This is a genomic window from Paracoccus sigandri, from assembly GCF_003709565.1.
Taxonomy (GTDB): Bacteria; Pseudomonadota; Alphaproteobacteria; order Rhodobacterales; family Rhodobacteraceae; genus Paracoccus; species Paracoccus siganidrum.
The window spans coordinates 1-55,269 of the sequence record NZ_QNRC01000005.1; the positions used below are offsets into that span (position 1 = coordinate 1).

At 68.0% G+C, this 55,269-nt stretch carries 51 protein-coding genes and 4 pseudogenes (1 of these 55 only partly in view); 31 read left to right on the plus strand and 24 right to left on the minus strand.

Annotated elements, in window-relative coordinates; genetic code table 11:
* The first annotated feature begins 445 nt into the window (after positions 1 to 445).
* Positions 446 to 1,216, plus strand: coding sequence for an SUMF1/EgtB/PvdO family nonheme iron enzyme (locus C9E82_RS05420; RefSeq protein ID WP_183154041.1), 771 nt, complete (start codon positions 446 to 448; stop codon positions 1,214 to 1,216).
* On the opposite strand, the gene C9E82_RS24950 is transcribed toward C9E82_RS05420, so the two are convergent.
* Positions 1,213 to 1,503: a hypothetical protein gene (locus tag C9E82_RS24950; RefSeq protein WP_183154042.1), complete on the minus strand. Its 291-nt coding sequence runs from the start codon at positions 1,501 to 1,503 to the stop codon at positions 1,213 to 1,215. The genes C9E82_RS05420 and C9E82_RS24950 overlap by 4 nt on opposite strands.
* On the opposite strand from C9E82_RS24950, the pseudogene C9E82_RS05425 reads away from it, so the two are divergent.
* The 3 pseudogenes from C9E82_RS05425 to C9E82_RS24770 all read left to right on the plus strand — a co-directional run.
* Positions 1,428 to 2,150: pseudogene (locus C9E82_RS05425) on the plus strand (IS110 family transposase); the annotation flags it as partial. The gene C9E82_RS24950 and the pseudogene C9E82_RS05425 overlap by 76 nt on opposite strands.
* Positions 2,151 to 2,194: 44 nt before the next feature.
* Positions 2,195 to 2,399: pseudogene (locus C9E82_RS24955) on the plus strand (IS110 family transposase); the annotation flags it as partial.
* 9 nt (positions 2,400 to 2,408) lie between these two features.
* Positions 2,409 to 2,507, plus strand: a pseudogene (locus C9E82_RS24770) (ATP-binding protein); the annotation flags it as partial.
* A 230-nt stretch (positions 2,508 to 2,737) separates the two neighbouring features.
* Here C9E82_RS24770 and C9E82_RS05435 read toward each other — a convergent pair.
* On the minus strand, positions 2,738 to 3,088 hold the full coding sequence (locus tag C9E82_RS05435) for a winged helix-turn-helix transcriptional regulator (protein WP_240643655.1): 351 nt from the start codon (positions 3,086 to 3,088) through the stop codon (positions 2,738 to 2,740).
* A gap of 122 nt (positions 3,089 to 3,210) precedes the next feature.
* On the opposite strand from C9E82_RS05435, the gene C9E82_RS05440 reads away from it, so the two are divergent.
* The 3 genes and pseudogenes from C9E82_RS05440 to C9E82_RS05455 form a co-directional block, all read left to right on the plus strand.
* Positions 3,211 to 4,086 (plus strand): NAD(P)-dependent oxidoreductase, encoded by an 876-nt coding sequence (locus C9E82_RS05440; protein ID WP_119900359.1) that lies wholly within the window; start codon positions 3,211 to 3,213, stop codon positions 4,084 to 4,086.
* A 31-nt stretch (positions 4,087 to 4,117) separates the two neighbouring features.
* The gene (locus C9E82_RS05445) at positions 4,118 to 5,077 is read left to right on the plus strand and encodes an alcohol dehydrogenase catalytic domain-containing protein (protein WP_119900360.1); all 960 of its coding nucleotides are present in this window, start codon (positions 4,118 to 4,120) and stop codon (positions 5,075 to 5,077) included.
* Between the two features lie 791 nt (positions 5,078 to 5,868).
* Positions 5,869 to 6,336, plus strand: a pseudogene (locus tag C9E82_RS05455) (integrase core domain-containing protein); the annotation flags it as partial.
* 407 nt (positions 6,337 to 6,743) lie between these two features.
* Here the strand turns inward: C9E82_RS05455 and C9E82_RS05460 are convergent.
* Positions 6,744 to 7,610: a MurR/RpiR family transcriptional regulator gene (locus C9E82_RS05460; protein ID WP_119900361.1), complete on the minus strand. Its 867-nt coding sequence runs from the start codon at positions 7,608 to 7,610 to the stop codon at positions 6,744 to 6,746.
* Between the two features lie 221 nt (positions 7,611 to 7,831).
* On the opposite strand from C9E82_RS05460, the gene C9E82_RS05465 reads away from it, so the two are divergent.
* The 6 genes from C9E82_RS05465 (at position 7,832) to C9E82_RS05490 (ending at position 14,789) form a co-directional block, all read left to right on the plus strand.
* Positions 7,832 to 8,338, plus strand: a complete 507-nt coding sequence (locus C9E82_RS05465; protein WP_119900362.1) for a TRAP transporter small permease subunit — start codon at positions 7,832 to 7,834, stop codon at positions 8,336 to 8,338.
* Positions 8,338 to 9,666, plus strand: coding sequence for a TRAP transporter large permease (locus tag C9E82_RS05470; protein WP_119900363.1), 1,329 nt, complete (start codon positions 8,338 to 8,340; stop codon positions 9,664 to 9,666). Before C9E82_RS05465 ends, C9E82_RS05470 begins: the two co-directional genes overlap by 1 nt.
* 58 nt (positions 9,667 to 9,724) lie before the next feature.
* Positions 9,725 to 10,765 (plus strand): TRAP transporter substrate-binding protein, encoded by a 1,041-nt coding sequence (locus tag C9E82_RS05475; protein WP_119900364.1) that lies wholly within the window; start codon positions 9,725 to 9,727, stop codon positions 10,763 to 10,765.
* Positions 10,766 to 10,840: 75 nt separating this feature from the next.
* Positions 10,841 to 12,208 carry a glutamine synthetase family protein gene (locus tag C9E82_RS05480; RefSeq protein WP_119900365.1) on the plus strand — a complete coding sequence of 456 codons (1,368 nt, stop codon included), beginning with the start codon at positions 10,841 to 10,843 and terminating at the stop codon, positions 12,206 to 12,208.
* Between the two features lie 27 nt (positions 12,209 to 12,235).
* A complete protein-coding gene (locus tag C9E82_RS05485; RefSeq protein WP_119900366.1) occupies positions 12,236 to 13,618 on the plus strand; it encodes an aldehyde dehydrogenase family protein in 1,383 nt (460 codons plus the stop codon).
* 1 nt (position 13,619) lies between these two features.
* A complete protein-coding gene (locus tag C9E82_RS05490) occupies positions 13,620 to 14,789 on the plus strand; it encodes an iron-containing alcohol dehydrogenase (protein ID WP_119900367.1) in 1,170 nt (389 codons plus the stop codon).
* A gap of 17 nt (positions 14,790 to 14,806) precedes the next feature.
* Here the strand turns inward: C9E82_RS05490 and fmt are convergent, their stop codons facing one another.
* The 4 genes from fmt to def (C9E82_RS05510) form a co-directional block, all read right to left on the minus strand.
* The gene (gene fmt / locus C9E82_RS05495; protein WP_119900368.1) at positions 14,807 to 15,700 is read right to left on the minus strand and encodes a methionyl-tRNA formyltransferase; all 894 of its coding nucleotides are present in this window, start codon (positions 15,698 to 15,700) and stop codon (positions 14,807 to 14,809) included.
* A 67-nt stretch (positions 15,701 to 15,767) separates the two neighbouring features.
* Entirely contained in the window at positions 15,768 to 16,268 is a 501-nt protein-coding gene (def, locus tag C9E82_RS05500; protein WP_119900369.1) for a peptide deformylase, read from the minus strand.
* Positions 16,265 to 16,798 carry a peptide deformylase gene (locus C9E82_RS05505; RefSeq protein WP_244935999.1) on the minus strand — a complete coding sequence of 178 codons (534 nt, stop codon included), beginning with the start codon at positions 16,796 to 16,798 and terminating at the stop codon, positions 16,265 to 16,267. The genes def (C9E82_RS05500) and C9E82_RS05505 overlap by 4 nt, the downstream gene beginning before the upstream one ends.
* A complete protein-coding gene (gene def / locus C9E82_RS05510; RefSeq protein WP_119901002.1) occupies positions 16,791 to 17,312 on the minus strand; it encodes a peptide deformylase in 522 nt (173 codons plus the stop codon). The genes C9E82_RS05505 and def (C9E82_RS05510) overlap by 8 nt, the downstream gene beginning before the upstream one ends.
* Before the next feature lie 90 nt (positions 17,313 to 17,402).
* Between def (C9E82_RS05510) and C9E82_RS05515 the strand changes: the two genes are divergently transcribed.
* The 4 genes from C9E82_RS05515 to C9E82_RS05530 all read left to right on the plus strand — a co-directional run bounded on the left by C9E82_RS05515 (position 17,403) and on the right by C9E82_RS05530 (position 20,692).
* On the plus strand, positions 17,403 to 18,590 hold the full coding sequence (locus tag C9E82_RS05515) for a MalY/PatB family protein (protein WP_119901009.1): 1,188 nt from the start codon (positions 17,403 to 17,405) through the stop codon (positions 18,588 to 18,590).
* 205 nt (positions 18,591 to 18,795) lie between these two features.
* Positions 18,796 to 19,041: a hypothetical protein gene (locus tag C9E82_RS05520; protein ID WP_183154043.1), complete on the plus strand. Its 246-nt coding sequence runs from the start codon at positions 18,796 to 18,798 to the stop codon at positions 19,039 to 19,041.
* 118 nt (positions 19,042 to 19,159) lie between these two features.
* Positions 19,160 to 20,122: an acetyl-CoA carboxylase carboxyltransferase subunit alpha gene (locus C9E82_RS05525; RefSeq protein WP_119901004.1), complete on the plus strand. Its 963-nt coding sequence runs from the start codon at positions 19,160 to 19,162 to the stop codon at positions 20,120 to 20,122.
* 339 nt (positions 20,123 to 20,461) lie between these two features.
* A complete protein-coding gene (locus C9E82_RS05530) occupies positions 20,462 to 20,692 on the plus strand; it encodes a hypothetical protein (RefSeq protein ID WP_119901005.1) in 231 nt (76 codons plus the stop codon).
* A 54-nt stretch (positions 20,693 to 20,746) separates the two neighbouring features.
* Here the strand turns inward: C9E82_RS05530 and C9E82_RS05535 are convergent, their stop codons facing one another.
* From C9E82_RS05535 to C9E82_RS05545, 3 genes are read right to left on the minus strand one after another with little or no spacing between them, the layout of a single operon-like run.
* On the minus strand, positions 20,747 to 21,523 hold the full coding sequence (locus C9E82_RS05535; protein WP_119901006.1) for a lysophospholipid acyltransferase family protein: 777 nt from the start codon (positions 21,521 to 21,523) through the stop codon (positions 20,747 to 20,749).
* Entirely contained in the window at positions 21,520 to 22,461 is a 942-nt protein-coding gene (locus C9E82_RS05540) for a cell division protein FtsX (protein WP_119901007.1), read from the minus strand. Before C9E82_RS05540 ends, C9E82_RS05535 begins: the two co-directional genes overlap by 4 nt.
* Entirely contained in the window at positions 22,461 to 23,135 is a 675-nt protein-coding gene (locus C9E82_RS05545; protein WP_119901008.1) for a cell division ATP-binding protein FtsE, read from the minus strand. The genes C9E82_RS05540 and C9E82_RS05545 overlap by 1 nt, the downstream gene beginning before the upstream one ends.
* 93 nt (positions 23,136 to 23,228) lie before the next feature.
* Between C9E82_RS05545 and C9E82_RS05550 the strand changes: the two genes are divergently transcribed.
* Positions 23,229 to 23,894: a zinc-ribbon domain-containing protein gene (locus C9E82_RS05550; RefSeq protein WP_122449215.1), complete on the plus strand. Its 666-nt coding sequence runs from the start codon at positions 23,229 to 23,231 to the stop codon at positions 23,892 to 23,894.
* 2 nt (positions 23,895 to 23,896) lie between these two features.
* Here the strand turns inward: C9E82_RS05550 and C9E82_RS05555 are convergent, their stop codons facing one another.
* Genes C9E82_RS05555 through argH form a run of 4 tightly spaced genes read right to left on the minus strand, consistent with a single transcriptional unit; the run spans position 23,897 to position 29,249 of the window.
* A complete protein-coding gene (locus C9E82_RS05555; RefSeq protein WP_240643688.1) occupies positions 23,897 to 26,449 on the minus strand; it encodes a DUF4175 domain-containing protein in 2,553 nt (850 codons plus the stop codon).
* Positions 26,440 to 27,705, minus strand: coding sequence for a diaminopimelate decarboxylase (gene lysA, locus C9E82_RS05560; RefSeq protein ID WP_119900792.1), 1,266 nt, complete (start codon positions 27,703 to 27,705; stop codon positions 26,440 to 26,442). The genes C9E82_RS05555 and lysA overlap by 10 nt, the downstream gene beginning before the upstream one ends.
* Entirely contained in the window at positions 27,706 to 27,846 is a 141-nt protein-coding gene (locus C9E82_RS24435; protein WP_170162175.1) for a hypothetical protein, read from the minus strand.
* Positions 27,843 to 29,249 (minus strand): argininosuccinate lyase, encoded by a 1,407-nt coding sequence (gene argH, locus C9E82_RS05565; RefSeq protein WP_119900791.1) that lies wholly within the window; start codon positions 29,247 to 29,249, stop codon positions 27,843 to 27,845. Before argH ends, C9E82_RS24435 begins: the two co-directional genes overlap by 4 nt.
* A gap of 21 nt (positions 29,250 to 29,270) precedes the next feature.
* Here argH and C9E82_RS05570 point away from each other — a divergent pair, with 21 nt between their 5' ends.
* Entirely contained in the window at positions 29,271 to 29,816 is a 546-nt protein-coding gene (locus tag C9E82_RS05570) for a TlpA disulfide reductase family protein (protein ID WP_119900790.1), read from the plus strand.
* Here the strand turns inward: C9E82_RS05570 and C9E82_RS05575 are convergent.
* The gene (locus C9E82_RS05575) at positions 29,791 to 30,369 is read right to left on the minus strand and encodes a DNA-3-methyladenine glycosylase I (protein WP_119900789.1); all 579 of its coding nucleotides are present in this window, start codon (positions 30,367 to 30,369) and stop codon (positions 29,791 to 29,793) included. The two genes, C9E82_RS05570 and C9E82_RS05575, sit on opposite strands and share 26 nt — an antisense overlap.
* A 93-nt stretch (positions 30,370 to 30,462) precedes the next feature.
* On the opposite strand from C9E82_RS05575, the gene C9E82_RS05580 reads away from it, so the two are divergent.
* From C9E82_RS05580 to phbB, 3 genes are all read left to right on the plus strand, one after another.
* Positions 30,463 to 31,281: an EAL domain-containing protein gene (locus tag C9E82_RS05580; RefSeq protein WP_240643687.1), complete on the plus strand. Its 819-nt coding sequence runs from the start codon at positions 30,463 to 30,465 to the stop codon at positions 31,279 to 31,281.
* Between the two features lie 200 nt (positions 31,282 to 31,481).
* Complete coding sequence (locus C9E82_RS05585) at positions 31,482 to 32,654, plus strand: acetyl-CoA C-acetyltransferase (RefSeq protein ID WP_119900788.1); 1,173 nt, start codon at positions 31,482 to 31,484, stop codon at positions 32,652 to 32,654.
* Between the two features lie 87 nt (positions 32,655 to 32,741).
* The gene (gene phbB / locus C9E82_RS05590) at positions 32,742 to 33,467 is read left to right on the plus strand and encodes a beta-ketoacyl-ACP reductase (protein WP_119900787.1); all 726 of its coding nucleotides are present in this window, start codon (positions 32,742 to 32,744) and stop codon (positions 33,465 to 33,467) included.
* 94 nt (positions 33,468 to 33,561) lie between these two features.
* Here phbB and C9E82_RS05595 read toward each other — a convergent pair whose 3' ends face one another.
* Genes C9E82_RS05595 through C9E82_RS05605 form a run of 3 tightly spaced genes read right to left on the minus strand, consistent with a single transcriptional unit; the run spans position 33,562 to position 34,747 of the window.
* A complete protein-coding gene (locus tag C9E82_RS05595; RefSeq protein WP_119900786.1) occupies positions 33,562 to 33,726 on the minus strand; it encodes a YdcH family protein in 165 nt (54 codons plus the stop codon).
* A gap of 60 nt (positions 33,727 to 33,786) precedes the next feature.
* Positions 33,787 to 34,545 carry a tRNA1(Val) (adenine(37)-N6)-methyltransferase gene (locus C9E82_RS05600; RefSeq protein ID WP_122449216.1) on the minus strand — a complete coding sequence of 253 codons (759 nt, stop codon included), beginning with the start codon at positions 34,543 to 34,545 and terminating at the stop codon, positions 33,787 to 33,789.
* The gene (locus C9E82_RS05605; protein ID WP_119897375.1) at positions 34,538 to 34,747 is read right to left on the minus strand and encodes a putative signal transducing protein; all 210 of its coding nucleotides are present in this window, start codon (positions 34,745 to 34,747) and stop codon (positions 34,538 to 34,540) included. The genes C9E82_RS05600 and C9E82_RS05605 overlap by 8 nt, the downstream gene beginning before the upstream one ends.
* Before the next feature lie 76 nt (positions 34,748 to 34,823).
* On the opposite strand from C9E82_RS05605, the gene C9E82_RS05610 reads away from it, so the two are divergent.
* Entirely contained in the window at positions 34,824 to 35,825 is a 1,002-nt protein-coding gene (locus tag C9E82_RS05610; protein ID WP_119897370.1) for a polyprenyl synthetase family protein, read from the plus strand.
* A gap of 142 nt (positions 35,826 to 35,967) precedes the next feature.
* On the opposite strand, the gene C9E82_RS05615 is transcribed toward C9E82_RS05610, so the two are convergent.
* Entirely contained in the window at positions 35,968 to 37,296 is a 1,329-nt protein-coding gene (locus C9E82_RS05615) for an ammonium transporter (protein WP_119897369.1), read from the minus strand.
* Between the two features lie 265 nt (positions 37,297 to 37,561).
* Between C9E82_RS05615 and C9E82_RS05620 the strand changes: the two genes are divergently transcribed.
* A complete protein-coding gene (locus C9E82_RS05620; RefSeq protein WP_119897368.1) occupies positions 37,562 to 39,853 on the plus strand; it encodes a transglycosylase domain-containing protein in 2,292 nt (763 codons plus the stop codon).
* A gap of 91 nt (positions 39,854 to 39,944) precedes the next feature.
* Here the strand turns inward: C9E82_RS05620 and C9E82_RS05625 are convergent, their stop codons facing one another.
* Both C9E82_RS05625 and C9E82_RS05630 read right to left on the minus strand, forming a co-directional pair.
* Positions 39,945 to 40,547 (minus strand): MlaC/ttg2D family ABC transporter substrate-binding protein, encoded by a 603-nt coding sequence (locus tag C9E82_RS05625; protein WP_119897367.1) that lies wholly within the window; start codon positions 40,545 to 40,547, stop codon positions 39,945 to 39,947.
* Complete coding sequence (locus C9E82_RS05630; protein ID WP_240643474.1) at positions 40,537 to 41,253, minus strand: MlaA family lipoprotein; 717 nt, start codon at positions 41,251 to 41,253, stop codon at positions 40,537 to 40,539. Before C9E82_RS05630 ends, C9E82_RS05625 begins: the two co-directional genes overlap by 11 nt.
* Positions 41,254 to 41,477: 224 nt before the next feature.
* Here C9E82_RS05630 and C9E82_RS05635 point away from each other — a divergent pair, with 224 nt between their 5' ends.
* Together C9E82_RS05635 and C9E82_RS05640 are read left to right on the plus strand one after the other, a co-directional pair.
* Positions 41,478 to 43,229: a type I secretion system permease/ATPase gene (locus C9E82_RS05635; RefSeq protein ID WP_119897365.1), complete on the plus strand. Its 1,752-nt coding sequence runs from the start codon at positions 41,478 to 41,480 to the stop codon at positions 43,227 to 43,229.
* Entirely contained in the window at positions 43,226 to 44,815 is a 1,590-nt protein-coding gene (locus C9E82_RS05640; protein WP_240643473.1) for an HlyD family type I secretion periplasmic adaptor subunit, read from the plus strand. Before C9E82_RS05635 ends, C9E82_RS05640 begins: the two co-directional genes overlap by 4 nt.
* A gap of 196 nt (positions 44,816 to 45,011) precedes the next feature.
* Here C9E82_RS05640 and rnr read toward each other — a convergent pair whose 3' ends face one another.
* The 3 genes from rnr to dapE are packed head-to-tail and all read right to left on the minus strand — an operon-like array spanning position 45,012 to position 48,853.
* Positions 45,012 to 47,255: a ribonuclease R gene (gene rnr, locus C9E82_RS05645; protein ID WP_119897364.1), complete on the minus strand. Its 2,244-nt coding sequence runs from the start codon at positions 47,253 to 47,255 to the stop codon at positions 45,012 to 45,014.
* 48 nt (positions 47,256 to 47,303) lie between these two features.
* The gene (locus tag C9E82_RS05650) at positions 47,304 to 47,720 is read right to left on the minus strand and encodes a GNAT family N-acetyltransferase (RefSeq protein ID WP_119897363.1); all 417 of its coding nucleotides are present in this window, start codon (positions 47,718 to 47,720) and stop codon (positions 47,304 to 47,306) included.
* Positions 47,717 to 48,853: a succinyl-diaminopimelate desuccinylase gene (dapE, locus tag C9E82_RS05655; RefSeq protein ID WP_119897362.1), complete on the minus strand. Its 1,137-nt coding sequence runs from the start codon at positions 48,851 to 48,853 to the stop codon at positions 47,717 to 47,719. Before dapE ends, C9E82_RS05650 begins: the two co-directional genes overlap by 4 nt.
* A 459-nt stretch (positions 48,854 to 49,312) precedes the next feature.
* Here dapE and C9E82_RS05660 point away from each other — a divergent pair, with 459 nt between their 5' ends.
* From C9E82_RS05660 to C9E82_RS05680, 5 genes are all read left to right on the plus strand, one after another.
* Positions 49,313 to 50,968 carry an acetolactate synthase large subunit gene (locus tag C9E82_RS05660; protein WP_119897360.1) on the plus strand — a complete coding sequence of 552 codons (1,656 nt, stop codon included), beginning with the start codon at positions 49,313 to 49,315 and terminating at the stop codon, positions 50,966 to 50,968.
* 52 nt (positions 50,969 to 51,020) lie between these two features.
* On the plus strand, positions 51,021 to 52,403 hold the full coding sequence (locus C9E82_RS05665; RefSeq protein ID WP_119897359.1) for an aldehyde dehydrogenase family protein: 1,383 nt from the start codon (positions 51,021 to 51,023) through the stop codon (positions 52,401 to 52,403).
* 390 nt (positions 52,404 to 52,793) lie between these two features.
* A complete protein-coding gene (locus tag C9E82_RS05670) occupies positions 52,794 to 53,495 on the plus strand; it encodes a GAD-like domain-containing protein (RefSeq protein WP_119897358.1) in 702 nt (233 codons plus the stop codon).
* Between the two features lie 11 nt (positions 53,496 to 53,506).
* Positions 53,507 to 54,103, plus strand: coding sequence for a hypothetical protein (locus C9E82_RS05675; RefSeq protein ID WP_119897357.1), 597 nt, complete (start codon positions 53,507 to 53,509; stop codon positions 54,101 to 54,103).
* Between the two features lie 4 nt (positions 54,104 to 54,107).
* Positions 54,108 to 55,269, plus strand: partial view of a phospholipase effector Tle1 domain-containing protein gene (locus tag C9E82_RS05680; protein ID WP_119897356.1) — the 5' portion only. Its footprint extends 233 nt past the window's final position; 1,162 of the gene's 1,395 nt are visible here — the first part of the coding sequence; the start codon lies at positions 54,108 to 54,110; the stop codon falls past the right edge of the window.

Below are 55,269 nucleotides of genomic sequence, written 5' to 3' on the forward strand. Positions count from 1 at the left end.
ACTTGGCCGGCAATTTTGTATTGGAGGATTTGGGCTTCATCTTCGTTCCTTCGTCACTACGACGAAGCCCAAATCCTCCTTAAATCACAACCTCAAATCTGTGCCATGGGCGCTGACGGGGGACAGGTCAGTCCAGTCTGGCGCTCGACGGGATTTCGATCCTGCCGGTCCTGACCGGGGCAGCGTCGGAAAGCCCCTACCATGGCAAGCCCGCAGGCTTCCGCAATGGCGATCTTGCCTATCTCTATCTCGACAACTGGAAGATCTTGCGTTCCGGCGAGAGTGAATGGGAGCTTTACGATATGGCGACGGACCGCGCCGAGCAACACGATCAGGCCGCGGCGAATCCCGGCAAGCTGGAGGAATTGCTGGCGGCATGGACCGCCTACGAGGCCCGCATCGCCGAGCGCGCCGTGCAATAGCCCGGATATATCGTTCGCGGCCTATGGAAGCGCAGCACATGCAATCCGCGCCATCCTTTCAGAACCGACGGCACCACTATCTGGAGCGCTCCCCGCCGCCCGGCGCGCCGCCATATCCCGATACGGTCTGGGTGCCGGGCGGCGATTTCCGCCTGGGCTCGGACCGGTTCTACCCCGAGGAAGCACCGGTCCGGTCCGTTGAGGTCCGCGATTTCTGGATGGACCGCGCGCCTGTGACCAATGCCGTTTTCGCATGCTTCGTCAGCGAGACCGGCTATGTCACCACCGCCGAGCGCGGCGCGAATTCCGATCGCCATCGCGGTATCGACCCGGCTTTGCTTCAGCCCAGCGGTCTGGTGTTTGACGCACCGGCCGGGGTCGTTCCGTTGAACGATCCCCGTAGATGGTGGCGTTTTACCCCCGGTGCCAGCTGGCGCCTTCCCTATGGGCGTCCGCTGGCCGGTGTCGGCGCATCAGGGCATCCGGTGGTGCAGGTCTCGCATCTGGACGCCCACGCCTTTGCGGAATGGATGGGCAAGGCGCTGTCGACCGAAGCAGAATGGGAATTCGTCGCGCGTGGCGGGTTGGACGGCGCCACGTTTTGCTGGGGTGACCGCGAAATCCCTACCGGTGGCCGCAGGTTGGCCAACACCTGGCAAGGACCGTTTCCCTACAAGAACAGCCGCGAGGATGGCTATCGCTATACCTCTCTGATCCGCAGCTATCCGGCGAACGGTTACGGCCTTTGCGACATGACCGGAAATCTCTGGGAATGGACCGCTGATCGGGCCTAACCCAATACTGCCAGTACACAAGGATCCAGATGCTGCGCGGGATCGGGCACACGTAACATGGGGGATGGAAGCACCTGCCCTGCGGCGGAAAAGATCGAAGCCCGCCCCGATGCGGCCCCGTTCCATGTGCTTGACAGGTTGCTGACGAAGTCGGCGAGGCGGAACGGTTTCCTTTCTGCTTGGGCGGCGGCGGTCAGGGTCGGGTTGGTCGATGCAATTGGTTTGGGTGCCTGACGCCGCCCCTGGTCGTCATGCGGCCAGCAGCCGGGGTAGTCGGGTGGCGACATCGCCCGCGGCATTCTCCGTTAGAGGGTTGCACCAGGCTGGCTGGTGCCGAGCCTCAGAATGGGGGAGAGACCAATTGCAGAATAGCATCTTCATCGGGTTGGATGTCCACAAGGCGACGATTTCCGTCGCGGTTGCACAGGGAGAACGAAGGGCCGAGGTCCGGCATTTGGGCACGATTCCCCACCGCCCCGGCGATGTGCGGAAGTTGGTCGGGAAGCTGAGTAAGGGCGGCCGCGAACTTCACTTTTGTTATGAGGCGGGGCCCTGCGGATATGGCCTGCATCGTCAACTGCTGGAGATGGATCAGGACTGCATCGTTGTGGCGCCGTCGCTCATCCCGGTGAAGGCAGGTGATCGGGTGAAGACCGACCGCCGGGATGCGATTATGCTGGCAAAGCTACACCGTGCCGGGGAACTGACAGCCGCTTACAGGCGCTGGCTGACAACGGTGCGATTCCAGCATCCGGCCCAACAGATCGTGCTTCAGGATTACATCGACGCGATTGCCGATGCCGAGGCGCGTGTCGCCAAGCTGACGGGACAGATCGCGGAGTTGCTAAGGCAGTGGAAGCTTGCGCCAGTGGTGGAGGCAGTTCAAGCCATGCGAGGCGTCGCTTTCATCGTTGCCGTGACGGTGGTGGCCGAGGTCGGAGATTTCCATCGTTTCAACAGCCCGCGCCAGTTGATGGCCTACGTCGTCTGCTCATCATCGGGGCCACGTCCGTCGTGCGCTGGCGGGCTCGGCACGGCGCGCCCGGGGGGATCGTGGATGGCGCAAATGCTGGCGACGAAGCCAAAGATGCTGGTTGCCGTGGCGCTGGCCAACAAAATCGCCCGTGTCGCCTGGGCGTTGATGCGCAGCGATGGGGTATATCGGGCTCCGGCCACCGCCTGACCACAGGCGGACCGGCTGGGGACCCACCTCGTCAACATCCTTGAGATGAACGGCGAAAGCTACCGCCTCGCCAACAGCACAGCCCGAAAACGGCAACAAAAGTCCTGAAATCAAACCACGCCGATTTGGCCCCAAAGGGTCAATGCGCCACGGCACGCGCCAGCTATGTGAAAAGCGCGCGCGCCATGGCGCAACCTCTCCAACTGGCTTGGTTTTACGCCGCCGCCATGGCCGACTTTTGCTCCGCCGCTGACACCTGAACCGGCATCCGATGGGGACTTCCAAGCATCCGAGCCGGAACATCCGGTCCGATGTCAAGCAGACAGCGGGCGGCAACGTCAAGCAGACAGCGAGCGGCAACTCCTGACAGCCCCGTGGGCCGCACCCCATTCGGCAAGGGAATGAACGGCTTCGTTGAGCGCCGCTCCCGCCTCCGTCAAGGAATACTCGACCCTGGCCGGAAGCTCGTCAAACACCTGACGATGGATGATACCATCGGCTTCGAGCTCCCGTAGCTGCTCGAACAGGACCTTCTCGGTGATTCCGGGAATGCGGCGAGCGAGTTCACGAAAGCGCAGCGGCTTCTCGTGAACCTCCCAGATGATGGTCGGCTTCCACTTCCCACGTATCATGGCCAACGCCCTGCCAAGACCGCATTCGGCCGGCGGCCCTGCATCCTGCTGCTTCACATCCAAGATGTCCCATCTCCTGAACAGGCGCTTACAAAATTGTAAGTAATTGATATGGCGCAGATTTTGATTTCTATCCTTCCGAGCATGCCGAAACGGTAACACAGGAAAAGGAAAGAATCATGGGTGACGTAACGATGATCGGTCTGGGCGAGATGGGCGGCGCGATGGCACGCGCATTCCTGCGGGCCGGCCACGACGTAACCGTCTGGAACCGAACGTCGACCAAGGCCGAACAAGTCATGACGGAAGGCGCACATGTCGTTCGGGACGTCCTGGCCGCGATCGAGGCCAGTCCGATCATCCTCACATGCGTGTCCAGCTATGCCACGGCCCGAGCGCTTCTGGACGACCAAGCGACTGCCGAAGCGCTTGCCGGGCGGACGCTGGTGCAGCTTGGCTCGGGCACGCCGCAGGAGGCGCGCGACATGCAGGGCTGGGTACTGGAAAAGGACGCACAGTATCTGGATGCCGCGCTGCTTGGGTGGCCCCGCCAGATCGGCACGGCGGAGATGACCATTCTCGTCTCGGGCGACACCGCGACATTCGAAGCGCATAGGAACCTGCTGGGCGCCCTGGCCGGAAACCTCGTGCATATGGGTGAGCCGATCGGTCTTTCATCGACGGTGTTCTCGGCCGTGCTGTCATATCTGGCGGGCCGGTGGATCGGGCTTTGCCACGGGGCGCTGATCTGCGAGGCGGAAGGGTTCGGGGTCGCTGCCTTTGGCGAGATCCTCGCCCAACAGGCGCAGGTGCTGGGCGAGGATGCGCGTCATATGGGAGAGGTGATCGAGAAGAACGAATATGACAATCCGGAGAGCACTCTCGAAACCGCCGGAAACGACATCATCAGGTTGATGCAGCTTTCCAGGGAGGCTGGCATCAATGCGGAGTTTCCCGTTTTTGCCGGAGAATTGTTCCGCAGAGCCATCGAGGCCGGCCACGGCGCACAGGAGCATGCCGCGCTGATCAAGCTTTTGCGGGCGGGTGAGGCTTGATATGTGCGGCACCCGTCCGACAGGCCGGCAGATGCGCGCGGTTCGCATATCGAAGAACGGGTCGTGGCAGGCTGAACCAGCAACCGTGCCCGAACCCGGTCCCGGCCAGGTGCTGATCCGCATTCGCGCGAGTGGGGTTTGCTTCAACGATCTGCATGCCCGCGAGGGCAGGCCCGGTCACGAGGCGGCTGGAGAAGTCGTCGATCTGGGGCCTGGTGTCAGCAGTCGCCGGATCGGTGATCGCGTCGGCGTCCCACTGTGGCAAACGGCGTGCGGGCGCTGCGAATGGTGTCAGCGCGGCAAACCTCTGCACTGCCCTCAGAAAGGCGGCACCAGCATCAACCTGCCCGGCAGCCATGCGGAATTCATGCTCGCCGCCGCCGATGCCACCATGCTGCTGCCCGAGGGTCTCTCCTTCGAGGAAGCCGCGCCGCTTTTCTGCGCCGGCTACGCCGCCTATTCCGGGCTCTGCTCGGCAAAGCCCAAACCGGGAGACCGGGTGGCGGTCGCGGGAATTGGCGGGTTGGGGCACCTGGCGGTGCAATATGCCAAGGCAGCAGGGTTGTTCGTGATCGCCGTCACCGGTTCGGCCGACAAGATCTCGCTGATCCGGGGTCTTGGGGCCGATGAAATCGTCAGGAACGGGAAGGAGCTTCAAGCGATTGGAGGTGCGGATATCATCCTCGGCACAAGCGGTTCCATCGACGCGCAGGCCGATGCCTTCGAGGGGATACGTCCCGAAGGTCGCATGATGGTGATGGGGCTGGGAACGGCACCACTGCCCCTTCCGGTCAACGCATTGATCATGAAGCGGGCCAGTATCATCGGCAGCCAGCACAATGATCGGCGGCACCTCCATGATGCTCTTGCTCTCGCAGCACGTGGCCGGGTCAAGCCGATGATCGAAACCTATTCGCTTGCCGAGGCGGAGAAGGCCCGCGAACGCCTCGCGAGCCGCCGCACGCGCTTCCGCGCCGTCATCGTGATGTAGAGATCGCGCGGCTAGTCGGCCCGTGGCGTGGCTGGTCGGCGAACCGCCATATTTGCTGTCGGCCAGCCCGCTATCTGGGGTCCGCCCCTTGGCATGACATCGTAGAGCCGCTTTTTATCAAGGCTGCCCGCGGTGCTAAAATCTTTGCATTCGATCGTGACGCGCGGCCGACCTACAGGGATGGGTCAGAGATACTCCAGCCCAAGCATCTCCGGAGCGGCGATCCAGCGTTCAAGCGACTGGCGAGTCGTTTCGGTGATCTCGAGCCGACCGGCTTGCCCGCCTTGCCCTGGGGGACCGAGGCGCGCTCCTTCACCCTCCCTGCTGCGAAGATGTCGCGGATCTTCGGGCAGACTAGGTCACAGCCCCGAAGCTTGCCGTCGACGGCCATGTTGAACAATGCCAGGTCGCGTCGGTTGTCCGCCATCTCCAGGCGAACGCAAATCGACCATACGTGTTTCGGCAGCACAGGGCGCTTCTGGCCGATGATGCGCCCCTTGTTCCAGGCAGGACGTTCAGGCCGGAGCGCAGGAACATAGCCGAGGCACATGGTGTTACATCCTGTCCTCAAGCCCCTCCGTGACTTGGGATGATCCGACAAACTCGATGGTATCATGAGATGACCGTGTCGTTCTGCGCAGCCTGGCGGGCGGGAAGCTGACCGACAGCGATTGATCCCCCCCGTTGAACGGGTCCCCCTTGAAGTATGGTTTTGACCATGAAGGAGGACCACCATGGCACAGAAGCGACACAAGCCCGATGAGATCGTGACGAAGCTGCGGCAGGCTGACCGCAAGCTCAACTCCACTGACGTCATCGATGTCCTGCCCGACCTGTTCATTCTGCGCGGTGTGCCGGGACACATTCGTTCCGACAATGGCCCGCTCGCCATGGTTTCTCGAACCAGTGGCGAAACCAGGCTCGCTTCATCGCCCGCGCCGTGCAGGACTGGATCGCCGCCGTCGGCGAAGGCCGCATACATCGCGCCCGGATCACCTTGGGAAAACGGTTATATCGAGAGCTTCAACGCCCGCCTGCGCGATGAGCTCCTCGATGGCGAGATCTTCCATACGCTCGCCGAGACCAGGATCATCGTGGAAAGTTGGCGCAGGCATTACAATACCGTGCGCCCGCATGGATCGCTCGACTACAAGCCACCGGCCCCGGAGGTCTTCATCCCCGCGTTTCCAGCGCGGACGGCTCTGCAACCCGGGCCAGCAACGCCACCCGCGCTGGAAACCCGGCCAACAGTGCACTGACAATCAAAATGGACCCGCCAGAGGGGACGGATCAAGGACCTCGTCGTGAGCTTCATGCCCGGAGACGAGCCGAGCACAGCCTCCTGGACGCCTCCTCCCGGCGCGCGGGCCTTCACGGCGAACGTCCTGGTGCCGGACGGAAATGCGCGCAGGGCCAGGCCGGTCACACAAATCTCTGCGCCACGATGCGGCCCGCCGCCCTTTCCTGAGCGACTTTGTGGGATGTTTTTCATGAAAAGGCATTGGATCTCATGGAAATACTTTTCCATTCTGTCGATTGGATCAGAGGATCTGAAATCCGCGTGTCAGTGGCTCAAGTGCGCCTCGGGGCACCATCTATTCAATGACATGTCCAACCCGCCCGGGGGTATCGCAACGGCCGGCGAATCCGCCCCAGCGGGAAAGCCCTACAGGCGGCCGCCCACCTTCGGGGCGCGGAAGACGCGGGTGCGGGCGAAGACGTCCTCCAGCCGGTTCAGCCGGTCCTGGACCTGGTCGGCCAGATGGCCCTGGACCTGCGCCAGCAACGCCTCGACCACCACCATCAGCGTCGCGGTCGAATCCCAGGCGGCGGGCATCTCGATATGGCAGGGCAGGCTGTGGCGGGCATGGGCGGCGGCCGGGGACAGCCAGCGGTCGGTGATCAGCACCACCTCGGCCTGATGGGCGGCGGCCAGCTCGGCCAGGTGGACCGCGTTCGATTCATAGCGGCGGATGTCGAAGATCACCACCACGTCCCCGGCCCGCATGTCCAGAAGCGCCTGCTGCCAGTCGGTCAGGTGATCGGAGAGATAGGTCACCTCGGGCCGGATCACCCGCAACAGCGTCGCCATGTAATCGGCATGGGCATGGGTCAGCCGCCCGCCCATCACCGCCACCCGCCGCGCCGGATCGGCCAGCAGCGTGGCGGCGCCGTTGAAATCCTGCGCCGGGATCTGGCCCAGGGTCGCCTCGATATTGCCGACCACCTGCGCGGCGAAGGACTGGATCGGATGGGATTGCGGCTCGCGCGCGCCCTCGGGCAGCGACAGGGGCGCGACCAGCAGGCGCTCGACCTCGGTGCGCAGCGCGGCCTGATAGTCGGAATAGCCGCGGAAGCCCAGTTTCTGCACCAGCCGCACGACCGTGGGCGAGGAGACCTCGGCCGCCCGCGCCAGCGTGGTGATCGAGCCCAGAGCCGACATCGGGAAATGCGACAGGATATGGGTGGCCGCCTGCCGCTCGGCGCGGGTCAGCTCGGCCATCGACGCCCGCATCTTTTCCTCGATCGTCATGCGCCGCCCATCCTGCCATCCCCTGCCTGCCGCGAGTCGCGACAGAAACATTTGTAACAGACAATCGAGAACAGAAAAATTCTTGACAGACATGCCCGGCGGGGATGACGCTGAAGAAAAAACAGGGAGACGACTCGCACCATGGCACGGCCAGAATCCGGGCGCCCTGCGGCGCGGCATATCCGCACGGCCTTACGCAACGACCTGAGGCACCGGGTCTGATGCCGCGCGCGGCCATCGCCTTCGTGCGCATCGTCGAGGCGGTGAACCTACGGATCGGCCGCATCGCGATGTATCTGATCTTCGTGCTGGCGGGCGTGCTGATGTGGTCGGTCATCGCCAAGGCCTTCTTCCGCCCCGCCCTGTGGACGCAGGAAATGGCGCAGTTCACCATGGTCGCCTATTTCGTGCTGGGCGGGGCCTATTCGCTGATGCTGGGGGCGAATGTGCGGATGGACCTGCTTTACGGGCGGCTGTCCCCGAAGAAGCAGGCCGCCCTCGATTGCGTGACCGTCTTCGCGCTGATCTTCTTCCTGGCCGTCATGCTGTGGGGCGGGATCGAAAGCACGATCTATGCCTTCGAGATCAACGAACGCTCGCGGACCGTCTGGCGGCCCTACATGGCGCCGATCAAGATCGTGATCTGCGTCGGCATCTTCCTGATGCTGCTGCAGAGCATCGCCTTCCTGATCCGCGACATCGCCACCCTGCGCGGAGAGCGGATCTGATGTCCTACGAGATGATCGCGATCACCATGTTCCTGGGCATGATGGCGATGCTGCTGACCGGGCAGCGCGTCTTCGCCGGGATCGGCTTCGTGGCGGTGGTGGCGGCGATCGCGCTGTGGGGCGACCGGGGCGGGCACGACATCGCCTTCACCAGCACCATCAAGCTGATGAACTGGTATCCGATGCTGACCCTGCCGATGTTCGTCTGGATGGGCTTCGTGATGTCGGAGACCCGGCTGGCGGACGACCTCTATCGGATGTTCCACGTCTGGTTCGGCCCGGTCCCCGGCGGGCTGGCCATCGGGACGATCCTGCTGATGGTGCTGGTCTCGGCGATGAACGGGCTGTCGGTGGCGGGGCTAGCCATCGGCGCGACCATCGCCCTGCCGGAACTGCTGAAGCGCGGCTATGACAAGCGCATGGTGACGGGGATCATCCAGGGGGGATCCTCGCTGGGGATCCTGGTGCCGCCCTCGATCGTGCTGGTGCTTTACGCGATGATCGCGCGCCAGCCGGTCGGGCAGCTGTGGCTGGCGGGCATCCTTCCGGGGCTGCTGATGGCCGGGCTGTTCCTGCTCTATGTCGTGATCCGCTGCGGGCTGAACCCCGGCCTGGGCCCGGCGCTGTCGCGCGAGGAACTGGCGGGCATCACCTGGGGCGAAAGGATCCGCCTGCTGCGGGCGGGCATCCTGCCGGTGGTGATCTTCGCCTCGATGATGGGGCCCTTCGTGATGGGCTATGTCAGCCTTGTCGAGGCCTCGGTCATCGGCGCCACCATCGCCACGCTGGTGGCGGTGCTGAAGCGCCGCCTGACGCGCGCGGTCTGGGAGAAATGCTGTGTCAGCACGCTTGGCGTGTCCTGCATGTTCATGTGGATCCTGCTGGCGGCGCTGGCCTTCGGCGCGGTCTTCGACGGGCTGGGCGCGGTGCGCGCCATCGAGGGCTTCTTCCTGGAGGACCTGGGCCTGACGCCCTGGCAGATCATCATCCTGATGCAGGTGTCCTTCCTGCTGCTGGGGATGTTCCTCGACGACACCGCCATGCTGGTGATCGTCGCGCCGCTTTACATCCCGCTGGTCAGGGCGCTGGAATTCGACCTGATCTGGTACGGCATCCTCTATACCATCACCTGCCAGATCGCCTATATCACGCCCCCCTTCGGCTATAACCTGTTCCTGATGCGCGCCATGGCGCCCGACCAGGTGTCGCTGACCGACATCTACCGCTCGATCGTGCCGATCGTGGGGATCATGCTGCTGACGCTGGTCATCATCATGGCCTTCCCGCAGATCGCGCTCTGGCTGCCCAATCAGGTTTACGGACGATGACAACCACAAGGGGCGGCGCGAACCGCCCCCGCCACTCACGCCAACAGAGGTAAACGCAATGACCACGACCAGACGGAAATTCCTGTCCACCGGCGCCATTGCCGCAGGCGCCGCCACGCTTGCCGCCCCCGCCGTCCATGCGCAATCGCCGATCCGGTGGCGGATGCAGACCTATGCCGGCGCGGCACTGGGCGAACATGTCTGCAAGCCGGCCATCGACAATTTCAACCGCATCGCCGCCGGGCAGATGGAGATCGAGCTTTACTATGCCGACCAGCTCGTCCCCACGTCCGAGCTGTTCCGCGCCATGCAGTCCGGCACCATCGACGCGGTGCAATCGGACGACGATTCGATGCAGTCGCCGACCGAGGTGACGGTCTTCGGCGGCTATTTCCCCTTCGCCAGCCGCTACAGCCTGGACGTGCCGGTGCTGTTCAACCAATACGGGCTGAAGGAGATCTGGGAACAGGAATACGCCGCCGTCGGCGTCCAGCACATCTCGGCCGGGGCCTGGGATCCCTGCCATTTCGCCACCAAGGACCCGATCAACAGCCTTGCCGACCTTGAAGGCAAGCGCGTCTTCACCTTCCCGACCGCCGGCCGGTTCCTTGCGCAGTTCGGCGTGGTGCCGATGCAGCTGCCCTGGGAGGACATCCAGGTCGCCCTGCAGACCGGAGAGCTGGACGGCATCGCCTGGTGCGGCATCACCGAGGACTACACGGTGGGCTGGGCCGACGTGACGCAATATTTCCTGACCAACAACCTCTCGGGCGCCTGGATCGGCCATTTCTTCGCCAATGCCGACCGTTGGGCCGAGGTGCCCGACAACCTGAAGCTGCTGATGCAGGTCTGTTTCGAGCAGTCGCATTACTATCGCCAGTGGTGGTATTGGGGCGGCGAGGCGGACCTGCGGGTGAACGGGCCGAAGCTGGAGCTGACATCGATCCCCGACGCGGAATGGGCGACGGTCGAGGAAAAGGCCCGCGAATTCTGGGACGAGATCGCGGCGGAATCCGAGGTCAAGGCCAAGGTCGTGGAAATCTTCAAGCAATACAACGACGTGATGTCGAAGGCCGGGCGCCCCTATCGCTATGGCTGACGCCCCCCTGCCCCGCCGGGCGGCGCGACCCGCGCCCGGCGGGACGCGCCCTTTCCCTGAACGGACAAGCTTCACATGCCCGCAAACCTGACGCTCCAGTCGCTGCAAGCCGCCTGTGACGCGGGGGAGATCGACACCGTGCTGGTCGTCGCCCCCGACATGCAGGGCCGCCTGATCGGCAAGCGGTTCCATGCCGCCTTCTTCCTGGATGGCGGATACCGCGAGACCCATTGCTGCAACTACCTGCTGGCGCTGGACATGGAGATGGCGACCGTGCCCGGCTATCGCAGCGCCGGCTGGGCGCAGGGCTATGGCGATTACGTCATGAAGCCCGACCTTGCCACGCTGCGCCGCCTGCCCTGGCTGCCCGGCACGGCGATGGTCATGTGCGATCTCATGGACCACCACACGCACCGGGAAATCGCCGTCTCGCCCCGCGCGATCCTGAAGCGCCAGGTGGCCCGCGCCCGCGAGATGGGGTTCCAGCCGATGATGGCGACCGAGCTGGAATTCTACCTCTTCGCCAACAGCTACGAGAGTTTCCGCGACAAGGGCTTCGGCGACCTGATCCCGATCTCGGCCTATAACGAGGATTACCACATCTTCCAGACGACCAAGGAAGAGGACGTGATGCGCGCCGTCCGCAACGGCCTTCACGGCGCCGGCATCCCGGTCGAGAATTCCAAGGGCGAGGCCGATGCCGGCCAGGCCGAGATCAACTATCGCTATTCCGACGCGCTGGACACGGCCGACAACCACACGATCATCAAGCAGGCGGTCAAGGAAATCGCCTGGGCGCGGGGCAAGTCGGTCACCTTCATGGCCAGATACGACCACCGCAAGGCGGGCTCGGCCGCGCATGTGCATCAGAGCCTGTGGACGGCGGATGGCAAGCCCGCCTTCCACGACCCCGGCGCGCCCCATGGCATGTCGGCGCTGATGCGGCATTTCGTGGCCGGGCAGCTTGCGGCCGCGCGCGAGATGACGGTCTTCCTGGCGCCCTATGTGAACAGCTACAAACGCTTTACCGTCGGCATGTTCGCCCCCACCAGGCCGGTCTGGTCGATCGACAACCGCACCGCCGGGTTCCGCGTCTGCGGCGCGGATACCAAGGCCGTGCGGGTGGAATGCCGCATTCCCGGCTCGGACGCCAATCCCTATCTGGCCTGCGCCGCGCTGCTGGCCGCCGGGCTGGACGGGATCGAGCGCAAGCTGGAGCTGGGACCGGCGCTGGAGGGCGACATGTATCATGCCGAGGGCCTGCCCGAGATCCCCCGCAACCTGCGGGACGCGGCGGCGCTGCTGCACGGATCGGCGACCCTGCGCAAGGCCTTCGGCGACGACGTGATCGACCACTATCACCACGCCGCCGAATGGGAGATCGCCGAGACCGACCGCGTGGTCACCGATTTCGAGCTTCAGCGCCTGTTCGAGCGCTCGTGACAGCCGGGCCTGGCCCAAGAGGACAAGATGACACCGATCCAGTTGATTTCCCCCGCGGACGGCACGGTCTATGCCGAGCGCATCCCGCTTTCGCCCGACGCGGCCGGCGCGGCCGTGGACCGCGCGCGCCAGGCGCAGCAGGCCTGGGCCGCCCGCCCGCTGGAGGACCGCATCGCGCTGGTGCGCGCCGGCGTGGCGCAGCTGACCGCGATGCAGGACCGGATCGCGCGGGACCTGGCCGGGCAGATGGGCCGTCCGATCCGCTTCGGCGCAGGGGAAATGGGCGGCGTCAACGCCCGCACCGACTACATGGCGCAGATCGCCGCCGAGACGCTGGCGCCGCAGGTGATCGAGGACAGCGACGCCTTCCGCCGCCTGATCGCGCGCGAGCCGCTTGGCGTGGTCTTCGTCATCGCGCCCTGGAACTATCCCTACCTGACCGCGATCAACACCATCGTCCCGGCGCTGATCGCGGGCAACAGCGTGGTGCTGAAACATGCCAGCCAGACCCTGCTGGCGGGCGAGCATCTGGCCGAGGCCTTCCACGCGGCAGGCATCCCCGAAGACGTGTTCCAGAATGTCGTTCTGGACCACGCCACGACCGAAGGCCTGATCGCCGCCCGCGCCTTCGATTTCGTCAACTTCACCGGCTCGGTCGCCGGCGGCCGCGCCATCGAGCGCGCGGCGGCGGGCACCTTCGTGCCGCTGGGGCTGGAACTGGGCGGCAAGGATCCGGGCTATGTCCGCGCCGATGCCGACCTGGAGGCGGCGGTGGACACGCTGATGGACGGGGCGATGTTCAATTCGGGCCAATGCTGCTGCGGGATCGAGCGGATCTATGTCCATGACAGCCTGTTCGACGCCTTTGTCGAAAGGGCGGTGGCCTGGGTCAACGCGCTGAAGCTGGGCGATCCGAACGACCCGGAAACGACGCTTGGCCCGATGGCGCATCTCCGCTTCGCGCAGGCGGTGCGCGACCAGATCAGCGATGCCGTGGCGCAGGGCGCGCGCCCGCTGATCGATCCCGCGAATTTTCCCGCTGATGACGGCGGCGCCTATCTTGCGCCGCAGGTCCTGGTCGATGTCGATCACTCGATGCGGGTGATGCGCGAGGAAAGCTTCGGCCCGGTCGTCGGCATCATGAAGGTCGCCTCGGACGACGAGGCTCTCGCGCTGATGAACGACAGCCCCTATGGGCTGACCGCCAGCATCTGGACCAGGGACTTCGACAGCGCCGCCCAAATCGGCGCGCGGATCCAGACCGGGACCGTGTTCATGAACCGCGCCGACTACCTCGACCCGGCGCTGTGCTGGACGGGCTGCAAGGATACCGGCCGGGGCGGGTCGCTGTCCTGGCTGGGATACCTCGCCGTCACCCGCCCGAAATCCTATCATCTGAAGAAGGTGTGACATGTCGCCAGATACTCACGGCGTTCCCGACCGCAACTGGTCCTATCCGACCGCCATCAGGTTCGGCACCGGCCGGATCGCGGAACTGGCCGAACAGGCGCGCGCGGCGGGGCTGGAAAATCCGCTGCTGGTGACCGACAGGGCGCTGGCCGGCCTGCCGATCACGGCCGCCGCGCTCAAGGTGCTGGACGCTGCCGGGCTTGGCCGCGCGATATTTTCCGACGTGGACCCGAACCCCGACGAGACGAACCTGGCCGATGGCATCGCCGCCTACAGGGCGGGCGGCCATGACGGGGTGATCTGCTTCGGCGGCGGCTCGGCGCTGGACCTGGGCAAGATGATCGCGCTGATGGCCCATCAGCGCGTCGATCTGTCGGTCTGGGACCTGGAGGACGTGGACGACTGGTGGACCCGCGCCGATGCCGACCGGATCGCGCCGATCATCGCCGTGCCGACCACCGCCGGCACCGGCTCCGAGGTCGGCCGCGCCGGGGTCCTGACCAATTCCGCCAGCCACAAGAAGAAGATCATCTTCCATCCCAAGCTGATGCCCGCGGTGACGATCTGCGACCCGGCGCTGACCGTGGGGATGCCGGCTTTCGTCACCGCCGGCACCGGCATGGACGCGCTGGCCCATTGCCTCGAGGCCTACTGCTCGCCCCATTACCACCCGATGTCGCAGGGCATCGCGCTGGAGGGAATGCGGCTGGTGCTGGAAAACCTGCCGGTGGTCTATCGCGATCCCGACAACCTGCCGGCCCGCGCCCATATGATGAGCGCGGCGGCGATGGGCGCGGTCGCCTTCCAGAAGGGGCTGGGCGCGATCCATGCGCTGTCCCATCCGGTCGGCGCGGTCTATGGCACCCATCACGGCACCACCAATGCCGTGGTGATGCCGATGGTGCTGGACTTCAACCGCCCCGCCATCGAGGACCGCATCGCGCGGGCCGCCGCCTATCTGGGCATCGACGGCGGCTTCGACGGCTTTCGCGCGCGGATCATGGAACTGCGCGCCGAACTGGCGATCCCGGAAAACCTCTCGGCCCTGGGGGTCGAACCCGACCGCCTGGACGAATTGACCGATATGGCGCTGGAGGACCCGTCCTGCGGCGGCAACCCGGTCCCGATGACGCGGGAAAACACCCGCGCCCTGTTCCAGGCCTGCCTCTAGGCACCTGCTCCCGCCCCCTAGCCCAGCCGCGCGGGCAGCACCCAGCCCTTCAGCAGCTCGGTCGCGGGCATCGGCTTCCGGCCGGCCCGCTGCGCCTGGGTGATCTCGACCGCGCCCGTGCCGCAGGCCACGGTGAAATCCCGCAGGACCTGCCCCGGCGCGCCATGGCCTTCCGCCAGGCGGCAGCGCAGCAGCTTCACCCGCTCGCCCTCGATCTCGCACCAGGCGCCGGGAAAGGGCGACAGGCCGCGGATCTGCCGGTCGATCTCGGCGGCCGGCCGGGTCCAGTCGATCCGCGCCTCGGCCTTGTCGATCTTCGCCGCATAGCTGACGCCCTCGGCCGGCTGCACCCGCGCGGGCATCGGCAGCGCCGCCAGCACCTCGGCGATCAGCGCGGCCCCCATCCCGGCCAGGCGGTCATGCAGGTCGGCCGTGGTCTCCTCGGGTCCGATCGGGGTGCGCCGCTCGGCCAGGACCGGGCCGGTATCCAGCCCCGCCTCCATCTGCATGATCGCCACGCCGGTCTCGGCGTCGCCCGCCATCACCGCCCGGTGGATCGGCGCCGCCCCCCGCCAGCGCGGCAGAAGCGAGGCATGGATGTTCAGGCAACCGAAGCGCGGCGCCTCCAGCACCGGCTGCGGCAGGATCAGCCCATAGGCCACGACCACCGCCACATCCGCCCCGAAGCCCGCGAATTCCGCCTGCGCCCCGGCATCGCGCAACCGCGCCGGCACCCGCACCGGCAGGCCCAGTTCCTCGGCCGCGGCCTGCACCGGCGAGGGGCGCGGCCTCTGCCCCCGCCCCGCCGCCCGCGGCGGCTGCGAATAGACCGCCACGACCTCATGCGCCGCCGCGACGGCCCGCAGCGCCGGCACCGAGAATTCCGGCGTTCCCATGAAAATCACCCGCATGCGCAGCCCCTTTCGCCTTGGTCCAAATATCCCACGGGGGTCCGGGGGTGTGAAACCCCCGGCGCTCTCACCGCCGCGCCAGCTTGGCCGATTTCGCGACCAGCATCCTGCGCTTCAGCGGCGTCAGGTGATCGACATACAGACGCCCCTCCAGATGGTCGATCTGGTGCTGCACGCTGGTCGCCCACAGCCCGACGAAATCGCGCTCCTCGACCTCGCCCGCCTCGTTCAGGAACCGCACCGTCACCGCGCGCGGCCGCCGGATCCGGGCCGAGACGCCGGGCAGGTTGGGGCTGGCCTCCTCATGCTCGCGGAACTGGACGCTGGCATGCAGCACTTCGGGATTGGCCATCCGCACCGCCTGGCCGCGCCTTTCCGAGGCATCGACCACCGCCAGCCGCAGCGCGATGCCGATCTGCGGCGCGGCCAGGCCGACGCCGGGCATCGCCTCCATCGTGTCCACCATGTCGTCCCAGATCATCCGCACCGTCTCGGTCACCGCCTCGACCGGGGCGGCGGGCAGGTGCAGGCGGCGGTCGGCATAGGCCAGGAAGGGACGGGTGCTCATGGCAGGAAATCCAGGATCAGGCGGCCGTCCAGGTGGTCGGCCTCGTGCTGCGCGATGCGGGCCTCGGCGCCCGCCAGCCGGCGGTTCTGGTGGCGGCCCTCGGTATCGTACCAGGCCAGGACGATCTCGGCCGGGCGCGGGACGGTCACGGGCCGGTCGGGAATGGACAGGCAGCGTTCCTCGGCCAGCTCGACCTGGTCCGAGTAAAACAGGATCTCGGGGTCCAGCATCACCAGCGGTGCGGGCCGCCCCTGCTTCCAGCCCGCATCCATGACGAAGGCGCGGCGCATCACGCCGATCTGCGGCGCCGCCAGCCCGCGCCCGCCCGCCGCATACATGGTCGCCAGCAGGTCCGCCGCCAGCCGCCGCAGGTCCGGCCCCGGCAGATAGCCCGAGGGCTGGCACAGCTCGCGCAGCATCGGGTCGGGATGGACCAGGACCGAGCGCACGACGCCGCCGGACAGGGACTGCGGCAGCTCGGGGCCGACCCGGCCCCCACCCTGCCCCAGACCCCCGGCGCTGTCAGGCACGGGCCCGTTCCCGCTTCAGCTTGACCATCTTGCGGGTGATCATCTGCCGCTTGATCGCCGACAGGTGGTCGATGAACAGGATGCCGTCCAGGTGGTCCAGCTCGTGCTGCGCGCAGGTCGCCCACAGCCCGTCGAATTCCTGCTCATGCGTCTTGCCGTCCAGCCCCAGCCAGCGCATCCGCACCTGGGCCGGGCGCGTCACCTCGGCATATTGCTCGGGGATGGACAGGCAGCCCTCGTCATAGGTGTTCAGCGCCTCCGAGGTCCAGGTGATCTCGGGGTTCAGCAGCACCATCGGCTGCTTCTCGGCCTCGGGGTCGCGGGTCGCGTCCATCACGAACAGCCGCGCCGACACCCCCACCTGCGGCGCGGCCAGGCCCACGCCGGGCGCGTCATACATGGTCGCCAGCATGTCATCCGCCAGCGCCTCGATCTCGGGCGTGATGCGGGCTATGGGTTCGGCCACCTTCTTGAGGCGGGGATCGGGATGGATCAGGATCGGACGCAAGCTCATGTCCGCGATTTAGGGCAAGCCTTCACCATAAGCAACAACCAGCGTATGCAGGACCGGACCGCGCCGAAGAAGCAGCAACGAGGGACCGCCATGACCAGACCCGATTTCGACGAGATCATCGACCGCCTGGGCACGAATTGCTCGAAATGGGACGACATGCAGGCGGGCTATGGGGTCTCGGCCGAAGATGGCGGGCTGGCGATGTGGGTGGCGGACATGGATTTCCGCCCGCCCGCCTCGGTGCAGCGCGCCGTCGAGGCGACGGCCGCGCATGGCATCTACGGCTATCCCGGCGCAAACCAGCCCTATCTGGACGCGATCCGGTGGTGGATGGCGCACCGCCACGGCTGGCAGATCGAGACCGGCTGGATCCTGACCTGCGCCGGGCTGGTCAACGGCGTCGCCATGGCGCTGCAGGCCTGTTCCGCCCCCGGCGACGGCATCATCGTCATGAGCCCGGTCTATCACGCCTTCGCCCGCACCATCCGCGCCGCCGGGCGCGAGCTGGTCGAGCTGCCACTGGCGCAGCGGGACGGCCAGTACCGCATGGACTGGGCCAATTGGGAAAACCTGCTGAGCGGGCGCGAGAAGATGCTGATCCTGTGTTCGCCCCACAATCCCGGCGGCCGGGTCTGGTCCGAGGCCGAGCTGCGCGAGGTGGCGGATTTCTGCAAGGCGCGCGACCTGGTGCTGGTCTCCGACGACATCCATTGCGACCTGGTGCTGCCCGGCAGCCCGCGCCACCGCATGATCGATGTGGCCTGCCCCGACATCCGCGACCGGCTGATCATGCTGACCGCCGCCACCAAGACCTTCAACATCGCCGGCGCGCATCTGGGCAATGCGATCATCCCCGATCCGGCGCTGCGCGGCCGCTTCAAGTCGGTGCTGGTGGCCAACGGCATCTCGCCCAGCCTGTTCGGGCTGGACATGATCGCCGCCGCCTATACGCCCGAGGGCGCGGAATGGGTCGACCGGCTGGTCGAATACCTGGACGACAACCGCCGCCTCTTCGACCAGGGCGTGAACGCGATCCCCGGCGTGACCTCGATGCCCCTGCAGGCGACCTATCTGTCCTGGGTCGATTTCTCGGGCACCGGCATGGCGCCGGCCGAATTCACCGCCCGCGTGGAACGGACCGCCCGCATCGCCGCCAATCACGGCGCCAGCTTCGGCAAGGGCGGCGAGAATTTCCTGCGCTTCAACATCGCCACCCCCCGCGCGCGGGTGATCGAGGCGGTCGGCCGCCTGCAGGAGGCGTTCGCGGACCTGCAATGACGGGGCGATCGCGGGTCTTGTGACGAATCGCGGGGCTACATAACCTGACCCTGTCGTCACGAGTAATGGGGTTGGGATCATGCGCAGGATCTTGCTGTTTTTCACGTCAGCCATTGCAATCGGTGCCTGGGCGGGTCCGTCGGCCGCCCAAAGCTGCCAGCATCTGCCCTTGCCGGCCGGGTTCACGGTCGGCGACATCAAGGGCGTGGCACCGGCCGATGGGGTCGTCTGCTATGAACTGACCATGCCCCGAGGCCAGAATATCAGCGTCGAGGTCGCCAGCGGCCGCAATATCGCCACATCCGGCCCCGGCTGGGATGCGCGCGCCGACCGGATCTTCATCGGCGATCTGCCGGGGCGGATGGAACTGCGTGTCTTTCAGCTGATGCGCTCGGTTCAACCCGAGCCCTTCGCGGTCCGTATCCGGTTCGAAGCCCCCGGCAACGGCTGACCCGGCGCCGAACGCACCTCGCCGCCAGGGGGCGTAACCGCGAATGGGGTTCCAACGCGTTGCATTTCGGCGCGCGGGCGATCATACAGGCTGCGAAAACGAACCTTCGGAGCCGCGCATGGTCTATCTGGATTTCGAGAAACCTCTCGCCGATATCGAGGGCAAGGCCGAGGAACTTCGCGCCATGGCCCAGAAGGGCGAAGGCGCCGTCGATGTCGAGAAAGAGGCGGCCGCGCTGGACCGCAAGGCCTCGGATCTTCTGAAGGACCTCTACAAGTCGCTGGATCCCTGGCGCAAGACGCAGGTGGCGCGCCATCCCGACCGGCCGCATTGCCGCGACTATGTCGAGGCGCTGTTCACCGAATACACGCCCCTGGCGGGCGACCGGGCCTTTGGCGACGACCATGCGGTGATGGGCGGGCTGGCGCGGTTCAACGACAGCCCCTGCGTGGTGATCGGCCATGAAAAGGGCCATGACACCAAGACCCGCATCCATCACAATTTCGGCATGGCCCGCCCCGAGGGCTATCGCAAGGCGATCCGGCTGATGGACATGGCGCATCGCTTCGGCCTGCCGGTCGTCACCCTGGTCGACACCCCCGGCGCCTATCCCGGCAAGGGCGCCGAGGAGCGCGGGCAGAGCGAGGCCATCGCCCGCTGCACCCAGAAATGCCTGGAGATCGGCGTGCCGCTGGTCTCGGTCATCATCGGCGAGGGCGGCTCGGGCGGCGCGGTGGCCTTCGCCACCGCGAACCGCATCGCCATGCTGGAACATTCGATCTATTCGGTGATCTCGCCCGAGGGCTGCGCCTCGATCCTGTGGAAGGATGCCGAACGGATGCGCGAGGCGGCCGAGGCGCTGCGCCTGACCGCGCAGGACCTGAAGAAGCTGGGCGTGATCGACTGCATCATCCCCGAGCCGGTGGGCGGCGCGCAGCGCGACCCCCAGGCCGCGATCGCCGCGGTGGGCAAGGAAATCGCCGCCATGCTGGCCGATCTGGAGGGCTGCAAGCCCGCCGATCTGATCAGGGACCGGCGCACGAAATTCCTGCAGATGGGCTCGAAATCGCTGGTCGCCTGACCGGCGCGCGCGACATTTATGCAACAGCCCGGACGGCTTCGACGCCGGCCGGGCTTGAATGCTTGCCGCCCGTGACGGGCTGCGGCATCCAGGGGGCCTGCCCGATTCTCAACACGCAAAGGAGGGCCCGCATGAACCGCCATGATGCAAATGCAAACGCCCTCCGCGTGACCCGTCGCCGCTTCGGCAAGCGACAGGGCTGAGCCTTACCCGCAAGGGCAGTTCCAACCCGACCGAAGCCCCGGCCGCACCTTCGCGGCCCGATCTTCCGTCGCCTTCCGACCAACCCTCACAGCCACCGTCCCGCCTTTTTCGGCGCGGCCGATCATGGAGTCCGCAATGATCGCACAGATTCCCGCCCATCTTCTCAGCCCGCGCCCCGGCGTCGAGCGCCTGATCGACCTGCATGGCAAGCTGCCGGTCCTCTGGGCGCTGCTCCGCGCGCTTCTGGCGCCACGGAAACGGCGGCCGAGGCCGCCAGACCTCTATCTTCTCAGCCCGCACATGCGGCGCGACCTGGGCCTGCCGCCCCTGCCGCCGCATGTGCCGCGCTATTACGAGCTGAGGTGAGGGCAGCCCGCCCCGTCCTTGCGCGCGGCCCTGAACGGTCGCGCCAAGGCGGTCTCATCCGGCCAGTTCGTGCCGGAAGCCCGCTTCGGCCATCAGCTTGTCCGATTGCGTCTCGATCCGGTCTTCCAGCCGGGCCATGAATTCGCGCGTGCCTTCGGCGGCGATGACCGGCAGGAACTCGACCACGGCGCGGCCGGACCGGATGCCCCAGCCCTTGCGCGGCCAGAACAGGCCCGTATTGACCGCCACCGGCACCACCGGCAGGCCGGTCGCCTCGCGGATGGTGCCGACGCCGTGCTTGTAGGCGCGGCGCTCGCCCGGACGGGTGCGGGTGCCCTCGGGATAGATGATCAGCTGGCCCAGCCCGTCCCCGGCCATCCGCTCGCGGATCCGGGTGGTGATGGCGCGCATCGCGTCGCGGCCCTTGCTTCGGTCGATGGGGATGCAGCCGACCTTGTAGGCATACCAGCCCATGATCGGGACCCGCATCACCTCGCGCTTCATGATGAAGTTGCGCCGCGGCAGGGCGTGGGCCAGCACAAGAATATCCAGGAAACACTGGTGCTTGGCGGCGATGATGCAGTCTCCGGCGGGCAGCGCGCCGCGCACCTCGCAGCTGACGCCCATATGCAGCCGCGCGGCCCACAGCATGTAGCCGACCCAGCGCGAGGCGACGCGGTTCGCGCCCTCGCGCCCGCCCACCATGACCTGCGGGATGCCGATCAACCCCATCACCAGCGTCGCCAGCGCGGCATGGATGTAGAACAGCAGGTTCTGCGCATATTGCCAGGGCGTCAGCGGCCCCGGAACCGCGCCGCCACCGCCGCTCATCGCACGGACTCCAGCATCTTCAGCGCCGCCCAACGGGTGGCGAAGAAGCCCACGGCGGCCGCCACGACCGGGATCAGCAGCGGCAGAAGCCAGCCCCAGCCGGAAAAGCCCAGCCCGGTCAGGAAGCCGCCGGCGGCATTCATGCCCGGCAGCAGCGCCACCGCGCCCATGCCCAGGGCCGTGCCCGCCGCCGCGCCGATGGCGGCGCGATGGGTGAAGCGGCGCACGAAGGCGGTGGCGATGGTGATGTCGCGCGCCCCGATCAGCCGCAGCACGCGGATCACCTGCCCGTTCGCCGCCAGCGCCGCCTTGGCGGCCAGCGTGATCATCGCCGCCGAGGCCGCCGCGATCAGCACGAGCGAGATCACCCCCAGCGCCCGCAGCCATTGCGCGGCCGCGACCAGCGGGCGGCGCCATTCGGTATGGTCGTCCAGCACCGCACCGGGCGCCTCGGCCTCCAGCCGCAGCCGCAGCCCCGGCGCGTCGAAATCGCGGCCGGTGATCGGCAGTTCGATCAGGTCGGGCACCGGCAGGGCATCGACCGGCATGTCCGGGCCGAACCAGGGCGCCAGCAGGGCCGCCACCTCGTCATCGGGCAGCAGGCGCGGCTGGCCCAGCCCCGGCGTGGTCTGCAGAAGCTGGATGACCGACTGGGTCCGCGTCTCCTGGTCGGCGGCGTCCGAGCTGACGCGCACCGTCACCGACTGCGCCAGTTCCGAGGACCAGCGATCCGCCAGCCGCCCGGTCGCCAGCGCCAAAGCCAGGGCGAAGACCGCCAGAAAGGCCATCGCCGCGGCGGAAAACAGCGTCAGCTGCGCGGTGAAGCCGGTCGGCGGCACGATGCGGTCGCCGGCGCCGCCATCGCCGCGCAGCAGCCCCTGCCACAGCGTCTTCAGGCTCAGCGCCTTGAAATCGGGACGTCTGGAAAACAGCCGCATCACAGATCCGCCCCCGCCAGATGCAGCGTGCCGCCCGCGATGCGCAGCACCCGCGCCGCCACCTGCGCCTTGGTGGCGCGGATCAGGTTCAGGTCATGGGTGGCGACCAGCACGGTCTTGCCCGACTTGTTCAGTTCCAGCAGCAACTGCATCAGCCGCATCGACATGTCCCAGTCCAGGTTGCCCGTGGGCTCGTCGGCCAGCACGACGTCGGGCGACAGGATCACCGCCCGCGCCAGGGCCGCGCGCTGCCTTTCGCCGCCCGACAGCTGCGGCGGCATGGCGCGGGCATGGGGGGCAAGCTGCACCCAGCCCAGAAGATCGCGCAGGGCCTGCATGTCCACCTGCTCGCCCGCGATGGACAGCGGCAGGGCGACGTTCTCGGCGACCGGCAGGTGGTCCAGGAACTGCGTGTCCTGATGCACCACGCCCACCCGGCGGCGCAGGCCGGCGATCCCGTCGCGCGACAGGCTGCGCAGGTCCTGCCCGAAGGCGGTCATCTGCCCCTCGGTCGGCAAGAGGTCCGCATAGCACAGCCGCAGAAACGTCGTCTTGCCCGCGCCCGAGGGCCCCGTCAGGAAATGGAACATGCCCGGCTGCAGGCTCAGCGTCATGCCGGACAGCAGCCTGTCGCCCGCGTGATAGCCGAAGCCGACATCCTTCATCTCGATCAAACGCCACCCCCGTCGATGCAATCACCTCTGGCGCGGCTTGGAAGCCGGCCCCCGGCTTGATAGAACAGCGTGACGGCGAATGCGAGGGTCGCGATGGACGAAATCAAGCTGACATGCGAGACATGCGGGGCGCAGTACAAGCTGGCCACAAGCGCGCTGCCGCCGGCCGGGCGCGAGGTCCAGTGCACCGCCTGCGGTCACACGTGGCTTGCCCGGCCCCATGCCGCTCTGCCCGCCTCTGCCCCCGCCCCCGGCAGCACCATCGGCAGCGATCCCGCCGACCCGCAGGACCCGGCCCCGGCCGAGCCGCGCCTCAGCCGCCCGCTGCCGGCGAATGTGCTGGCGATCCTGCGCGACGAGTTCGAATTCGAGCGCCGCGCCCGCGCCGCCGAGGCAGGAACCGGCAAGGCCCCGCCGCCGACCGCCGCCGAGACCCCGGAGAACGACTGGCCCGCCACCACGCTGCGCTGGCCTGCCCCCGCCGCACCCGACACCACCGCCCATCGAGATCCCGCGCCCCAGCCGCAGACGGCCGAGGCCGCGCCCATGCAGCTGGCCACGCCGCTGTCGCGGGAACGGCGCGCCTATCGCACCGGCTTCGGCCTGGCGGCGATGATCGGGGCGCTGCTGCTGTCCTTCTACCTGCTGGCCCCGTCGCTTGGCGATGCCGGCCCGATGGGCGCCCGGCTGACCGAGGCGCGCGCCAATATCGACGATGCCCGCCTCCGGCTGCGCGCCGCGCTGCTGGGCGCCGAATAGGGTCAGAACCGCTCCAGCAGCCGGTCCAGATAGCCGCGCTCGTCGGCCGAGCGGTCGCGCTCGGCGCTGCGGCGGCGGATCTCGTCCAGCAGGTCGCGGGCGCGGCGCGCCGGATCGGCGCCTTCGGCCAGGGGATCGCCGCCGCCGATGACATTGCCGTTCCCGGCCTGCTCGCGCCCCAGCGGATCCAGGATCGGCCGCCCGTCATAGGGCATCCCGTCGCGGCCGCCGCGCGGCGCATCGCCGCGCTGGCCCTGCTGGTCCTGACCGTCCTGCTCGCCCGGCTGCTGGCCTTCCGCCTGCCGCCGCTGGCCGTCCTGCCCCAGCAGGTCGCCAAGCGCCCGCATCCCCTCGCGCATCGACTGGATCGCATCCGCCTGCCGCTGCAACGCGCCGCCCAGGTCGCCGCGGCGCAGGGCATCTTCGGCATCCTCCATGGCGCGGCCGGCCTCGTCCAGGCGCCGGCCGGCCTCGTCGCCGCGCTCCGATCCCCGGCCGGGCAGCAGCCCGCGCTGCTGGCCCAGTTCCTCGCGCAGCTCGCGCTGGCGCTGCGCCAGGTCGTCGCTGCCGCCCTGGCCGTCCTGCCCGTCGCCGAAGCGGCGCTGAAGATCGCGGAAGGCCTCGTCCGACAGGCGCTGCTGCTCGCGCAGCGTCTCGGCCAGCCGGTTCATCGACTGCCCGCCCAGGCCGCCCTCGCCGCCTTCGCCCTCGCCCTGCCGGACCTGCAGATTCTCCATCATCCGGTTGAACTGCTCCAGCAATTGCTGGGCCTCGGCCATGCGGCCCTCGTTCATCAGCCGCTGGATCTCATCCATCATCTGCTGGATCTGGTCGCCGGTGATCTGCTGGCCCTGCTGGTTGCGGGTGAACCGCTCGGACGGGTCCTGCCGGCCCTGCTCGGCCAGCATCTGCGTATAGGCGTCGGTCGCCTCCTTCAGCTCGTCCATCAGGCGCTGGATCTCGTCGGGATTGGCGCCGTTGCGGATCGCCTCGGAGAGGCGCTGCTGGGCCTGCCGCATCCGCTCCAGCGCGTCGGACAGCCCGCCATCCTCCAGCAGCACCGCCGCCTCCCACAGCGCCTCGGCCAGCCGGTCGCGCGCCTCGGCCGACAGCGGGCCGGATTCCAGCGTCGACACCGCGCCGCGCAATTCGCGATAGAGATCGTCCTCCATGAAGCCGCCGGGCTGCCAGGTCACGGCGCGCAGGATCTCGGCGCTGCGCCCGGCATTCTCGCGCGACCACAGCAGGTCGCGGCGCATCTCGATCAGCGCGGCGGCCAGGGGATCGAAGAAGCGCCGCCCCGGCAGGACGGTCCGCAAGGGCTCGGATTCGCCGACCTGCTCGATCCCGTCCACCGCGCGCAGGCTGACCGTCACCGGCAGGTTGGCCCAGGGGTGCCGGGCCAGGTCCTCGACCAGCTGGCCGCGCAATTCGCGCCGGTCGCCGGTCCGCGGCAGGGGCAGCGCCAGTTCCACCGCCTCGCGCGGCTCGGGATCGATGGCCAGCCCATGGCGGCGGTCCACCGCCGCCAGGTCCAACGCGATCACCGCCCGGCCCGAGGCGACGCCGTGATCGTCGCCGGCCTCGAATTCCTGCACCATACGCCCGTCGGCGCGCCTGACGGGCGCCGCGCCGGCACGGATCACCGGCGGCTCGTCGGGCAGCACGGTCACGTCGAAGCGGCGCCCCGCCACCTCGATCGCCCCCGTCTCCTCGGCCCGGAACGAGGGCGCCCGCGGATCGTCACTCTCCGCCGCGCCGATATCCTGCACGACCCGAGATCCCTCGCCATAGACCCGGAAGCTGACGATGCTGCCCTTGGGCAGCTCCAGCACCTCGCCCTCGGGCAGCGCGTTCAGATAGATCGTCGGCCGGCGCGTATAGGCCGGCGGCTCGGCCCAGCCCTCCCAGCCCGGCCCGCCGGGGCTGCCCGTCGCCGTCTCGGGCGGGCGCGCAAAGGTCGCGGCGATGGCCGAGACCCCCTGCCCCATCTGGCCCGCGCCGCCGAAGACCAGCGCCATGACCAGCGCCACCAGCGCCGCCAGGCGCAGCGCGAAGGGATCGCGCCGGGTCAGCCCGGCATCGGGCGCCACCGCCCGCGCCGCCGCCGCCCGCGCCTGCATCTGCACCAGATGCGCCTGCCACAGCGCGCCCTCGCCGCCGATCGCCGCCCGGTCGGCCAGCGCCGCCAGGGGCCGCCCCGGCAGCGTCCGGTCCACCCGCTCGCGCGCCGCCAGCAGATCCACGGACCGATAGCGCAACCCGCCCCGGACCGCCGCCGCGACCAGCGCCAGCACCGAAAGCCCCGCGATCCAAGGCAACACCGCATCCGGCAGCGCCGCGACGCCCCCCAGCGCGAAAGCCGCGAACAGGAACGCCGCCAGGACCGCCAGCGGCCAGAACGCGACCGCCGCCGCCTCCCAGCGCATCCCCCACAGCGTCAGCCGCAGGGCGCGGCCGACCGGCCCCTTCTTCGTTGCCGAAATACCCTCGGGGGTCCGGGGGCGGACAGCCCCCGGCTGCGACGGTTCCGGCAAGCGTTGCGTCAAAGCCATTCCGGGATGCTATCGCGCGCCAGCATTTCCTCAAATGTCGGCCTTGCCCTGATGACGGCGAATTGATCGCCCCTCACCAGCACCTCGGGCACCAGCGGCCGGGAATTGTATTCCGAGGCCATCACCGCGCCATATGCCCCCGCGGATCGGAACGCGACCAGGTCCCCCGCCCCCAGGGGCGGCAGCTCGGCCGCCTTCTGGAAGGTATCGCCCGATTCGCAGACCGGCCCGACCACGTCGACGGGCCGCAAGGCCGCGCCGAGCTCGGGCTCGACCACCGGGACGATGTCGTGATGGGCGCCATACATGGCCGGGCGCAGCAGGTCGTTCATCGCCGCATCGACGATCAGGAAATCGCGGCCCTCGCCCTCCTTCAGCCAGATCACCCGCGACAGCAGCACCCCGGCATTGCCGACGATGTTGCGGCCGGGCTCGATCTCGATCTCGCAGCCCAGGTCGCCCACCGTCTCGCGGATCACCTGGCCGTATTCGATGGGCAGGGGCGGGGCGTTGTTGTCGCGGCGATAGGGAATGCCCAGCCCGCCGCCCAGGTCGAGGCGCGAGATCACATGCCCGTCGGCCCGCAGCGCGCGGGTCAGTTCCGCCACCTTGGCATAGGCGGCGCGATAGGGCTCCAGGTCGGTCAGCTGGCTGCCGATATGGACATCGACGCCGACGACGCGCAGCCCCGGCAGCGAGGCGGCCTCGGCATAGACCTGCCGCGCCTTGGCGATCGGGATGCCGAACTTGTTTTCCGACTTGCCGGTCGCGATCTTCTCATGGGTCTTGGCGTCCACGTCGGGGTTCACGCGGATCGCCACCGGCACCTCGGCGCCCATGCCGGCGGCCAGGTCCGACAGCGCCCGCATCTCGGGCTCGCTCTCGATATTGACCTGGCGGATGCCGCCCTCGATGGCCTGGCGCATCTCGGCCAGGGTCTTGCCGACGCCAGAGAACACGATCCGCTCGCCCGGCACACCCGCCGCCCGCGCCCGCGCATATTCCCCGCCCGAGACCACGTCCATCCCCGCGCCCAAGTCGCCCAGCAGCTTCAGCACCGCCAGGTTGGAATTGGCCTTCACCGCGAAGCAGACCAGGTGCTCGGTCCAGTCCAGCGCCTGCCGGAACAGGCCGAAATGCCGCGTCAGCGTGGCGGCGGAATAGACATAGACCGGCGTGCCGACCTCGGCGGCGATGCGCGCCAGAGGCACGTCCTCGGCCCAAAGCTCGCCGCCGTGATAGTTGAAATGGTCCATCTACAGTTCCGTGATCACGCCGACGGTCGCATGGCCCGAGATCGAGACATTCGGCTGCTGCTGCGCGGCCGGCCGCTGCGGCGGGCCGTCGACGCCACAGGCCGCCACCGCGATCACCGCCAGAATTGCCATCCATTTCATGCCAGTTTCTCCTTCCAGCGATTGATCTGCGCGCGCACCTGATCGGGCGCCGTGCCGCCATAGCTTTGCCGCGAGGCGACCGAATTGTGAACGCCCAGCACGCCGAACACGTCCTCGGTGATGGCGGCATGGACCGATTGCATCTCGGCCAGCGTCAGGTCGGGCAGGTCGACGCCCCTGCCCTCGGCCAGCGCCACCAGCGTGCCGGTGACGTGATGGGCGTCGCGGAAGGGCAGCCCGGCCTCGCGCACCAGCCAGTCGGCCAGGTCGGTCGCGGTGGAAAACCCGGCCGAGGCCGCCGCCTCCATCTTTTCGCGATTCGCGGTCAGGTCCGACAGCATCCCCGCCATCGCCGCCAGAGCCAGCATCAGGCTGTCGGCGGCGTCGAAGACCTGTTCCTTGTCCTCCTGCATGTCCTTGGAATAGGCCAAGGGCAGGCCCTTCATCACCGTGAACAGCGCCACCGTCGCGCCCAGGATGCGGCCGATCTTGGCGCGGATCAGCTCGGCCGCATCCGGGTTGCGCTTCTGCGGCATGATGCTGGACCCGGTGGACCACTTGTCCGACATCGAGACGAAGCGGAACTGGGCCGAGGACCAGATCACCAGCTCCTCGGCCAGCCGCGACAGGTGGACGGCGCAGATCGAGGCGGCGGACAGGAATTCCAGCGCGAAATCGCGGTCGCTGACCGCATCGAGGCTGTTGGCCATCGGCCGGTCGAAATCCAGCGCCTTTGCCGTGGCGAAACGGTCGATCGGATAGCCGGTCCCGGCCAGCGCCGCCGCGCCGAGGGGCGATTCGTTCATCCGCGCGCGGGCGTCGCGGAACCGCGACAGGTCGCGGCCGAACATCTCGACATAGGCCATCATGTGATGGCCCCATGTCACTGGCTGGGCGGTCTGCAGATGGGTAAAGCCCGGCATCACCCAATCCGCCCCGGCCTCGGCCTGCGACAAAGCGGCGCGGATCAGCGCCTGCAGCCCCTCGATGGCCGCGTCGCACTGGTCGCGCACCCACAGCCGGAAATCGGTCGCCACCTGGTCGTTCCGGGACCGGCCGGTATGCAGCCGGCCCGCGGGCTCTCCGATGATCTCCTTCAGCCGCGCCTCGACATTCATGTGGATGTCCTCCAGCGCGGTGCGGAAGGGGAAATCGCCCGCCTCGATCTCTGACAAGACCGTGAGAAGCCCTTCCCCGATGGCCTTCGCATCGCTATCGCTGATGATGCCTTGTGCCGCCAGCATGGCGGCATGGGCCCGGCTGCCCCGGATATCCTGCGCGTAAAGCCGCCTGTCGAAGCCGATCGAGGCGTTGATCGCCTCCATGATGGCATCAGGTCCGGCGGCGAAGCGGCCGCCCCACATGCTGTTGGCGGCGTCCTGGGTCTGGGGCCGGTCGGTCATATCTGGTCCTTCGGAGGTCACATGCTGCGTTCTGTCCTGCTTTATACGGCGCTGGTTTTCGGTGCAAATGCCGCCTTGGCCGCGGATGTGGACTGGGACGCCGCGAAGGCCGGCCTGCCCAAGCTGGTCGCCGCGCAGGACCCCGGCCCGGTCGGAGAGACCGAATTCACCGATCCCGAGGGCGGCACGCATTCGCTGGCCGATTACCGCGGCAAGGTGGTGCTGCTGAACTTCTGGGCGACCTGGTGCGCGCCCTGCCGCGAGGAAATGCCGGCGCTGGACGAATTGCAGGCCGAACTGGGCGGCGAGGATTTCCAGGTCGTCACCATCGCCACGGGCCGCAACTCGCCCGCCAGGATCGACGAATTCTATGCCGAGGTGGGCGTGTCGAACCTGCCCGTGCTGCTGGACCCGCGCCAGCAGCTTGCGCGCGAGATGGGCGTGGTGGGCCTGCCGGTCTCGGTGCTGATCGACCGCGACGGGCAGGAGATCGCCCGGCTGATGGGCGACGAGGACTGGGCGTCCGAGCCCGCCAAGACGCTTATCCGGCAGCTGACAGCGCCCTGATCTGGGCGTGGCGCGGGCAGCCGGTCATGTGGTCGTTGACCATGCCGGTCGCCTGCATGAAGGCATAGGTGATCACCGGCCCGCAGAAGTTGAAGCCCCGCTTTTTCAAGGCCTTGGACATGGCGGTCGATTCCGGCGTGGCGGTCGGCACCTGGGCCATGCTGGCAAAGCCGTTCTGGATCGGCGCGCCGCCGACGAAGGACCACAGCCAGGGCGCGAAGCCCTCCTGGCCCTCGATCTCCAGGAACAGCCGCGCGCCCCTGACGGTGGCGGCGATCTTGCCGCGATGGCGGATGATGCCGGGATTTTGCAGGGCGCGCTCGATCCGCGTCTCGTCCCAGGCGGCCACGCGCTCGGGGTCGAAGCCCTCGAATTCCTCGCGGAAATTGTCGCGCTTGCGCAGGATGGTGATCCAGGACAGCCCGGCCTGGAACCCGTCCAGCACCAGCTTTTCCCACAGCGCGCGCGAATCATGTTCCGGCACGCCCCATTCCTGGTCGTGATAGGCGATGTAGAGCGGATCGGTCCCGCACCAGCTGCATGTCTCGTTCATCGCCCGTTAACCCCGAGTCCAGAAATTCCTGCGCGTTCACCGCAAATTAAGCGATGATGGCCAAAGTGCAAGAAAACCGCATAGAGGCCCGATGTGACAGACGGCATCCCTCCCGAAACCAGCTCGCCGCTGGACTATGCCATCAACCAGCAAAGCCGCATCACCATGCCGGCCGTGTGCGCGGCCGTGGAAAAGGGCAACGGCATCCTTGCCTATCAGCCGATCGTGCAGGCGCAGCGCACCAACCGCGCCGCCTATTACGAAGGGCTGATCCGGATCCTCGACGATACCGGCCGGATCGTCCCGCTGAGGGATTTCATGCCCATGGCGGAAACGACCGAGCTGGGGCGGCGGATCGACTGCCTGTCGCTGTCGCTGGGGCTGCGCGACCTGGCCGACGACCCGACGCTGCGGCTGGCGGTCAACATGTCGGCGCGCTCGATCGGCTATCCCGACTGGATGCGCACCCTGCGCGACGGCCTGGCCGCAGACCCCCATATCGGCGAAAGGCTGATCCTGGAGATCACCGAAAGCTCGGCCATGGGGATGCCCGACCAGGTGCAGTGCTTCATGCGCGAGGTGCAGCGCCACGGCATCAGCCTGGCGCTGGACGATTTCGGGGCGGGCTATACCTCGTTCCGCTACCTGCGCGATTTCTGCTTCGACATGATCAAGATCGACGGGCAGTTCATCCGCGGCATCTCGGACCATCCCGACAACCAGGTGCTGGCGCGGGCGCTGATGTCGATCGCGCATCACTTCGACATGTTCACCGTCGCCGAATCGGTCGAAACCGCCGAGGACGCGGCCTTCCTGATCGAGATGGGGATCGACTGCCTGCAGGGCTATTATTTCGGCGCCCCGACCATCGCGCCGCCCTGGAAGGACCCGCCCTCGGTCGCGCGCCGCTGAGGCGCCTTTCCCGCGAAATGCGCAGGGGAAAAGCCCGGACAGCGGGGCGGACCGGCTCGCCCCCAGATTGCAGCTGCGGCAATGGCTGCGACCATGACGACCTGTGACAGCGGCGGACAGCGCCTTGACGCCACGGCATGAAACCGCATCCTTTACTCGATTCGCCGGCCTTTCCGGCGTCGAAGGCAAGGGAGCCCGCCATGACCAAAGCCGTAATCGTTTCCGCCGCCCGCACCCCGGTCGGCAGTTTCCTGGGGTCGTTCGCGAACGTGCCCGCCCATGATCTTGGCGCCGCGGTGCTGAAAGAGGTCGTGGCGCGCGCGGGCGTCGATCCCGCCGAGGTCAGCGAGACCATCCTGGGTCAGGTGCTGACCGCCGGCCAGGGGCAGAACCCGGCCCGGCAGGCGCATATCAATGCCGGCCTGCCGCAGGAATCGGCCGCCTGGCTGATCAACCAGGTCTGCGGCTCGGGGCTGCGCTCGGTCGCGCTGGCCGCGCAGCAGGTGCTGCTGGGCGATGCCGCCATCGTGCTGGCGGGCGGCCAGGAAAGCATGTCGCTGTCGCCCCATGCCGCCTATCTGCGCGCCGGCCAGAAGATGGGCGACATGCAGATGGTCGACACCATGATCCGCGACGGCTTGTGGGACGCCTTCAACAACTACCACATGGGCCAGACCGCCGAGAACGTGGCCGAGAAATGGGCGATCACCCGCGACCAGCAGGACGAATTCGCCGTCGCCTCGCAGAACAAGGCCGAGGCGGCGCAGAAGGAGGGCCGCTTCGACGACGAGATCGTTTCCTATACCGTCAAGACCCGCAAGGGCGACACGGTGGTGGACAAGGACGAATATATCCGCCACGGCGCCACGCTGGATGCGATGCAGAAGCTGCGCCCGGCCTTCGCCCGCGAGGGCTCGGTCACGGCGGCGAATGCCTCGGGCCTGAACGACGGCGCCGCCGCGGTGATGGTCATGACCGAGGACGAGGCCAGCCGCCGCGGCCTGACGCCGCTGGCCCGGATCGCCTCCTATGCGACCGCGGGCCTCGATCCCGCGATCATGGGCACCGGCCCGATCCCGTCCAGCCGCAAGGCGCTGGAAAAGGCCGGCTGGAGCGTCGGCGACCTGGACCTGATCGAGGCGAACGAGGCCTTCGCCGCCCAGGCGTGCGCGGTGAACAAGGACATGGGCTGGGATCCCTCGATCGTGAACGTGAACGGCGGCGCCATCGCCATCGGCCATCCGATCGGCGCCTCGGGCTGCCGGATCCTGAACACGCTGCTTTTCGAGATGAAGCGGCGCGACGCGAAGAAGGGCCTGGCAACCCTGTGCATCGGCGGCGGCATGGGCGTCGCCATGTGCCTGGAGCGCTGAGACGAGAAGGCAGCGCGCAATTATCTTGCGCGCTGTCGCCTCGTTCGGTAGCAAGATTTCAAACAGGCCCAGAATCGGAGGGGGAAAATGTCCAAAGTCGCACTTGTCACCGGGGGCTCTCGCGGGATCGGCGCCGCCATCTCGAAGGCGCTGCAAGAGGCGGGATATACCGTCGCCGCCAATTATGCCGGCAATGACGATGCCGCGAAGGCCTTCACCGAGGAGACCGGCATCAAGACCTACAAGTGGTCGGTCGCCGATTACGACGCCTGCGCCGCCGGCATCAGGCAGGTCGAGGAAGAGCTGGGCCCGATCGCGGTCCTGGTGAACAATGCCGGCATCACCCGCGACGCGATGTTCCACAAGATGACCCCGCAGCAGTGGAAAGAGGTCATCGACACCAACCTGACCGGCGTCTTCAACATGACCCATCCGGTCTGGGGCGGGATGCGCGACCGCAAGTTCGGCCGGATCGTCAACATCAGCTCGATCAACGGCCAGAAGGGCCAGGCCGGCCAGGCGAACTATTCGGCGGCCAAGGCGGGCGACCTGGGCTTCACCAAGGCCCTGGCGCAGGAAGGCGCGCGGGCGGGGATCACCGTCAACGCGATCTGCCCCGGCTATATCGGCACCGAGATGGTCCGCGCCATCGACGAAAAGGTCCTGAACGAGCGGATCATCCCGCAGATCCCGGTCGGCCGGCTGGGCGAGCCCGAGGAAATCGCGCGCTGCGTGGTCTTCCTGGCCTCGGACGAGGCGGGCTTCATCACCGGCTCGACCATCAGCGCGAATGGCGGCCAGTTCTTCGTCTGACCCCTGACGCGACAGCCCGACAAGACAGTCTGAAAAGGAACGGCCCGCGCGATCCGCGCGGGCCGTTCTCATTCAGGGTTCACCGTTCAACCGATCAATGGGACAGTCGGGAAATCTGCTCCTTCAGACGAAGTTTCTCGCGCTTCATCGCGGCGATTTCGAGGTCGTTCGTACCGGGACTGCTCTGGGCTTTCTCGACAGCTTCAGACAGTACGCGATGTTTTCTGCGCAGCTCCTCAACATGCGAAGCAACCGACATCGTGTCCTCCTCTAATGGTTGTGTTGAACGAATCGATAGCAGCACAGAACTGCGATTCTGTCACCAATCTTTCGCAAACAGCGGCGTGAGCGGCGCCCCCTCGCGAAGCACTGCCGAGGCATCAGACGTCAGGTCCTCGCCATCGTGCAGATGGCGGGGGGCGGCGTGCATGACGAAGGGGGCCAGCAGCCGCATGGGGCCGCGCGCGCCCTTGCAGGCGCTCAGCAGCACCCGCCCCGCCGGATGGCCCGACCGTGCCGCGACCGGCAGGATCGCCGCCGCGCCCGCCCGCCCCTCCAGCGCGGACAGCATCGCGGGCAGCCGGTCAACACGTTGAATCAGCGTCAGAATCCCGCCCGGACGCAGGCGGCGCAAGCCGGCGTCGATCCATTGCGCCAGCGGCGTCTGCTCTTGCCGCGCGGCGGCCCGGCCCGCATCCGGCGCGGCGGTGCCGCCGGTGAAATAGGGCGGGTTGGCGATGACGTGGTCGAAGGTCTCGGCGCGCAGGGCGGCGGGCATCGCGGCCAGGTCGCCGGCATGGACCGTCAGCCCGATGCCGTTGGCTGCGGCATTTTCACGCGCCAGCGCGGCATAGTCCGGCTGGCGCTCCAGCCCCGCCAGCCGTGCCCCCGGCACCCGCCAGCCCAGGCAGAGGCTGGCCACCCCCGCCCCGCAGCCCAGCTCCAGCACGCGCTGGCCCGGCGCGGCGGGACAGGCGGCGGCCAGCATCACCGCATCGGCGCCCGAGCGATAGCCGCGCGCCGGCTGGCGGATCCGCAGCCGCCCGCCCAGGAAGCCGTCCTCGCGCGTGTCACTCATCCAGGCCCAGGTCCTTCAGGATCGCGCGGGCCATGAATTCGTCGCGATCCGCGACCATGACCCGGCGCGGCAACACGCCGATCGATCCGTCCAGGATGCTCATGTGCTGGTCCAGCTCGAAGGCGGGGATGCCCTCGGCGCAAAGCAGGCCGACGACGCGGGATATCCTGACCGGATCATTGCTGCGGAAGAGTTCTTTCATGAACAAAAGCCTAGGTGGCGGTTGCGAAATTGTCGATGGCATGGCAATCCCTTTCGCGCAGTAACGGGGCTTCATCATGGGTGTGAACGAAAACGTCCGTAAACCGCTGGACCGGCTGTCGGCCGCGCTGTCAGCCGAAATGGAGGCGGTGAACGCCCTGATCCGCGCGCGCATGTCCAGCCGCCACGCGCCGCGCATCCCCGAGGTGACGGCCCATCTGATCGAGGCCGGCGGCAAGCGGCTGCGGCCGATGCTGACGCTGGCGGCGGCGAAGCTGCTGGACTATCCGGGCGAATATCACATCCACCTGGCCGCGACGGTCGAGTTCATCCATACCGCCACGCTGCTGCATGACGACGTGGTCGACGAAAGCCAGCAGCGCCGGGGCCGTCCGACCGCCAACCTGCTGTGGGACAACAAGTCCAGCGTACTGGTCGGCGATTACCTGTTCGCCCGCAGCTTCCAGCTGATGGTCGAGCCGGGCAACCTGCGCACGCTGGAAATCCTGGCCAATGCCAGCGCCACCATCGCCGAGGGCGAGGTGCTGCAGCTGACCGCCGCGCAGGACCTGCGCACCGACGAGGCGGTCTATCTGCAGGTGGTGCGCGGCAAGACCGCGGCGCTGTTTTCCGCCGCGACCGAGGTCGGCGGCGTGATCGCCGGCGCCCCGGACGACCAGGTGCGGGCGCTGTTCGACTATGGCGACGCGCTGGGGATCGCCTTCCAGATGGTGGATGACCTGCTGGACTATGGCGGCGCGACCGAGACCATCGGCAAGAATGTCGGCGACGATTTCCGCGAGCGCAAGCTGACCCTGCCGGTCATCAAGGCGGTGGCCAAGGCCGACGGGGCCGAGCGCGCCTTCTGGTCGCGCACCATCGAGAAGGGCGAGCAGCGCGAGGGCGACCTGGAGCAGGCGCTGGCGCTGCTGGCGCGGCATGGCGCGATGGAGGCCGCCCGCGCCGACGCCCTGGCCTGGGCCGAGCGCGCCAAGGCGGCGCTTCAGGTCCTGCCCGACCATCCGATCCGCGAGATGCTGTCCGACCTGGCCGATTTCGTCGTCAGCCGCGTCGCCTGACCGAAACCGCCGGCGCCATCAAGGACCCGCCTGCAAAGGCGGGTCCCTGTCGTTCGGGGCATCGGGGGCGGCAACGGAAAAGGGCGGGCCGCCTGCGCGACCCGCCCTCCTCTCGGGAAGAGACCCTCGTTCCCCGTCGTGCCTATTTTGCCTGCACGAAGTCGGGATAGGCTTCCATGCTCATCTCGCTGATATCCAGGCCGTTGATCTCGGCTTCCTGGCTGACGCGGATGCCCATGGTGGCCTTCAGCACGCTCCACACGATGAAGCTGGCGATGAAGACGAAGGCCCCGATGGCGACGATGCCGACCAGCTGCGTCACATAGCTGGTATCGGGGTTCGAGGCCGGGACGATCAGCGTGCCCCAGACGCCCGCGATCAGGTGGACCGGGATGGCGCCGACCACATCGTCGATCTTGAAGCGGTCCAGCAGCGGCACCGCGAAGACCGCGATGGCGCCGCCGACGCCGCCGATCAGGATCGCGCCGAAGGGCGAGGGGAACAGCGGCTCGGCGGTGATCGAGACCAGGCCGGCCAGCGCGCCGTTCAGCACCATGGTCAGGTCCACCTTGCCATAGCGCAGCTGGCTGCAGATGATCGCGACGACGACGCCCCCCGAGGCGGCAAGGTTGGTGTTCACGAAGACCCGGCTGACATCGGCGGCGTCATTGACCGAGCCGATGGCCAGCTGCGAGGCGCCGTTGAAGCCGAACCAGCCCAGCCACAGGATGAAGGTCCCCAGCGTCGCCAGCGCGAGGTTCGAGCCCGGCAGCGGCTTGACGCGGCCGTCGGGGCCGTATTTGCCGTGGCGGGCGCCCAGCACGATAGCCCCGGCCAGCGCGGCGAAGCCCCCGGTCGCATGGACCAGCGTCGAGCCGGCGAAGTCCGAGAAGCCCATGTCCGACAGCCAGCCCTCGCCCCATTGCCAGCTTGCCTCGATCGGATAGATGACGCCGGTCAGCACGACGGTGAAGATCAGGAACGGCCAGACGCGGACCCGCTCGGCCACGGTGCCCGAGACGATCGAGGCGGTGGTGGCGCAGAACATCAGCTGGAAGATGAAGTCCGATCCCGCGGAATAGCCGTCCTCGACCACCCCGCCGGCGACCGGGTCGATGCCTTTCGGGCTGAAGATCTCGCCGATCACGCCGCCGATGGTCCAGTCGCCCGGATACATCAGGTTGTAGCCCAGCACCCAGTACATCAGCCCCGCGATGCCGAAGACCGCCACGTTCTTGAACAGCTGCGTGGTCACGTTCTTGGAACGGACCAGTCCGGCCTCCAGCATGGCGAAGCCCGCCGCCATCCACATCACGAGGAAGGCCCCGATCAAAAACAGCAGCGTATTGAAGATATAGGCCACATCCGCGCTGACCGCGATCGCGGCGTCTGGCGTTGCGGCCTCCTGCGCGGCAGCGGGCAACGCAAGAAGCGCCAGCGCCGCGACCAGTCCGGGAATCATCTGTTTCATCAGTCGTCACCTGTCTTCTGGTCGTGCGGTCGCATCGCCGACCGCCATCGCTGCTTTGATCCGCAGTCAGGGGCCTTGTGCACAAGGGACGGGCGCATCGCTGCGCTTCGGAAAACCAAACTGTCCAGAGACAGAGCAGGGAAAAGGCAGTTTGCCCTCTTTTCGGGCAAATCACGGATTGGTCAGCCCAATTCCCAGCAGCGGATTCTTGATGTATGGTGTCGTGCAATTTGGCCGGAGCAATCGGCCGGGCAGGAAAGCAGGCATGAAAAGACCCACCGGCACCCCGAAGCGCACGGGACGAAGCCCCGTTGCGGACAAACGCAACCCGTCCTCGGGAAATGACGGCAAATCAACATCCTCGATCCGGCGCAATCCCAAGCGCCCGGCGCGGCGCGGCAATGTCGTGCTGCGCGGCGTGGCGGGGACCGTGTCGCTGATCTGGCGGGTGATCTGGGGCTCGATCTGGCGGCTGGCGATGGTCTTCGCGCTGATTCTGGGCTCGGCCACGGCCTATTACTACGCGAGCCTGCCCGAGGCGCAGGCATTGTTCGACGGCCGGGCGCGCGGCTCGGTCACGATGCTGGACCGCGAGGGGCGGGTCTTCGCCTGGCGCGGGGAAACCTTCGGCATGGTCAGCAGCGACAAGATCGCCCCGGTCCTGAAAGAGGCGGTGATCGCGACCGAGGACCGCCGCTTCTACGGCCATCTGGGCATCAGCCCGCGCGGCATCGCCAGCGCCATCAGCATCAACATGGCCGCCGGGCGCGGCCCGCTGGAGGGCCATGGCGGCTCGACCATCACCCAGCAGGTCGCGAAGCTTCTGTGCCTGGGCGACAGCTTCGACCCGATCCGCTGGAAGAACGAGGCCGAGTTCGAGGCCGACTGCCGCCAGACCAGCCTGTGGCGCAAGGTCAAGGAAGTGCCCTTCGCCTTCGCGCTGGAGGCCAAGTATTCCAAGGACGACATCCTCAACATCTACATGAACCGCTCCTATCTGGGGGCCGGCGCGCGCGGCTTCGAGGCCGCCAGCCAGCGCTATTTCAACAAGCCCGCCTCGGAGGTGAATGCCGCCGAGGCCGCGATGCTGGCGGGCCTGTTGCGCGCGCCCAGCTATTACGCGCCGACTGCGAACCTGCAGCGCAGCCAGGACCGCGCCAACGTGATCCTGGGGCTGATGGGGCAGGAAGGGTATTTGAGCAACGAAGAAATCACCGAGGCCCGCGCCCAGCCCGCGCGGCTGTCGCAGGCCGCCGCGGCGCGGGCGGGGGGCTATTTCGCCGATTGGGTCATGGAGACGGGCCCGGGCTTCCTGACCACCGAGACGACCGAGGATGTCACGCTGAGAACCACCTTCGACCAGCGCATCCAGCGCGCCGCCGAGCGCGCCCTGCAGCGGGTCTTCGACGAGAAGGTCGATCCCGGCTCGAAGGCGCAGGCGGCGGTCGTGGTCATGTCGGCGGACGGCGCCGTGCGCGCGATGATCGGCGGGCGCGACAACACCGCCCACGGCACCTTCAACCGCGCCATCCAGGCCAAGCGGCAGACCGGTTCCAGCTTCAAGCCCTTCGTCTTCGGGGCCGCGCTGGAGGCGGGTTATTCGCCCGCCGACATCGTCCAGGACGCGCCGCTGACCATCCATATCCGCGGCGCGCGGCCCTGGTCGCCGCAGAACTATACCCGCCGCTATTCCGGGCCGGTGACGCTGACCACGGCGCTGAAGAATTCGCTGAACACCGCGACCATCCGGCTGCAGGAAACCGTCGGCCGCGAGGAGGTGCGCCGCGTCGCCCATGATTTCGGCATCGTCAGCAACCTGACCACCAGCCCCTCGCTGGGTCTGGGGGCGTCCGAGGCGACGCTTCTAGAACTGACCGGCGCCTATGCGGGCATCCGTAACGGCGGCACCTCGGTCGCGCCCTATGGCCTGGTCGAGCTGCGCATCGCCGGCGACGACCAGCCGCTGATGGGCCAGGCCGGCGGCTTCGGCGAGCGGGTCATCAGCCAGCGCGCGGCGGGCCAGCTGATCTACATGATGGCGCAGGTCATCGACAGCGGCACCGGCACCCGCGCGAAGCTGGACGGCCGTCCGGCGGCGGGCAAGACCGGCACCACCTCCAGCTATCGCGATGCCTGGTTCATCGGCTTCACCGAGCAATATGTGACCGGCGTCTGGATGGGCTATGACGACAACACGCCGCTGAAGGGCGTGACCGGCGGCGGGCTTCCGGCCGAGATCTGGCAGGCGGTCATGACCGAGATCCACGAGGGCCTGCCCTCGCTGCCGCTTTCGACGGTCTCGCCCGATGGCAGCGGCATCATCATGTCGGGCGACGGGATGCCGAAGGTCGTCACCTCGGGCTCGGCCGACGATCCCTTGGCGGCGGCGCTGGCCGGGGCGATGTCGACCGGTGGCAGCCAGGGCGGCGGCCGGATCATCACCGCGCCGGGCGAGGGCGGCGGGGGCGGCGCCCCGCAAACGCCGGGCAACAGCAATTCCGCCGACAGCGACGATGCGCTGAGCCGCGCGCTGAACGGGATCCTGGGCGGCACCTGAGCGCCGTTCCGGGCCGGGAAAAGGAAGACGCCCCACCGATCCGGCGGGGCGTCTTTCGTTTCGCTGGCGCGGGGGCGCCGCCCCCGGCGGCTCAGCCCGCCTGTTGCAGGTCGGCGGACAGCGCCGCCACATCCCCGCCCCGCCGCGTCAGCATCGCCGCGATCTCGGCGCGCTCGGAGGCCAGCATGTTGACGCCCTCGATGATGATGTTGAAGAACAGGCTGCGCCCCGACCTGTCCGAGACATGCCATTCGACCTGCATCGGCGCCCGCCCGTTCAGATAGGCGGTCGAGGAGACCGCGAAGAAGCTCTTCAGCGGGCGCGCCTCGCCCACCTCGATCCGCGAGCCGACGAATTCGCGGAAGCGTTTGCCGTATTTGCGGCCGATATAGCCCTGGAAGGCCTGCCGGTATTCGGCGAATTCCCCGGCGCCGATCTGGCGCGCGACAGGCCCCAGCGCCGAGCGCGCGATGACGTCGACATCGGCATAGCGGGCGAAGACTTCCTCGAAGTCGCGATACATCTCGGCCGGGGGCTGGCCGGAATTGATCACCGCATGGACCTCGGTCAGCGAGGTCTCGATCAGCGCCCGCGCCTCGGTCGTGTCCAGCGCCAGGGCCGGGCCGCCGGGCAGCACGGCGAAGGCCCCGGCGCCGGCCAGCAGCGCCAGCAGGCCGCGGCGGCTATTCCTCATAGGGGTCGATGACCGCGTCGTCATCCTCGATGGCGTCATAAGGGTCAAAGGCATTGCCCTCCTCTCCCAGTTCATGGCGGCGATGCATCAGCCAGATCAGCCGCGTCTGCGCATAGCTGTCGGCCGAACCCTGCAGCACGCCCTCTACCGTATCGCCGAACCGCGCCCGGTCGGCGGCCTTTCCCGCGGCCCGCAGCCCCAGCACCCCGACCGCCTGCCGGCCGGTCAGCACGTGGTTCCACGGGTCCAGCACGATATCGACCACCCTGCCCGCCGCGTCCCGCTGTGTCGAGGGGCCCAGCACCGGCAACTCCAGATAGGCGCCTTCCGGCGCACCCCAGCGCGCCAGGGTCTGGCCGAAATCGGTATCGACCTCGTCCAGGCCGAAATCGCTGCCCGCCGGGTCGAACAGCCCGGCGATCCCCAGGGTCGAGTTCACCGCGAAGCGGAAGCCGTTGCGAATCGCGGGCCCCGGCCGGCCCTGCAGAAGGTGGTTTACCACCTTGCCGGGCAGCGACAGGTTCGCGCCGACATTGGCGACCAGATCGGCGGGCCGCATCTGCTGCGCATTGCCGCGGCTTTCGCCCCCGCCCGAGGCAAGCCGCGCGACCGGCGCGACCAGCCTGGCGTCCACCCCCTTGTTGAAGGCGTGAATCCGCCGATTCGCGCCTTCGTAAGGATCGTTCACCATGATACCATCGCGCATGACCGGATCCGATGCGCAGGCGGCCAGCGTCAGAAAAACCATCGGCAAGATTTGACTGCGGGTCGGGCGCAAAGAGATTCCTAACTTTTCCGCATTACGACTGGCGTGTATCTGAAGGGCGGCAACGGGCTGGCATGCAGGGCTGAAACGGGAATAATGGTGCCGCCAGGGGGCGGCAAGCCCGGCAACTGCGTCTCGGCGGATTTTGGGAAGGTGAATTGGTAATGAGCAACGCGCCGTTTGCAGGCGATGGAGCACGCGAATTGCGTGCGGCCCGCGCCACGGGCCTGCCGCTGTTCCTGGCGGTCGGCGCATTCTCGGCGGTGGTCAACCTGCTGATGCTGACCGGGCCGCTGTTCATGCTGCAGGTCTATGACCGCGTGCTGGCCTCGCGCTCGGTCGAGACGCTGACCGCGCTGTTCGTGCTGGTGGTCTTCCTGTTTTTGCTGATGGGCATCGTCGATTTCGCCCGCAACCGCGTCACCCAGCGAATCGCCGCCCGCTTCCAGGACCGGATCGAGGGGCGGGTCTTCCTGGCGGCGCTGCGCGAGGGCGCCCCCAGCGGCAACGAGGCCGCGGCGACCGCCAGCGGGATGCGCGACCTCGATTCGGTGCAGCGCTTCATCGCCTCGCCGGTGTTGCTGGCGATCTTCGATTTGCCCTGGGCGCCGGTCTTCCTGGCCGCCGTCTATATCTTCCATCCGCTTCTGGGCGTCGTCGCCACGATCGGCGGCGCGATCCTGGTGGTGGCCACGATCCTGAACCGCCGCCTGTCGCGCCATCCGCTGCAGCAATCCATGCAGGCCAATGCGGCCGCGCAGCGCATGGCCGACCTCTATCGCGACGAGGGCGAGGTGATCGGCGCGCTGGGGATGCGCAGCGCCACCCATGCCCGCTGGCGCAAGGCGCGGGCCGATGCGCAGGCCCATGCCGTGCACGGGGGCGACCTGTCCTCGGGCTTCACGGTCTTTTCCAAGTCCTTCCGGCTGTTTCTGCAAAGCGCGATGCTGGCCGCCGGCGCCTGGCTGGTGCTGCGCCAGGAACTGACGCCCGGCGCGATGATCGCCAGCTCGATCATGATGGGCCGGGCCTTGGCGCCGATCGACCAGCTGGTCGGCGGATGGGCGCTGGTGCAGGGCGCGCAGGACGGCTGGGAACGCCTGTCGCGCCTGCTCAGCCGCCAGCCGGCCGAGATTCAGCGCACCGCCCTGCCCCGCCCCGAGGCCCATGTCGAGGTGCGCCAGCTGACCGTCGCGCCGCCGGGCCAGAACACCGCGATCCTGCGCGGCCTCAGCTTCGACGTGCTGCCGGGCCAGGCGCTGGGGGTGATCGGGCCCTCGGGCGCCGGCAAGTCCACGCTGGCGCGGGCGCTGATCGGCGCCTGGCCGGTGGGCGCGGGCTCGATCCGGCTGGGCGGCGCGACGCTGGACCAGTATCACCCCGACGTGCTGGGCAACCTGATCGGCTATCTGCCGCAGCAGGTGACGCTGTTCGACGGCACCATCGCCGAGAACATCGCCCGGCTGTCGCCCAATCCCGACCCCGAACGGGTGGTCCGCGCCGCGCGGGGGGCGGCGGCGCATCAGATGATCCTGGACCTGCCGCAGGGCTACGACACCCGCATCAGCCAGACCGGCGGGCGGCTGTCGGGCGGCCAGATCCAGCGCATCGGCCTGGCCCGCGCGCTCTATCCCGACCCGGTCCTGCTGGTCCTGGACGAGCCGAACTCGAACCTGGACAACCAGGGTTCCGAGGCGCTGAACCAGGCGATCCGCCGGGTCAAGGCGCAGGGCGGCGCGGTCATCATCATGGCCCACCGCCCCGCCGCGATCAACGAATGCGAGGTCCTTCTGGTGATGGAACACGGGATGCGCCGCGCCTTCGGACCGCGCGACGAGGTGCTTCGGCAGATGGTCCAGAACTCGGCCGAGATCATCAAGGCGCAGGAAAGCGGCCGCGCCGGAGGCGTGACATGAACAGCGACAGCCCCAAGCAACCCCCGAAGGAAGAGCCGCTGCCCCTGCGGCATCGCCATCCCGCCGATCCCGCGCATGGCGCCGGGCCGGTTGCCGCGCCGCAACCCGCCGGCCAACCTGCGCCCCCGCCGGCCGGCCCATCTGCCAGCCAACCCGCCGGCCAGCCGCGGCGGTCGCCGCCGGGCGGGGCCCGGCAGCCGGCGGCCCAGCCCTCGCGCACCGCGGCGATGCGGACCGGGGCGGTGCCGCCCGCCGATCCGCTGCCGCCCCCGCCGCCGATCCCGACGCCCGACGCCGCGCGCTGGCCGGTGCGTGGCCCGGTCCTGTTCGGCGTGTTCTCCATCCTGGTCCTGCTGGGCGGCTTCGGCCTGTGGGCCTGGCAGAGCCGCATCTCGGGCGCGGTGGTCGCGCAGGGCCAGGTCGAGGTCGAGCAGCAAAGGCAGGTCGTCCAGCATCCCGACGGCGGGGTGGTCGAGGCGATCCTGGTCACCGACGGCCAGCAGGTCGAGGCCGGCCAGCCCCTGGTCCGCCTGGACGGGGCGCTGCTGTCCACGGAACTGGCCATCGTCGAAAGCCAGTATTTCGAGATCCTCGCACGCCGCGGCCGGCTGGAGGCCGAACGCGCCGATTCCCCCGACATCACCTTCCCCGAGGAGTTGGTGAAGACCTCGGAAAACGACCCCGATCTTGCGGCCCTGGTCGAGGGCCAGCGCAGCCTGTTCGAGACGCGCCGCGACACGCTGGAGCAATCGCTGGAGCAGTTGCAGAAGCAGTCCGAGCAGGTCAGCTCGCAGATCACCGGCATCGACGCGCAGATCGCGGCCCTGGCGCTGCAGCGCGAGCTGATCGGCAAGGAGCTGACGGACCAGGAAACGCTGCTGTCGCGCGGCTTGGCGCAGGCCTCGCGCGTGCTGGCCCTGCAGCGCGAGGCGGCGCGGCTCGACGGCCAGGTCGGCGAATTGCAGGCCAACCGCGCCTCGGCCGAAACCCGCCAGACCGAGCTGGACGTCCAGCGCCTGCGCCTGAATGCCGAACGGCGCGAAGACGCCGAGACGCAGCTGCGCGACCTGGGCTATCGCGAGCTGGAACTGGCCGAACGCCGCCGCAGCCTCAGCGAGCAGATCAGCCGGCTGGAGATCCGGGCGCCCGTGTCGGGGGTGATCTACAACCTGCAGGTGACGACCCCGCGCTCGGTCATCCGGCCCGCCGATCCGCTGCTGCATATCGTGCCGCAGGACCGGCCGCTGGTCATCGGCGCCCGCGTCGCCACGATCAATATCGACGAGATCCAGGTCGGCCAGCCGGTCGTGCTGCGCTTCTCGGCCTTTTCCTCGCGCACCACGCCCGAGATCGACGGCCAGCTGATGCGGATCTCGCCGGATGCGCTGGTCGACGAGGCGACGCACATGCCCTATTACCGCGCCGAGGTGACGATCCCGCCCGAGCAGTTGCAGAAGCTGGGCGATCTGGCCCTGATCCCCGGCATGCCGGTCGAGGTCTATATCCAGACCGGCGAGCGCAGCCCGATCGCCTATCTGATGAAGCCGCTGACCGATTATTTCAGCCGCGCCTTCCGCGAGCAGTAGAGCGGCGAAGGAACCCCGACGCGCGCGATTTCCCTTGCGGGTTCGACCGGGGGTCCGGCCAAGCGCATCGAAGCGGATCATGCCTGGGCGGCGACCACCATCGCCAGGTCCCGCGGCCGCCGTGGTCATCGCTTCCGCAGCATCACGGTGCGGGATCGGCGGCGGACGCACCCGTCGCCTCCGGCGGCCGGCGCGGTCAGTGCTTGCGGCGGCGCTTGGCGGCGCGCTTGATCTCGGACAGGCGCGATTTCACCGACATGCGGCGCGGGGCGCGGCCGCGCTTGCCCTTGCCGGGACCGCGCGGCATGGGGCGGCCCTCAAGCTCGATCAGCTCCAGCGTCAGCCCGCCGGTCATCGGGATCGCCTCGGACAGGCGCACGGTGACGCGCTGGCCGATGCCGATCTCCAGCCCGGTATCGGCGCCGATCAGCATCTGCGCATCCGGGTCGAAATGGAAATATTCGTGCCCCAGGTCGCGGATCGGCAGCAGCCCGTCGGCGCCGGTCTCGTCCAGCTTGACGAAGGCGCCGAAGCGCTGGATGCCGCTGATCCGGCCCGCCATCTCGGTGCCGACGCGATCGGCCAGATAGGCGGCCAGGTAGCGGTCCACCGTGTCGCGTTCGGCGGCCATGCTGCGGCGCTCGGTCTCGCTGATATGGGTCGCGGTTTCCGTCAGCCGCTCGGAATCCTCGACCGACAGGCCGTCCTTGCCCCAGCCATGGCCCGAGATCAGCGCCCGGTGCACGATCAGGTCGGAATAGCGCCGGATGGGCGAGGTGAAATGCGCATAGCTGCGCAGCGCCAGGCCGAAATGGCCGAAATTTTCCGGGTGGTAATAGGCCTGCGTCATCGAACGCAGGGTCGAGATGTTGATCAGCTCGTCGAAATCGGTGCCCTCGGCCTGGGCCAGCAGCCGGTTCAGGTGGCTGGTCTGCAGCACCTGCCCCTTGGCCAGCGTGAAGCCCGAGGCCTGCGCCACCTCGCGCAGCGCGTCGATCTTGTCGAGGCTGGGCTCCTCGTGGACGCGATAGAGCAGCGGGCGGCGGCGCTGGTCCAGTTCCTCGGCGGCGGCGACATTGGCCAGCACCATGAATTCCTCGATCAGCCGGTGCGCGTCCAGCCGTTCGCGGAAATTCACCGACTTGACGCGGCCGTCCGGGGTCAGCTCGATCCGGCGTTCCGGCAGGTCCAGATCCAGCGGCTGGCGGCGCCGCCGCGCCTCGGCCAGCAGGCCATAGGCGTGCCACAGCGGCCGGATCACCGTGTCGATCAGCGGCGCGGTCGCCGCGTCGGGATTGCCGTCCGCCGCCGCCTGCGCCTGCGCGTAGGCCAGCGAGGCGCGGCTGTTCATCATGCCGCGATGGAAATTGTGGCTGACCTTGTTGCCCTGCGCGTCCAGCCGCATCCTGACGGCGATCACCGCCCGGTCCACGCCCTCGTGCAGCGAGCAGAGATCGGCCGACAGCGCCTCGGGCAGCATCGGCACCACCCGGTCGGGGAAATAGGTCGAGTTGCCGCGATTCCACGCCTCGCGGTCCAGCGCCGAGCCGGGGCGGACGTAATGGGCGACATCGGCGATGGCCACCCAGATGGTGGCGCCGCCGTCCTCCTCGATGAAGGCCGCGACCGCATCGTCGCGGTCGCGCGCATCCGAGGGGTCGATGGTGACCAGCGGCAGGTCGCGCAGATCCTCGCGCCCCTTCATGCCGGCGGGCTTCGCCGCCTCGGCTTCGGTGATGACGGCGGCGGGGAATTCGTCGGGGATGCCGTGCTGGTGGATGGCGATCAGGCTGACCGCGCGCGGCGCGGAAGGGTCGCCCAGCCGTTCCACGATCCGCGCCAGCGGCAGGCCCAGCCGCCCCTTCGGCCCGGCCTGTTCGGCCTGCACCAGCTCGCCGTTCTGCGCCCCCAGCGTCGCATCCGCGCGCACCCGCCATTCGCGGTCCTGGCCCTTGTCGATGGGCAGGATCCGGCCGCCCTCGGTCTCCTTGCGGAAGATGCCGGTGATGCGGTTCGGCGTGGCGGTGATGCGGCGGATCAGCCGGGCCTGATACTGGTGATCCTCGCCATGGACCTCGACCAGCCGGCCCAGGAAACGATCACCCCGGCCAAGCGCCGGGTCGGTTTCGCGCGGGGCATAGAGGATGCGCGGCACCGGCCCCTCGCCGCTCCATTCCAGGGGCCGCGCGAACAGATCGCCCGAGCCGTCGGGGGCCAGCAGTTCCAGCACCGTGACCGGCGGCAGGGCCTCGGCGTCGCGATAGTGGCGGCGGCGGCGTTCCAGCTGACCCTCGGCCTCCAGCTCCTTCAGCAGCCGCTTCAGCTCGATCCGGGCCGCGCCCTTGATGCCGAAGGCCTTGGCGATGTCGCGTTTCGAATTGGCGTCGGGATGTTCGGCGACCCAATCCATGATCTGTTGCTTGCTGGGAATCTGGGTCATGGGGTCAACCTGTGAAAAGGGGAATGGGACCGAACGCGGCAGCGCGGCCTAGAGTTCGCGCAGCATGTCGCGATGGGGAATGCCGGCATCGTCATAGACCTCGCCCACCGGCGAAAAGCCCAGCCTTTCGTAGAAACCGATGGCGTGGACCTGCGCCCCCAGCTTCGCATGGGTCACGCCGGGACGCGCCCGCAGCACGTCCAGCGAAGCCCGGATCAGCGCCGCGCCCAGGCCGGTGCCGCGCGCCCGGCGCAGCACGCAGACGCGGCCGATCTTGCCGACGGCGCCGTCGACCAGGATCCGCGCGGTGCCGGTCGGCGCGCCTTCCTGCCAGGCCAGGATATGGATCGCCTGATCGTCCAGGCCGTCCCATTCATCCGCCTCGGCGATGCCCTGTTCCTCGATGAAGACGGCCCGGCGCAGGGCGCGGCAGGGTTCGATGTCGGCGGCCAGTTCGATCCTCATGCGAAATACCTTTCCAGAATGCGCCGATAGATCCGCTTCAGCTGGTGGACCTGCTCGACCGGCACGCGCTCGTCAACCTGGTGCATGAAATGGCCGACCAGCCCGAATTCCACCACCGGGCAGTGGTTCTTGACGAAACGCGCGTCCGAGGTGCCGCCGCTGGTCGACAGGACCGGCACGATCCCGGTCTCGGCGGCCACCACGTCGCGGACCAGGTCGACGAAGGGGCCGGGTTGGGTCAGGAAGGCGTCGCCCGACAGTTCGGGGGTCAGGGTGATCCCGACCCCGGTCTCGGCGCTGACGGCCTCGGCCCGCGCAGTCAGGTCGCGGGTCAGGCTGTCGCCGTCATGCAGGTCGTTGAAGCGGATATTGACCACCGCCGTCGCCCGTTCGGGAATGACGTTCGAGGCCGGGTTGCCGCAATCGATCGAGGTGATCTGCAGCCCGCTGGGGTCGAAATGCGCCGTCCCTTCGTCCAGCGGCGCGGCGATCAGCGCCGCCAGATAGCGGGTCAGCGCATGCAGCGGGTTCTTCGCCCGGTGCGGATAGGCGGCATGGCCCTGCACCCCCTTCGCCACGATGCGGAAGGTGATCGAGCCGCGCCGCCCGATCTTCATCATCTCGCCCATCAGCTCGGGATTCGAGGGCTCGCCGACGATGCAGACATCCATCCGCTCGCCCTCGGCCTCCATCCAGTCCAGCAGCGCCAGCGTGCCGTCGCGGCCCAGCCCCTCCTCATCGCCGGTGATGGCCAGGATCACCGCGCCGTCGGGCGGCGTCTCGGTGACGAAATCGATGGCGGCGGCGGCAAAGGCCGCGACGCCCGACTTCATGTCGGTGGCGCCCCGGCCCCAGATCAGCCCGCCCTCGACATGGCCGGAAAAAGGCGGATGCGTCCACGAGCCCAGGTCGCCCGGCGGCACGACATCGGTATGGCCGTTGAAGCCGAAGGAGCGCGCCCCCTTCGCCCCCCAGCGCGCGAACAGGTTGGGCGTGCCGTTCCGGTCCACGCGATGCAGCTCGAAGCCCGCGGCCGCCAGCATGTCGCCCAGCAGGACCAGCGCGCCGCCTTCCTCGGGCGTGACCGAGGGGCAGCGGATCAGGCGGGCGGTCAGGTCGGCGGCGTCGGTCATTCGGTCAGGTCCCAGGTTCGATTGCATGGCGGACCGGCCTGCCGCCGGCCGGGATCGGCAGCGGAAGCGTCCAGCGCCGAAACTGCACCACATTCCGCCGGTCCTGCAAGGAGAAGCCCGCGCCTCGGGACCGCCCGAGCCCGGAGCCGCGATACAAGCCCCCCTCGCGTCCGCCGCGAAGACGCCCCTGCCCGCCCATCCGTTGCGGCTTCCCGAGCCTGTCCATTCGGCGGGGTCCTGGGGTCAGGGCCGCTTCATCGGCTAGCGGCTGCGGTTCTTTCCCGAGCGATGGCAAGTCGAGGGTGGATGACGGGCAGGTCCTGACCGGCATGATCTTCATCAATCGCAATGGCTTGGGATGGCGTGCGGCACCGCCATCATCGGCGATTTGCCGCGACGGGAGTTTTCTGCGCATCATCGGATTGCATCTGCAAAGCGCCACCGCGGGAGGGTGAAACCATGCCTAAAGGATCTGACCTGTTTGTCGCCGCTCTCGAGAACGAGGGGGTGGAGCGCATCTTCGGGGTGCCGGGCGAGGAAAACCTCGATATGCTGGAATCGCTGCGGAACTCGGGCATCGAGCTGATCCTGACGCGGCATGAACAGGCGGCGGCCTTCATGGCGGCGACGCATGGGCGGCTGACCGGCAGGCCCGGCGTCTGCCTTGCCACGCTTGGGCCGGGCGCGCTGAACTTTGCCACGGGTGCCGCCTATGCCCATCTCGGGGCCATGCCGATGATCCTCGTCACCGGGCAGAAACCGTTGATGAACGCCAAGCAGGCCCGCTTCCAGATCGTCGATATCGTCGGCTCGATGAAACCGCTGACCAAGATGACGCGGCAGATCGTGAGCGCGGGCAGCATTCCGGCGATCGTCCGCGACGCCTTCCGCGTCGCGACGGAAGAGCGGCCCGGCCCGGTCCATCTGGAACTGCCCGAGGATGTCGCGGCCGAGGAAACCGCGAATGACGTTCTCATCCCGCGCCACGCGCTCGAGCGTCCCGTGGCCAGCGCGGCGGCGCTCGACCTTGCGGCCGAGACGATCCGCGCCGCGCAGCGTCCGCTGGTGATGGTCGGCGCGGCAGGCAACCGGCCGTCGCTGGTCGAGCCGCTGTCGCGCTTCGTGGCGCGCACCCGCCTGCCGTTCTTCAACACGCAGATGGGCAAGGGTGCGGTTACCGGCGGCTCGAACCTCTACATGGGGACCGCGGCGCTGTCCGAGGGCGACTATGTCCACGAGGCCGTGGAGCGCGCCGACCTGATCGTCGCGATCGGCCACGACACGGTCGAGAAGCCGCCCTTCCTGATGAAAAGCGCCGGCGGGCCGAAGGTGATCCATGTCGGCTATCAATCCGCCACGGTCGAGCAGGTCTACCACCCGGATATCGAGGTGATCGGCGATATCGGCGCCTCTGTCGAGGCGCTCGGCGCGCGGCTGGAAGGCGGGCTGTCCGGCGACGAGGGGATGCTTGCGCTGCGCCGGAAGATCTTCGCCCGCATCAACGACCGTGCCGAGGAAGACCGCTTCCCGGTCACGCCGCAGCGCATCGTCCATGACGTCCGCAAGGTGATGCCGGAAGACGGCATCGTCTGTCTGGACAACGGCATGTACAAGATCTGGTTCGCCCGCAACTACCGCACCCATGTCGCCAACACCCTGCTTCTGGACAATGCGCTGGCGACGATGGGGGCTGGCCTGCCCTCGGCGATGATGGCGGCGATGCTCTATCCCGGCAAGCGCGTCATGGCGGTCTGCGGCGATGGCGGTTTCATGATGAACTCGCAGGAGATGGAGACGGCGGTGCGGCTGGGGCTGAACCTTGTCGTCGTGATCCTGAACGACAGCGCCTATGGCATGATCCGCTGGAAACAGGCCGTGGACGGCTTCCCCGATTTCGGCATGAGCTTCGGCAATCCCGATTTCGTGCGCTATGCCGAAAGCTATGGTGCGATGGGATCGCGGGTCACCGCGGTCGAGGATCTGGTGCCGACACTGGAAGCCGCCTTCGCGGGCGGCGGTGTCCATCTGGTCGAGGTGCCGATCGATTATTCCGAGAATACCCGCGTGCTGGTGGACGAATTGCGCAATCGCAAGCCGGACGTGGAATGCGCATGAAAACGCCTCGCCCTGCCGGGGCGCGAACAGCGGAAACGCAAGGAGACCGATCATGCTGAAGGTCGTGCAAGCCTTCGATCGCCAGCCGATGGCAGAGATCGAAACCGACGATGCCGCCGCGCTGGAGCGCAAGCTGCAAGCCGCCGAACGCGTCTTCAGGGATCGCGACGGCTGGCTTCCGCCTCACCAGCGGATCGCCGTCCTGCGCAGGCTGGCCGCGCTGATGGAGGGCAGGCGCGATCACCTTGCCATGCAGATCGCGCGCGAGGGCGGCAAGCCGCTGCCCGACGCCATCATCGAGACCAACCGCGCCATCGACGGTGTCCACAACGCCGCCGAGGAGCTGCGCAACTTCGCCGGCCGGGAAATTCCGATGGGGCTTTCGGCCGCGGCCGAGAGCCGGTGGGCCTTCACCACCAAGGAACCGATCGGCATCGTCGCGGCGATCTCGGCCTTCAACCATCCGCTGAACCTGATCGTCCACCAGGTCGCACCGGCCATCGCGGTCGGCTGCCCGGTCATCGTCAAGCCGGCGATCACGACACCGTTGTCCTGCCTCGATTTCGTGGCGCTGACCCGCGAGGCCGGCCTGCCCGAGCCCTGGTGCCAGAGCTTCATCACCGGGGACAACGATCTGGCCGAAAGCCTGGCCACCGACCGGCGCATCGCCTTCCTCAGCTTCATCGGCTCGGCACGGGTCGGCTGGTCGCTGCATGCGAAGCTTGCGCCGGGCACCCGTTCGGCGCTGGAACATGGCGGCGCGGCGCCTGCCATCGTCGACCGCAGCGCCGATCCGGGCAAGGCCGTCGAGCTGATCGTCAAGGGCGGCTATTACCATGCCGGACAGGTTTGCGTGTCGACGCAGCGGATCTTCGTCCATGACGACATCGCCGACGACTTCACGCAGAGGCTGGTCGCCCGCGTCGAGGCGCTGCGCACAGCCGATCCTACGCTGAAGGACACCGAGGTCGGGCCGCTGATCCTGCCGCGCGAGGCCGACCGGGTGGCGTCATGGATCGAGGAGGCGGTCGGTGGCGGCGCCGTTCTTGCGACCGGAGGCGAGCGGCTCTCGGAAACGACGCTCCGCCCGGCAGTGCTGCTCGATCCTGCAGCCGACGCGAAGATATCGACGCAGGAGGTCTTCGGCCCCGTCGTCGCGCTCTATCGCTATGGCGAACTGGATGACGCCATCGCGCGCGCCAATGCCCTGCCCACGGCCTTCCAGGCCAGCATCTTCGCCCAGGATATCGACATCGCGATGCGCGCGGCGGATCGTCTCGACGCCGCGGCGGTGATGATCAACGATCCCACCGCCTTCCGGACCGACTGGATGCCCTTCGCCGGGCGCCGGGAATCCGGCTATGGCACCGGCGGCATCCCCTATACCATGCGCGACATGGTGCAGGAAAAGATGATCCTGATGCGCAGGGGTTGATCACACGGGCGCTTTGAAGGCCCGCCATGATTGTCATGAGCCCGGCTTCGGCTCCGCCGACCGGAGCCTGGAGCCGGGCGAACATCAGACCGCAGCGTTCGAGTGAGCGGTGGATGGGTTCACCGCCCGGAGACAACCTGCTCACCGACGCAGAGGGCCGGGGGTGGCGCGGCATGGCGACGATGAGAATGATCCGAAGGCGGTCGTTGGCTGGACGACAGGGCAAGGCTTGCCTGACGGCCGGGGCCGAGTGTCGCGCGACTGGTTGAAGCGGAACGTTCGGAACGGCACTTCCCCGGATATGTGCGCCGACTTCGGCCCTTTTGTCGATTTGCGGCCAGATGTTGCAAACCATGCTGCGCCACGCCATAGCTCGGTCAGGAGGACCCCATGGCCGTTCCCGCAATATCCGCTCAGGTCGTGGCGCAGATCGAGGCGCTGCATGCGCGCCATGGTCCGCTGGCGCACGCCGCACCGGGTCCCGACCCGACGGCCTGGCTGGGCCGCCTCCCGGATGCGCTGCTGTATTTCTGGCGGGAATACGGGCTGGGAACCTGGCAGGACGGGCGGATGCATATCATCGACCCTGACCTTGCCGCGGGGCTGGTCGATTTTCTCTTCGCCGGCGATGCCGATTTCGAAGGCGACACCCATGCCATCGCCATCGGCGCCTTCGGGCAAATGACGCTGTGGTCGCAGCGCCACGGGCTGGTCGACCTGAACACGATGATGACTGCGATCGAGGCGCCATATCTGGTCGACCCCGGCCTTGCCCCCTCGGCGGATGAACAGATCGTCGAAGGGCTGCTGGACATGCCCGCCATGATGACCGACGCCTATGACGAAGAGGGTGAGCCGCTGTTCGACCGGGTGCGCGCCCGGTTGGGGGCGCTTGCGCCGCCGATGATCTATGCCTCGACCCCCGCACCGCCGAAGGTTGCCGATCTACGCCCCGAGAACTTCGTCCTGGCCGATGCCCGCGAATGGATCGAGGCGGTGCTGGGCGAAAGCTCGGTCACTCTGGTCGACTGGCGCCGCGATCACCCCGATCTGCGGCTGATCGGCGATCCATGGCCGCCTGGCCAGCCTTGAAGGGAACGGAAATGGCTGTCTTGCTGAAAATCTGCCTTGCCGCCGCGCTGCTGCTGACCCTGCCCGCCCATGCGATGGGCGGGCGCGGAAGCGGCGGCGAACCGCTGCGCCTGTCCTTCGGCTCCTACGCCTCGACCCCCGTCGTCATCACCCATTTCGGGCTGGAGACCCCTGCAAGTGAGATGCCCAGCTACATGACCGCGTCGGGCATGTCGGATCGCGAATGGCCGCGCACCCATTCGGCGAACCTGATCTCGACCCCGCCGGATGCAGGGCGCGACGGGCTGTGGCGGCTGGAGATGCAATGGGTCGAATTGCCGACGGACCGCGCCTGGCGGGCCTCGATCGAGATCCCCTATGAAAAGCTCAGGCAACCCGACACCTATCAGTTGCAGGTCATCACCGGACCGAACGGGTTGTTGCTGATCGGCTCGGACCACTCGGCGCCCGATCGAAGCGGGTTGCGCGACATCGTGCGCACCTGCGGCGAACGCGTGCCCTCGGCCGATCACGCCTGGCGCAACGATCCGGGCTATTTTCCCGAGCTGCCCTATATCATGAAGGACCTGCCCCCGGTCCGCGACCCCGAATGCCACGCCCCGGATTGAGCCGATGACCTCGCTGACCGAAATCGACGCCCTCGCCACGACCGCCGCCGCCACTGCCGGACTGGGCGGAGAACTGGGCAATATCCGCCAGAACTGCCCGGAAACCACGCTGGAAATCGGCATGTTCTTCGACGGCACGCTGAACAACCGCTTCAACGTGCTGTCGCGGGCGCGCCAGGACGACAGCTATCAGAACGCGCTGTCGAACGTCGCCCTTCTCTATGCGCTTTACAAGAATCGCCCGGAACTGGACGAACGCAACGCCTGTGGCGGTATCGCGCGGCGCTTCCGGTCGCTTTATGTCGAGGGGATCGGCTCGACCGCGGGACAGGCCGACAGCATGACGGGCTATGCCTTCGGCACCGGCGCAACCGGGGTCGATCGCCGCGTCATGGTGGCCTTCAACGACGCGATCCGCCTGATCCGCGACGCCGGCGGACCCGCGCAACTGGGCAAGGTGGTCTTCGACGTGTTCGGCTTCAGCCGGGGGGCGGCCGGGGCGCGCTATTTCGTCAATTGCGTGCGGGCGCGGCGCTTCGCCTTCGCCGGGGCGGGCATCCTTCTGCCGCCCGGCATCGACTATGAGATCCGCTTCGTCGGCATCTTCGACACGGTAGCGGCCATCGGCAATGCGCTGACCGACAATACCGGGATCGAGAACATCAACCTGCGCCGGGACCAGGCCCGGAAAATCCACCACATCACCGCGATGGACGAATATCGCATGAATTTCAGCCTGAACCACAACCTGCCCGGCGGCGGCGACTCGCAGGCCATGCCCGGCGCGCATTCCGATATCGGCGGCGGCTATCGCGACCCCGGCGACCGGGCGCCCCTGGGCCGCGAAACCACCCGCTACTTCGGTTCGCGCGAGGCGGCCGAGGCGGCGCAGCGGCAGGCCAGGGCCGAGGATGCCGCCCCCGGCGCCCATACCGCCGCCGAACAGGTCTGGGTCGACGAAGGCTGGATCCGCGCGAACGAGACGCAGGGCGGCATCCGGCGGGTCTTCGGCCCGATCGAGGAGCGCATCATCCCCACCCGCTTCGGCGTCATCCGCCGCCACAGCTATACCGAACATCTGATGCTGGAGCGTCCCTGGGTCAGGATCGGCCTGTCGCGCGTTCCGCTTCACGTCATGCACCAGATCGCGACCGCCCAGGGCGCCG

What these genes read in the sequence shown, in the direction of transcription:
- C9E82_RS05420 (WP_183154041.1), top strand. Translation starts at nt 446, where the DNA reads ATGGAAGCGCAGCACATGCAATCCGCGCCATCCTTTCAGAACCGACGG.
- C9E82_RS24950 (WP_183154042.1), bottom strand. Translation starts at nt 1,503, where the DNA reads ATGTCGCCACCCGACTACCCCGGCTGCTGGCCGCATGACGACCAGGGG.
- C9E82_RS05440 (WP_119900359.1), top strand. Translation starts at nt 3,211, where the DNA reads ATGGGTGACGTAACGATGATCGGTCTGGGCGAGATGGGCGGCGCGATG.
- C9E82_RS05445 (WP_119900360.1), top strand. Translation starts at nt 4,118, where the DNA reads ATGCGCGCGGTTCGCATATCGAAGAACGGGTCGTGGCAGGCTGAACCA.
- C9E82_RS05460 (WP_119900361.1), bottom strand. Translation starts at nt 7,610, where the DNA reads ATGACGATCGAGGAAAAGATGCGGGCGTCGATGGCCGAGCTGACCCGC.
- C9E82_RS05465 (WP_119900362.1), top strand. Translation starts at nt 7,832, where the DNA reads ATGCCGCGCGCGGCCATCGCCTTCGTGCGCATCGTCGAGGCGGTGAAC.
- C9E82_RS05470 (WP_119900363.1), top strand. Translation starts at nt 8,338, where the DNA reads ATGTCCTACGAGATGATCGCGATCACCATGTTCCTGGGCATGATGGCG.
- C9E82_RS05475 (WP_119900364.1), top strand. Translation starts at nt 9,725, where the DNA reads ATGACCACGACCAGACGGAAATTCCTGTCCACCGGCGCCATTGCCGCA.
- C9E82_RS05480 (WP_119900365.1), top strand. Translation starts at nt 10,841, where the DNA reads ATGCCCGCAAACCTGACGCTCCAGTCGCTGCAAGCCGCCTGTGACGCG.
- C9E82_RS05485 (WP_119900366.1), top strand. Translation starts at nt 12,236, where the DNA reads ATGACACCGATCCAGTTGATTTCCCCCGCGGACGGCACGGTCTATGCC.
- C9E82_RS05490 (WP_119900367.1), top strand. Translation starts at nt 13,620, where the DNA reads ATGTCGCCAGATACTCACGGCGTTCCCGACCGCAACTGGTCCTATCCG.
- fmt (WP_119900368.1), bottom strand. Translation starts at nt 15,700, where the DNA reads ATGCGGGTGATTTTCATGGGAACGCCGGAATTCTCGGTGCCGGCGCTG.
- def (WP_119900369.1), bottom strand. Translation starts at nt 16,268, where the DNA reads ATGAGCACCCGTCCCTTCCTGGCCTATGCCGACCGCCGCCTGCACCTG.
- def (WP_119901002.1), bottom strand. Translation starts at nt 17,312, where the DNA reads ATGAGCTTGCGTCCGATCCTGATCCATCCCGATCCCCGCCTCAAGAAG.
- C9E82_RS05515 (WP_119901009.1), top strand. Translation starts at nt 17,403, where the DNA reads ATGACCAGACCCGATTTCGACGAGATCATCGACCGCCTGGGCACGAAT.
- C9E82_RS05525 (WP_119901004.1), top strand. Translation starts at nt 19,160, where the DNA reads ATGGTCTATCTGGATTTCGAGAAACCTCTCGCCGATATCGAGGGCAAG.
- C9E82_RS05530 (WP_119901005.1), top strand. Translation starts at nt 20,462, where the DNA reads ATGATCGCACAGATTCCCGCCCATCTTCTCAGCCCGCGCCCCGGCGTC.
- C9E82_RS05535 (WP_119901006.1), bottom strand. Translation starts at nt 21,523, where the DNA reads ATGAGCGGCGGTGGCGGCGCGGTTCCGGGGCCGCTGACGCCCTGGCAA.
- C9E82_RS05540 (WP_119901007.1), bottom strand. Translation starts at nt 22,461, where the DNA reads ATGCGGCTGTTTTCCAGACGTCCCGATTTCAAGGCGCTGAGCCTGAAG.
- C9E82_RS05550 (WP_122449215.1), top strand. Translation starts at nt 23,229, where the DNA reads ATGGACGAAATCAAGCTGACATGCGAGACATGCGGGGCGCAGTACAAG.
- C9E82_RS05555 (WP_240643688.1), bottom strand. Translation starts at nt 26,449, where the DNA reads ATGGCTTTGACGCAACGCTTGCCGGAACCGTCGCAGCCGGGGGCTGTC.
- lysA (WP_119900792.1), bottom strand. Translation starts at nt 27,705, where the DNA reads ATGGACCATTTCAACTATCACGGCGGCGAGCTTTGGGCCGAGGACGTG.
- C9E82_RS24435 (WP_170162175.1), bottom strand. Translation starts at nt 27,846, where the DNA reads ATGAAATGGATGGCAATTCTGGCGGTGATCGCGGTGGCGGCCTGTGGC.
- argH (WP_119900791.1), bottom strand. Translation starts at nt 29,249, where the DNA reads ATGACCGACCGGCCCCAGACCCAGGACGCCGCCAACAGCATGTGGGGC.
- C9E82_RS05570 (WP_119900790.1), top strand. Translation starts at nt 29,271, where the DNA reads ATGCTGCGTTCTGTCCTGCTTTATACGGCGCTGGTTTTCGGTGCAAAT.
- C9E82_RS05575 (WP_119900789.1), bottom strand. Translation starts at nt 30,369, where the DNA reads ATGAACGAGACATGCAGCTGGTGCGGGACCGATCCGCTCTACATCGCC.
- C9E82_RS05585 (WP_119900788.1), top strand. Translation starts at nt 31,482, where the DNA reads ATGACCAAAGCCGTAATCGTTTCCGCCGCCCGCACCCCGGTCGGCAGT.
- phbB (WP_119900787.1), top strand. Translation starts at nt 32,742, where the DNA reads ATGTCCAAAGTCGCACTTGTCACCGGGGGCTCTCGCGGGATCGGCGCC.
- C9E82_RS05595 (WP_119900786.1), bottom strand. Translation starts at nt 33,726, where the DNA reads ATGTCGGTTGCTTCGCATGTTGAGGAGCTGCGCAGAAAACATCGCGTA.
- C9E82_RS05600 (WP_122449216.1), bottom strand. Translation starts at nt 34,545, where the DNA reads ATGAGTGACACGCGCGAGGACGGCTTCCTGGGCGGGCGGCTGCGGATC.
- C9E82_RS05605 (WP_119897375.1), bottom strand. Translation starts at nt 34,747, where the DNA reads ATGAAAGAACTCTTCCGCAGCAATGATCCGGTCAGGATATCCCGCGTC.
- C9E82_RS05610 (WP_119897370.1), top strand. Translation starts at nt 34,824, where the DNA reads ATGGGTGTGAACGAAAACGTCCGTAAACCGCTGGACCGGCTGTCGGCC.
- C9E82_RS05615 (WP_119897369.1), bottom strand. Translation starts at nt 37,296, where the DNA reads ATGAAACAGATGATTCCCGGACTGGTCGCGGCGCTGGCGCTTCTTGCG.
- C9E82_RS05620 (WP_119897368.1), top strand. Translation starts at nt 37,562, where the DNA reads ATGAAAAGACCCACCGGCACCCCGAAGCGCACGGGACGAAGCCCCGTT.
- C9E82_RS05625 (WP_119897367.1), bottom strand. Translation starts at nt 40,547, where the DNA reads ATGAGGAATAGCCGCCGCGGCCTGCTGGCGCTGCTGGCCGGCGCCGGG.
- C9E82_RS05630 (WP_240643474.1), bottom strand. Translation starts at nt 41,253, where the DNA reads ATGCGCGATGGTATCATGGTGAACGATCCTTACGAAGGCGCGAATCGG.
- C9E82_RS05635 (WP_119897365.1), top strand. Translation starts at nt 41,478, where the DNA reads ATGAGCAACGCGCCGTTTGCAGGCGATGGAGCACGCGAATTGCGTGCG.
- C9E82_RS05640 (WP_240643473.1), top strand. Translation starts at nt 43,226, where the DNA reads ATGAACAGCGACAGCCCCAAGCAACCCCCGAAGGAAGAGCCGCTGCCC.
- rnr (WP_119897364.1), bottom strand. Translation starts at nt 47,255, where the DNA reads ATGACCCAGATTCCCAGCAAGCAACAGATCATGGATTGGGTCGCCGAA.
- C9E82_RS05650 (WP_119897363.1), bottom strand. Translation starts at nt 47,720, where the DNA reads ATGAGGATCGAACTGGCCGCCGACATCGAACCCTGCCGCGCCCTGCGC.
- dapE (WP_119897362.1), bottom strand. Translation starts at nt 48,853, where the DNA reads ATGACCGACGCCGCCGACCTGACCGCCCGCCTGATCCGCTGCCCCTCG.
- C9E82_RS05660 (WP_119897360.1), top strand. Translation starts at nt 49,313, where the DNA reads ATGCCTAAAGGATCTGACCTGTTTGTCGCCGCTCTCGAGAACGAGGGG.
- C9E82_RS05665 (WP_119897359.1), top strand. Translation starts at nt 51,021, where the DNA reads ATGCTGAAGGTCGTGCAAGCCTTCGATCGCCAGCCGATGGCAGAGATC.
- C9E82_RS05670 (WP_119897358.1), top strand. Translation starts at nt 52,794, where the DNA reads ATGGCCGTTCCCGCAATATCCGCTCAGGTCGTGGCGCAGATCGAGGCG.
- C9E82_RS05675 (WP_119897357.1), top strand. Translation starts at nt 53,507, where the DNA reads ATGGCTGTCTTGCTGAAAATCTGCCTTGCCGCCGCGCTGCTGCTGACC.